This window comes from Streptomyces sp. NPDC044921 (assembly GCF_056432865.1).
In genome coordinates this window covers 8,186-65,856 of sequence record NZ_JBWKIF010000029.1, presented here as the reverse complement: position 1 = coordinate 65,856, position 57,671 = coordinate 8,186, and the positions used below count along the sequence as shown (strand labels likewise).

Genomic DNA, 57,671 nt, shown 5'->3' with positions numbered 1-57,671 from the left:
CGGGCGCCGGCGGCCACTTCTCCGGCGGTGGATACGGCATCCTCTCGCGCAAGCACGGCATCCTCAGCGACCACCTGTACGCCGTCGAGGTCGTCACAGTCGACGAGCGGGGCGAGGTGCGCGCCGTCGTCGCCACTCGCGACCCGGAGGACCCGAACCACGACCTGGCCTGGGCCGTCGCCGGCGGGGGAGGCGGCAACTTCGGTGTGGTCACGCGCTTCTGGATGCGCAGCCGCGGCGCCGAGGGCAGCCCGGGCGACCTGCTGCCGAAGGCGCCGTCCAGCGTTTTCTCCATCTTCGCGGCCTGGTCGTGGCAGGACATCACCGAAGAGGCCTTCGCGACCTTCATGGCCCGGTACGCCGACTGGTCCAGGACCCACGGCAGCCTCGACTCGCCCTACATCGACATGGGGCACTGGATCTTCCTGCAGCACGCCGACTCGGGCACCTTCAACTTCGTCGCGCAGATCGACTCGACCGTCCCGGACGCCCGCAAGCTGGTGGACGACTTCATCGCGTTCGTGTCCGACGCGCTGGGCGTGCAGCCGCGCGGCGTCGACATCACGGAGCAGCCGTTCCTCAAGGCCACCGCGCGGACCATGACGGCCGGCGAGACCATCACCAGCCCCAGTCTGCGCACCTCCCACAAGTCGACCTACATGAAGGACGCCTTCCCCGAGCACCAGGTGCGGACGATCTACCGGTACCTGACGAAGACGGTCAATCCCAACCCGTACAGCTTCCTGGTCATCAACTCCGTCCGCGGACAGATCAGCGCCCTGGACGACCACGCCACCGCCGCGACCCACCGGGACGCCCTCTGGCTGGTCTACTTCGAGTCCTACTGGCACAGGGCCGAGGACGACGAGCGGAACGTCACCTGGCTGCGGTCCTTCTACCAGGACCTGTACGCCGACACGGGTGGCGTCCCGGTGCCGAACGACGTCACCGACGGCTGCTACATCAACTACCCGGACAACGACCTGAGCGACCCCACGTTCAACCGGTCCGGGGTGTCCTGCCACGAGCTGTACTACAAGGACAACTACCCGCGGCTGCAGCGCATCAAGGCGAAGTGGGATCCGCGGAACTTCTTCCGCCACCCCCAGTCGATCGAGCTGCCGGACAGCTGAGCGGCGCAGCACGGGCCGGGCGGGGCGCCGCGCGCCCGCCCGGCCCATGGCTGTGCCGCCCGGCCGCCGTGGGCGCCGCCGAGGCGAGGGTGATGTGCCGGTGCCAGCCCGCCAGGAGCGCCCCACGAAGTCGCGCGGCACCACCTCCTCACCGGTCTCGAAACATCCCGGTCCACCCGGCGGGTCGGCTTCGTCAGCCGCAGCGGCGGAGCGACCGGCGCGCTCATCAGGTCGGCCGGCCACAGCTGGGCCGGCGGGCGCTGCGGGCCGGGTCCAGCCAGTGCACCGGGCGGCGCAGCCCTTCTCGTCGACTCCATGATCTGCCGGGATGCGCAGCGAGCCCACCACCACAGCCGTGGGGCGCGCTCCGCTCCGGATACGCCGCCAGCCCGGCGCGCAGCGGGCGCCAGTCCCGCGTGGAGCTGGAGATGAAGTGGATGGCGCCGCCATCGGTGACGACGTCGTCGCAGATCGCGCCGTCGTCGCCACCGCTGCCCCGGCCCGCCCCCGGCCCGCCCCCGGCCGCCGTTGCCGTCGTCGCCGTGGTCCGGCCCGGCACCGGGTCAGGAGGCCTGCCGCGCCTGCGGGGCCGCCGCCGCGGAGAGCACGGCGACGGTGTGCGCGGCCGAGGCGAGGGTGGTGTGGCGGTGCCAGCCACCGTAGGAGCGGCCGACGTAGTCACGGATGCCCACCTGACACGTCACCTCGTCGAAGTCGCGGTCGACGCGGCGCGCGGCGTCGCCGAAGCGCAGCACCGAGGCGGCCGGATGGGGCAGGTCGGTCAGCCACATCTCGGCTGGCCCGCGCCGTCCCGGAGTGTTCACACCGACCAGCGACAGCGGCGCCCCGCCCGGGCCCGCCCCCGGCACCCGCACCCCGACCGCCGCCACCAGCGCGGTCCTGCGGACCGCGGGCAGCGAACGTGAGACGGTCTCCAGGCGGGCCATGGGCCGGAACAGGGCCCGCGCCGCCTGCATGATCTCCGGAGCGGTCAGCAGGTGCGCGCCGTGGCCGGTCAACGCGGGATCGTGCACCGTCAACGGCAGGTCGCCGTGGACCCGCACCATGGCCGGGAAGCCCATGGCGCGCAGGCCGCGCACCGTGGCGGCGGGGTCGGCCTCCTCGATGTCGACGACGACCGGCTGCGCCGGCAGCTCCCAGGCGGCCAGGCTCTCCCGGCAGGCCGTCAGCACACAGTCGCCCAGCGTCTCGGGCCCCACCTCGCACGGGATGGAGGCCTGATTGCGGCGCAGCCCGTCCTTGATCCAGGCTTGCGGCAGGTACAGCCGCCAGCTGAACGGCGCCGTGATGGTGTCGGCGACACCCCACACCCCCACGGCCCGCTGGGCGTTGAGCGCCTGTCCCTCGTCGACCGAGAAGTACCGGCTGACTCCCACCGAGTGGCGCCCCACCTTCGGAATCGTCATCAGGCGCGCGACGTAGGCCTGCGGCGGCGCGAGGCGGGTCAGGTACCCGGCCAGGGACCGGCGCACCGGAATCCAGTCCCAGGTGGAGCTGCAGATGAAGTGATGGAGGCTCTGGCCAGTGCTGCTGCCCTTCAGCGCCGCCATGTTCCGTATCGACTTACGGCCGCGGGTGGAGAGCAGTCCGTGGACGTACTCCATGCCGCGGCGCCGCTGGTCGCTGCGGCGCAGTGTCGCGAACAGCTCCGTGCCCAGGTCGTCGAGCGCGTCCCCGAGCACGGCTTCGGGCCGAATGAGAGCAGTACTCATATGACTCCTCAGTCGATTCCTTTCACGCCGTGCGGACCGCTCAATTCACGCCGTGCGGTCGGTTCGATTCACGCCGTGCAGTCGGCTCCACATTAGGAATCGGAGGTAGCCGTAATGAATGACAAGGGCCTAGCAAGGTTCAGCGGTTGGGGCGCCCTCGGTACATGACTGCTTCGAGCCCGAGCACCCTGAGACGGTTGACCGGGGACACCCCTGAACAGCACAGTCTGCTGCGGGAGTTGAACCACGCAGCGGAGACGGGTGAAAATGGGACGCTCAAAGAAGGTCATCCTCGCGGAACCGCGCAGTTTCTGCGCCGGTGTGCGCCGGGCCATATCGATTATCGAGCTGGCGTTGGAACGCCATGGAACTCCGCTTTATGTGCGCAAGGAAATCGTGCACAACCACTATGTGGTGCGGCAGTTGGAACAGCGCGGCGTGCGGTTCGTGGACTCCGAGGAGGAGGTTCCCGAGGGGGCGGTGTGCGTGTTCTCCGCGCACGGCGTCTCGCCCGAGGTGCGGCGCAACGCGCAGGCCCGCCGGCTGGACGTGATCGACGCCACCTGCCCGTTGGTGTCCAAGGTGCACCAGGAGGCCAAGCGGTTCGCCCGGGAGGGGCGCACGCTGCTGCTGGTGGGCCACGCCGGGCACGAGGAGGTCGAGGGGACCTTCGGGCACGCGCCCGACCGCACGGTGATCGTGGAGACCGTGGAGGACGCCGAGCGGCTGGACCTGCCGGCCGACACCCCGGTGGCCTTCCTCACCCAGACGACGCTGTCGGTGGACGAGACGCGCGACATCATCGAGGTGCTGCGCCGCCGCTTCACCGATCTGCGGGGCCCGGGAACCGACGACATCTGTTTCGCCAGCCAGAACAGGCAGGACGCCGTCAAACAGGTCGTGCCGCGCTCGGACCTGATGCTCGTGGTCGGTTCCCGGAATTCCAGCAATTCGCTTCGGATGGTCGAGGTGGCGCGGCGGCTCGGTGTTCCCGCCTATCTTGTCCCGGACGTCACGGAATTCGACGAGAGCTGGCTCGAAGGAGTGTCGGCGGTGGGCCTGAGCGCAGGTGCCAGTGCCCCGGAAATCCTCGTCGACCAGGTTCTGGAAAGGCTCGCGGAATTCGGTTACCGCGATATCGAAATCATGCAGGTGGCGCAGGAGGACGTGGTCTTTCATCCGCCGACGCACCTCATCGACACGGCGAAGGCCGGCTGACCGGCCGGACAGGAGAGGGAGCAATTGATGACGACCGCGGTGACAGACCGGCTCACAGTGCGCCACGCCCGTGCCGAGGTGCTGCGCAGGGCCGAGCGACGTCTCGGCGAGCTCCTCGCCGACGAACGCGCCCGCTGGAGCGGTGTCGACGAACGGGGCGCGGTGCCCGTGGACACCGTGACCTCCCTGGTCGACGCGGGCGGCAAGCGGCTGCGCCCCGCCTTCTGCGTGACGGGCTACCTGGCCGCGGGAGGCGACCCCGACGACCCGGCGGTGGCCGACGCCGCCTCCGCCATCGAGCTGATCCACACCGGCGCGCTGCTGCACGACGACGTGCTCGACGCGTCCGACACCCGCCGCGGGGCCCCCGCGGCGCACGTCCGGCACGCCACGGTCCACGCCGAGCGCGGCTGGCGGGGCGAGTCACGCCGCTACGGCGAGGGCGTGGCCGTGATCTCCGGTGTACTGGCCATGCTCTACGCCGACCGCCTCACCCGCGACCTGCCGCCGAGCGCCCGTGACGTGTGGGGCGAGATGGTCACCGAGATCCAGATCGGCCAGCACCTGGACGTGGCCGTGGCCGCGGAGGGGGTGATCGCGCCGGAGCTGTCGCGGTGGATCGCGATCTGCAAGTCCGGCCGCTACAGCATCACGCGTCCCCTGCTGCTGGGCGCCGCGCTCGCCGGACGGCCCGACCTGACGGCCGCGTTCGAGGAGTACGGCGAGAGCCTCGGACTCGCCTTCCAGCTGCGCGACGACCTCATCGGCGTGTTCGGCGACAGCACCGTGGCCGGCAAGCCGGTCGGACTGGATTTGGAACAGCACAAGATGACGCTGCTCCTCGCCGAGGCCGCGGAGCGCGACCAGCAGGTGCGCCTGCTCGTCAACCGCCCCGAATGGGACACGGCGGCGCTGCTCGACCTGCTCGGCGAGAGCAGGACCCGGATCGAAGAGCGCATCGACGCGCTCGTGGAACGCGCCGGCGTGGCCCTCGACCAGGCCGCGATCGAACCGGTGTGGCGGGAGGAACTGAGTGAGATGGCCCTCGAAGTCGCCTACCGGGACCGGTGATCGCATGTCGTTGCTGGAAACCGTGCACGGCCCGGAGCGCCTCCGGGAACTGAGTACGGAGGAACTGGTCACGCTCGCCGCGGAGATCCGCGCCTTCCTCGTCGACCGGGTCTGTGCGACCGGCGGACACCTCGGCCCCAACCTCGGGGTGGTGGAGCTGACCCTCGCCCTGCACCGGGTCTTCGACTCGCCCCGCGACCGGCTGGTGTGGGACACCGGTCACCAGGCGTACGTGCACAAGATCGTCACCGGGCGGGCGGCCGGGTTCGCCCGGCTGCGCCGGCAGGGCGGCCTGTCCGGCTACCCGAACCCGGCGGAGTCCGAGCACGACCTGGTGGCGAACTCCCACGCGTCCACGGCGCTGTCGTACGCCGACGGCCTGGCGCGCGCCGACGCCCACCGAGGACGCACCGACCGGGCCGTGGTCGCCGTCATCGGCGACGGGGCGATGACCGGCGGCATGGCGTGGGAGGCCCTGAACAACATCGCGGGCGGACCGGACCGGCCGCTGGTGATCGTGCTCAACGACAACCAGCGCTCCTACGCCCTCACCCAGGGCGGCTTCGCCGACCACCTGGGGGAGCTGCGTGCCGGACGGCGGGGCGTCCCCGGCCTGTTCGAACAGCTGGGCCTGGCCTACCTCGGCCCGGTCGACGGGCACGACGTGCCGGTGCTGGAGGAGACGCTGCGCCGCGCACGGGACCTGCGCAGGCCCGTCGTCGTGCACGTGGTCACCGAGAAGGGCCGCGGGTACACGGTGACGGAGCGGAACGAGCTGGACCGGGGCCACGCCGTCAAGCCGATGGACCCCGGGACGGGACGGCCGCTGAAGGGTTCCGCCGGGCCGTCGTTCACCTCCGTCTTCGGACGCGAGCTCGTCCGCATCGCCGAGCGCCGGCCGGACGTCGTGGCGATCACGGCGGCCATGCTGGAGCCGACGGGGCTGCTGCCGATGCAGCAGCGCTTCCCGAAGCGGGTCATCGACGTCGGCATCGCGGAGCAGCACGCGGTCACCATGGCCGCGGGCATGTCCCTGGGCGGCCTCCACCCGGTCGTCGCCATCTACTCCACCTTCGTCAACCGCGCCTTCGACCAGCTGCTGATGGACGTGGCTCTGCACGGCAGGGCGGTGACGTTCGTCCTCGACCGGTCCGGTGTCACCGGCGACGACGGTCCCAGCCACAACGGTATGTGGGACCTGTCGGTGCTCCAGGTGGTGCCGGGGCTGCGGATCGCCGCCCCGCGGGACGGCGCCCGCCTCGCCGAGCTGCTCGCGGAGGCCGTCGAGTGGGAGGAGGGCCCGACCCTGGTGCGCTTCCCCAAGGGCCCGACGGGCGACGACATCCCCGCCAGGACGACGTTCGCCGGCACCGACGTACTGCACCGCGCGGGACCGCTCGACGTGCTGGTCGTCTCGGTCGGAGCGCTGGCCCCGGTGGCGCTGCAGGTGGCCGAGGTGCTGTGGGCGCAGGGCGTCGGCGCGACGGTCGTCGACCCGCGCTGGGTGACGCCGGTCAACCCGACGCTCGCCGACATGGCGCGCCGGCACCGCCTCGCCATCACCGTCGAGGACAACAGCCGCATCGGCGGCGTGGGTTCGGCCATCGCCCAGTTCCTGCGCGACGAAGGGGTGCGCACGCCGATGCGGGAGTTCGGCATCCCCCGGCGCTTCCTCCAGCACGGCAGCCGCGCCGAGGTGCTCTCGGGCTGCGGGCTGACCGCGCAGGACATCGCCAGGGCCGTGGTGGAGGAGATCAGCGGTCCGGTCGAGGACCGCATCAACACCGGGAGTGTCGACTTCCAGCGGGAGATGGCCCGCCTCATCGAGCAGGAACGCGGAGGAGAGACACGATGACGACGGTCGGTCTGGGAATGCCGTCGGTCAGGCCGCAGGCGGTTCTGCCGCCGCTGGCCCGGCGACGCGAGTCCCGTCAGATCATGGTGGGTTCGGTGCCGGTCGGCGGGGACGCGCCGGTGTCGGTGCAGTCCATGACGACGACCGTGACCGCGGACGTCAACGCCACGCTGCAGCAGATCGCCGAACTGACGGCGGCGGGCTGCCAGATCGTCCGGGTCGCGGTCCCCTCCGCCGACGACGTGGCCGCGCTGCCCGCCATCGCCAGGAAGTCGCCCATCCCGGTGATCGCCGACATCCACTTCCAGCCCAAGTACGTGTTCGCGGCCATCGACGCCGGATGCGCGGCCGTGCGCGTCAACCCGGGGAACATCAAGAAGTTCGACGACAGGGTCGGTGAGATCGCCAAGGAGGCGGCGAACGCCGGCATCCCGATCCGCATCGGCGTCAACGCCGGCTCGCTGGACCGCCGGCTGCTCGAGAAGTACGGCAGGGCCACCCCGGAGGCGCTGGTCGAGTCGGCGCTGTGGGAGTGCTCGCTCTTCGAGGAGCACGGCTTCCGCGACATCAAGATCTCGGTCAAGCACAACGACCCCGTGGTCATGATCGCCGCCTACCGGCTGCTCGCCCAGCGCTGCGACTACCCCCTGCACCTCGGGGTGACCGAGGCCGGCCCGGCCTTCCAGGGCACGATCAAGTCCGCGGTGGCGTTCGGAGCGCTGCTGTCCGAGGGGATCGGCGACACCATCCGCGTCTCCCTGTCGGCGCCGCCGGTGGAGGAGGTCAAGGTCGGCACGCAGATCCTGGAGGCGCTGGCCCTGCGCGAGCGGGGGCTGGACATCGTCTCCTGCCCCTCCTGCGGGCGGGCCCAGGTGGACGTGCACACCCTGGCGGAGAAGGTCTCGGCGGCGCTGGAGGGATTCCCCGCGGCGCTGCGGGTGGCCGTCATGGGCTGTGTCGTGAACGGGCCGGGCGAGGCCCGGGAGGCCGATCTGGGTGTGGCGTCCGGCAACGGCAAGGGACAGATCTTCGTGAAGGGGAAGGTGATCAAGACGGTTCCGGAGTCGCAGATCGTCGAGACGCTGGTGGAGGAGGCCGTCCGGATCGCCGAGGAGCGCGGCGAGTCGGTCGGCGGGGCGGGCCCCGTGATCGTCACCCCGTCCTGACCCCACGCCCCCTTCGTGCCGACGACGGTCCGCGGGTCACCCGCGGGCCGTCGTCGCGTGCCGGGGAGTTGACATTCTTCGTGGTCTTTGAGGAAGGTTTTGCGCCAACCAGCCGTGCCCCGCTCGCGTCCGCGACGGCGCGCCACCGGCTCGGGCAACGGTCCGACGACAGGGAACGCACAAGTGACTCGGGGGTGTTGAGCGGCACAGAAAACGGGTCGCGCCGTTCCGCGGGAAGCGATGGCCGGAGAGGGTCGGCTGGAAACGCTTCGCTCAAGCGCGCGACTAACTTACCGTGGCACTGTCCGGAACAGGATGGAAACGGGGGTGACTGCACGTGGTGTGCGGCAGATGTCGTGCGCGGCCGCGGACGGGAGCCGCCGCGCCCGGCAGGCCGGGACGGAGCGTCCGGCTCCCCGGCTGCGGCGCGGTTCCCGCCCCGCCGTCCCGAGACAGCGACGTTCCTCCGGCTCCCCCGAGGTGCTCTCGCGCCGGGTCACCGTAGGCACGGTGGGGAACACCTCGGCTCGTCCTGCGCACGAGCTTGCCGGAAATCAGCGGGATCGATTCTTCACGTGTGTCCGTTGATCCATAGGGGCTGCCCATGTACCCGATCAGTGCGAGCACCACCATTGACGACCTCAGCGCCGGCGGACCGGGTCTGCTCACCGTCGCCAACCGCTGCCTCGTGGGCCGGCAGGAGGAGCGGGCCGAACTGCGCGGACTCCTCGGCAACCCGGCCGTCCGCGTCGTCACCGTCATCGGCCCCGCCGGAGTCGGCAAGAGCCGGTTCGCCGCGGCCGCGTACGCCGACGTCGCCCAGTCCTTCGAGGACGGCAGCTGGGCCGTCGACCTGAACGACGTCCACCCCGGCCGGGACCCCGAGACGCTGCTCGCGGAGATCCTCGGCCTGGAGACCGCCACCGGCCGGCCCGTGCACACCCTGCTGCGCGCCTACTTCCGGCCCCGCCGCTCCCTGCTCCTGCTGGACGGCTGCGACCGGATGCGCGCCGCGCTCGTACCGGCCGTCACCCGCCTGGTCAACGACTGCCCCGGGCTCACCGTCCTGATGACCGGGAACGAACGACTCGGCATCTACGGCGAGGTGCTGCTGCGCCTGCGCCCCCTGGAGCTGCCCCCGGCCGACCGGGAGCCGGACCTGGACGAGCTGCGGGAGATCCCCTCGGTCAAGCTGTTCCTGGAACGCACCGTCGTCAGCCGCCCCAATTTCGCGCTCACCGAGCACAACCGCGACGCGGTGGTGCGGCTCTGCCGCCGTACCGACGGCCTGCCGATGGCCATCGAGTTCGCCGCCGCCCGCATGAAGATGCTCTCCCCGCAGCGCCTCCTGGACGAACTCGGCACCAGCCTCGACGCCCTGTCCGGGACCGAGTTCGACACCCTGTCCCGGCACCGCAGCATGGGCGCCGCCATCGCCCGCCAGCTCGACACGCTGGACAAGGACGAGCGGGCCCTGCTCAGACGGCTCGCCGTGTTCCACCGGGCCTTCGACCTGCCCACCGCCCAGGCGCTGTGGTCGGGCGGCGTCAGCGAACTCCAGCGCCTGCTGGAGACGTTCGTCGACAAGAGCCTGCTGCACACCGAGGAGTGCGCCGACGGCGAGCTCATCATCTCCATGCTCGGCCTCACCCGGCAGTTCCTGCTGGAGGAGGCGCACACGCTGGGGGAGGACCAGGAGCTCTCCGCGGCGCACGCCGCGTTCTGCGTCGACCTCACCGAGAGCGCCGGGAGCGGGCTGCGCGGCCCCGACCAGAGCCGGTGGCTGCTCCTGATCGACTACTGGCGGCAGGACCTCACCAGCGCGCTGGACTTCCTCGCGCGCACGGGTGACACCGCGGACCTGGTCGCGATCGCCGTGAACCTGCGCGAGTACTGGCAGGCCCGCGGGGAGATCAGGGAGGGCATCACCCGGCTGCGGGCCGGCCTCGACGACGCCGGCGGTCTCACCCTGGCCCAGCAGGCAAGGGGGCGCCTGGCACTCGCCGAACTCCTGCTGGACGCCGGCGAGATGACGGCGGCCGAGGACAACCTCGGCAAGGCCCGTGCCGCGTACGAGGAACTCGGCGATGCCGCCGGGGTCGCGGCCTGCATGCGCGGCGCCGGGCTCGTCGCACTGCGGCGCGGGGACCTGGTCGAGGCCGACCGCCGTCTCGAGGACTGCGTGGCCGCCGCCACGGACGACGACCGGGCGGAACACGCCGAGGTGCTGCGCGTCCTCGCGGAGGTCCGCCGCGCCGAAGGCGACGCGGCCTGCGCGCGCAGGCTCGCCGAGGAGGCGCTGGAGTTCTTCGAGCGGCAGCGGGACGTCCGCAACATCGCGCTCACCCGTCTCGTCCTGGGCGACGTGGCCTTCGCCCTGGGCGACCAGGACGGCGCCGTCGACCTGTACCGATCAGCCCTGCGGGACATCGCCGAGCTGGGGCACCTGGCGCTGTGCGCGCTCGGCCTGGAGAAGTTCACGCTCCTGCTCACCCGCAGCCGGGGTCAGTCGATGGAGACCTGGCGCCGGGCGGCACGGGCCCTGGGAGCGGCGGCGGGCATCCGGGCCGCCACCGGCTGCGCCGCGCCCGCCCCCGTGCGCATGGAGGTGGACGCGGTCACCGCACTCACCCGGGTACGTCTGGGCGAGGAGGAGGCCGCAAAGCTCGCCGCCGAGGGCCGGCAGTCGCCGCCGGAGGCCGCGGTCGCCGCCGTGCTGACCCCTTCCGGGAGCGTCGAGCCGGACCGCGCACCGGACGGCGCCGGTAACCCCCTCACCCCGCGGGAGCGGGAGGTGGCCGAACTGGTGGCCAACGGCCTCACCAACCGGGAGATAGCCCGCCGCCTCGGCATCGCCGAGTGGACGGCCGTGAACCACGTACGCAAGATCATGCGCAAGCTGGCGTGCACCTCACGGGTCCAGGTCGCCAGCTGGATGTCCAAGCAGGACTCCGCCCGCCGGAGCCGGCCGACGGCACTGCGGCCCACCGGCGCGCGCGCCTCCCGGGTCTAGAGAGCCCGCAAACCGGCGTCGAAGGCGGGGCCCGGTAGGCGGAGCGGCGGTGGTGCCACTGCTCCGCGTACCGGGCCCCGCACGCTCAGAACCAGTGGTGCGCCACGTTGAACAGCAGCACACAGGCGACGGTCGTCCGGAAGACCACCACGCCACGGGAGCGTGCCAGCAGCGCGTGGCCGTCGCGCAGGAAGGAGACGTACTGGCGCAGCCGCAGCGCCATCAGCGGCACGGTCGCCACCACGAACCACCCGGGGATCCATCCCGCGGCGTACGGCCCGAGGATCACCAGGAGGTTCACCGCCGTCAGCGCCCCCAGGAACACCTGGTTGCCGCGCTTCGACGTCATCACCGCGACGGTGCGCCGGCCCACCGCCGCGTCCCCCTCGATGTCCTGGGTGTTGGAGTAGCCGGATATCAGCAGCTGCCCGAACCCGAACAGCAGCGCCTCCACCAGCACCAGCGCGGGCAGGTCACCGGCGGTCAGGGAGTAGGGGGACAGCACGAACGCCGTGGCCGAGAAGAGCAGCAGCAGCTCACCGAGCCCGACGTAGCTGAGCTTCAGACCCCACGAGTACTGCGGGCTGAACACGAGCAGCAGCGTGGTGACCACGACACCCCACACGGGCGCGTGCGGTGCCGCGAGCACCGCCACCAGCCACCACAGCGCCCCCCACCCCAGGGCCAGGTACCCGAACCGCTGCGCCTGGTGCACGGTGAGCTCGCCGGTCAGCAGCGGCTTGCGCTTGAGCGGCCGCAGCTCGGTGTTGCCGTCGGAGAGGTAGTTCGCCGTGTCGCTGCCGTCCTTGACGCCGGTCACGTCGTCCAGCGTCATGACCGCGGACAGCACGCCCACCTTCCCCAGGGCGAACACCAGCAGCGTCAGGAGCACCTGCCCGTCCAGGCGGGCGCCCGGCTCCATCGCCGTCCACACGATGACCAGCGCGAGGAGGAAGTCGAGGACGAACTGGAACTTGACCAGCCTGGCGTACCTGCCGAGTCGCTGCAGAACGCCTGCTTCGGGGGCCACTTGCATACCCGCAGCCACCATGGAGTGAGTCCTTACTGTCGGGCCGGGGACGCCCCCTCAGAGCGTCACCGCGGCGGTGTTGAGACAGGCGAGCAGTGAACGTGCCTGCACGTTGACGTACCGGCTGTGCCGCACCAGCGCGTTGAGCTGCCCGGGCGTGATCCAGCAGAACCCCGCAGGCGGCTCGGTGGGTGCCTGCGACTCGTCCGCCTCGACGAACAGGTAACGGCTCTGCGCGTGATAGAAGCGGCCGCCCTCCTCGGAGTGCACCGCCTCGTAGCGGATCTGCTTCTCGTCGGCGCCGAGCACGAGGTCGAGGAAGCGCGGGCGCTGTGCGGGGCCGAGATGGCGGTAGTTGTCCGGTACGCACTGCACCGTCGGCGCCAGCTCCAGCGTCTCCAGGAGGCCACCCTCCGGGAGGGCCCGCACGAGCAGGTGCGGGACACCGCCGAAGCGACGGGTCACGAACGCCGTGACCCCGAGACCGAGCGGTTCGATCAAGGGCTGGGTCCACTGCGCGACCTCCCGGCCGGCGGCCTCCACCGCGACCGCCATCACGCGGAAGTAGCCCTCCGGCACATGGTCGATGGACCAGTCGCCGCGCACCCAGTTCGTCACCTCGGCGAGCGGCACCGACCGCACCCGGCGGTCGTGGCGGGCGCGCTCGGCGGTGATCCAGGACAGCAGCCCCAGGTCGGAATGGAGCGCTCCGGTCTCGGCCGGCTGCACCGGGGCGCAGGCGAGGACGGTACGCGCGTCCATGTTCACCACGTTGTCGAGGCGCAGCAGCTCCCCGATCTGCCCGAGGGTCAGCCAGCAGAAGCCGTCCTCCAGCGGGACCTCGCCCTCCGCCTCCACCAGCATGTTCCGGTTGGCCTTGCGCAGGAACCAGGAGCCGTGCTCCGACTGGAGCACATCGGCGATCACCCGCTCCGGCGGTACGTTCAGGAAGTACTCGAGGTACTTCACGTCCGCTCCCTGGTGCACCTTCGTGTAGTTGCTGCGGGTCGCCTGCACGGTCGGCGACAACTGCACCAGGTTGGGGTTGCCCGGCTCCATCTTCGCCTGCATCAGGAAGTGCAGGACGCCGTCGAACTCCTTGGCCAGGATGCCCAGGATGCCGACCTCCGGCTGGTTGATGATCGGCTGGCGCCACTCCGGGACCGGGTTCTCGGGATGGGTGACGTGGATGCCCTCCACCGTGAAGAACCGGCCGCTGCGGTGCACGAGGTTGCCGGTCCCCGGCGCGAAGGACCAGCTGTCGAGGTCGGCGAACGGGATGCGCTCCACCCGGTACCGGTGGGTCCGCGCGCGTTCCGCCAGCCACGGCACGAACTCCTCGGTACGCGGACCGCGGCCGTGCGCGGTGAGCACCGAGCGGATGAGGCGGTCCGGTCCGGCCGCCTGCTCGTCGCGGCTGCGCAGGGCCGGTGCCGGCGCGCTCATCGGACCGCCTCCGAGGTGGCGGCGTACTTGACGTCCTTCCACCAGCCGGGGTGGTCCCGGTACCAGTCGACGGTCTCGCGCAGACCGCGCTCGAACGGCACCGCCGGCTCGAAGCCCAGCTCCTCGCGGATCTTCGTGCCGTCGAGGGAGTAGCGGTCGTCGTGCCCCAGCCGGTCGGCCACCCGGCGGACGGCGGACGCGTCGGCGCCGCACAGCTGAAGCAGCTGGTGGGTGAGCTCCAGGTTGGTCCGCTCGACACCCCCTCCCACGTTGTAGACCTCCCCGGCCCGGCCCCTGGCGCGCACCATCTCCACGGCGCGGCAGTGGTCCTCGACGTGGATCCACTCGCGGACGTTGTGCCCGTCCCCGTACAGCGGCACCGGCTTGCCCTCCAGGAGGTTGGTGACGAAGAGCGGGATGAGCTTCTCGGTGTGCTGGTAGGGGCCGTAGTTGTTGGAACAGCGAGTGATCGACACGTCCAGCCCGTGGGTGCGCCAGCAGGAGCGGACCACGAGGTCGGAGGCGGCCTTGGACGCCGCGTAGGGCGAGTTGGGCGCCAGCGGCCAGGTCTCGGTCCACGACCCGGACGCGATCGACCCGTAGACCTCGTCGGTGGAGACGTGCACGATCCGCTCCACGCCGGCGAGGCGCGCGCAGTCGAGCAGCACCTGGGTGCCCATGACGTTGGTGCGGACGAAGTCGGCGGCGGCCGCCACGGAGCGGTCGACGTGCGACTCGGCCGCGAAGTGCACGATCGAGTCGTGGCCGGGCAGCAGCTCCCGCAGCAGTCCGGCGTCGCAGATGTCGCCGTGGACGAAGTCCAGACGCTCCGCGCCGACCGGCAGGTTGGCGAGGTTGCCGCTGTAGGTCAGCTTGTCGACGACGGTGACCCGGGCGCCGACGGCCTGCGGATAGCGGTCGTCGAGCACGGCGCGCACGTAGTGCGAGCCGATGAAGCCGGCGCCGCCCGTGACCAGGATTCTCATGATGCGACCTCCACCCGGGAGTCGTCCCCGACGATCAGCCGGTGCCGGCGGGTGGCCGTCACCGAGGCGGTCCTGCCGATGAGCGAGCCGCTCAGCCCGCGCAGGTCCGACAGTGAGGACCCGTCCTGCACGATCGAGTCCTCGATGAGCGTGCGCCGCACCGCGCACCCGGCGCCGATCGCGGTGTAGCGCCCGAGGTGGCTGTCCTCCACCACGCTCCCGGGGCCGATGTACGCCGGCCCCTCGATGCGGGAGCGCACCACGCGCGCACCCGGGGAGAGCACCACCGGACCGGTCAGTACGCTGGCGTCGTCCACCTCGCCGTGCCGCTGCGGGCGCACCTCGTCCAGCAGCCTGCGATTGGATTCGAGGACGGCGTCGACGTTCCCGGTGTCGGCCCAGAAACCGAAGTACTCGCTCGCCTTCACCCGGGCTCCGTGCTCCACGAGCCACTGGATCGCGTCGGTGATCTCCAGCTCCCCGCGCGCGCTCGGCCGAATGCTGTCGACCGCCCGGTGAATGGCCGGAGTGAAGAAGTAGACACCGACCAGGGCGAGATCGCTGCGCGGTACGGCCGGTTTCTCGGCCAGCCGGGTCACCGTGGCCGACTCGTCGATCTCGGCGACCCCGAAAGCCCGCGGATCGGCGACTTTCTGGACGACGATCTGGGCGTCCGGCCGCTGCGCGGTGAAAGTCCGCGCGATTTCCGTTATTCCCTCCGACAGGACATTGTCGCCGAGGTGCATCAGGAAATCGTCGGCACCCAGGAATTCCCGGGCGACCAGCACGCAGTGGGCCAGCCCGAGTGGCTGTGCCTGGTGGATGTAGGTGATGCGGGCGCCGAACCGGGACCCGTCGCCCATCACCTCGCGGATCTTCTCCGACCGGTCGCCGACGATCACGCCGATATCGGTGATGCCCGCAGCCAGGATATTGTCGATGACATGTTCCAGAACCGCCTTGCCGGCGACCGGAATCAGCTGTTTCGGCGTGGAATAGGTGAAGGGCCGAAGCCGGGTTCCCATCCCGCCGGACAGTACGAGAGCCTTCACTTTGTCCTTCCGGATCGATTCTTCGGCCAATGGGTGATGTCCGTAGGATTTTCCGGGAGTGCGTAAGTGAGGCTAACGGCGCCGCCGCGGAGGTCCGTTGATATGTTCTTGGACTCTGTCATGTCCTGCTTGGCGTGACGCACTCAGTGCTATTCACTCATGCCGGAAGGGCAATCCGGCCGGTGCCGCCGGGCAGGGGAGGCGGGAGCCGAGCCGGTGTACGGGGCAAGGCACCGCGGTCGGTGCACGGGGCGGGGCGCCGCGGTCGGCGCCGTGCGGGCCCAGGCGCGTGCCCGGCCGCACGGCCCGTGGGTCACACCTGCTCGCCGGCCGCCCTCTCCTGCGCCGCCTCCTCGGGGCTCAGCGTTCCGCCCCGTTCGTAGGCGGTGGTGAACCGCTCCTCGCCCAGCCGCTCACGGGCGCCCGCCGCGATCCGGTCCACGTCGTCCCGCTCGCCCTCGGGCAGGGGAGTGCCCACGCGTGCCCGGGCCGCGGCGGCCGCGCCGAGCAGGCACGCCGCCCGCTCGGCGTGGCCAGCCAGGAGCTGCGCCCCGGCCAGACCCTCCAGACCCAGGGCAACCGCTCGGGGATCACCCGACTCCTGCGCCACCCTCAGGCCGTCCCGCTGCAACTCCAGGGCGGTCCGCGGGTCACCGCGCAACTCGGCGACGAACCCGAGCTCGGCGAGGATCAGCGCGGGCACGCCGGGCTGGTAGCCCATGCGCCGGTGCACGTCGAGCACGTTGCGCAGGTGACGCTCGGCAGTGTCCAGGTCGCCCTCCCGGCGGGCCCCCATGGCGAGCCCCATCTCGGCGAACTGCTCGCCGAAGTCGTCCGACTGCCCCACGGCGAGCCGCCGGGCCCGCTCGTGGTACTCCCGGGCCATCGCGTAGTCCCGGGTGAGCAGGGAGATCCGGCCCAGCCCCGAGAGGTGGAACGACACCTCGGGCCACAGCTCCAGGTCCTCCGCCATGCGCAGCCCGTCGCGCAGCAGCCGCCCGGCCTGCGGGTAGTCCCCGACCACCTCGGCCAGCGTCTGCAGCGGCACCATGGCCCGCAACTGCCCCCACCGGTCGCCCAGTTCGCGGAAGATCCCCAGGCTCTGCTCGCCGTACCTGCGCAGCGCGCCGAACTCGCCGCGCAGCTTGGCGATGAACGCCCGGCTGCTCAGCGCCGCCGCCGTGCCCCAGCGGTCCTCCAGCGACCGGAACGTCATCAGCGCCCGCTCGACCAGCTCCTCGCTGGGCCCCAGGTCCCCGACGCCGTACAGGTTGGACCCCAGGAACCACTGGGCGTGCGCCTCGCCGCCGGGGTCGTCCAGCTCCTCGTAGGGGCGCAGCGCGGCGCGGTACTCGGCGAGCGGGTCCTTGCCGCCGCCGAGGAGCAGCCTGGTCCCGCCCAGCCAGGCCGTCGCCTCGGCGACGGCCGGGGTGACCGGGGTCCGCGGCACCAGGGCGAGCGCCGCGGTCAGGGAACGTTCCGCCTCGCGGTTGCGGCCGCGCAGGTGCCAGTACCACGCCAGGGCGTTGACCAGCCGCAGGGCCAGCTCGCCGTCCCCGCTGTGCAGGGCGCTCTCCAGCGCGGTGCGCAGGTTCGCCGTCTCGCTGTCGAGCCGGCGCAGCCACTCCCGCTGCCCGTGGCCACGCAGATGCGGCCTGGCCCGCTCGGCGAACGCCGTGTAGTAGGCGCGGTGGCGCAGCCGCAGCGTCTCCAGCTCACCGCTCTCGCGCAACTGCTCCAGGCAGTACGCGGTGACGGACTCCAGCAGCCGGTAGCGCGGCCCGTCGACGCCGTCGCTCATGACCACCAGGGAGCAGTCCACCAGACGGGCCAGCAGGTCCAGCACCTCCGTGTGGTCCACGCCGGCACCCGCGCACAGTTCCTCCGCCGCCGCCAGCGAACAGCCGTCGGCGTGCACGGCCAGGCGGTGCAGCACCGCCCGCTCCCGGGTGCTCAGCAGGCCGCAGCTCCAGTCGATGACCGCGCGCAGCGTGCGGTGGCGCGCCGGTGCGTCACGGGTCCCGGCGGCCAGCAGCGTGAACCGGTCGTCGAGGCGGGCGGCCAGCTCGTGCACGCCCAGGGCGCGCACCCGGGTGGCCGCCATCTCCAGTGCCAGCGGGATACCGTCGAGGCGGCGGCAGACGGAGACCACGGGGGCGATGGTCTCCTCGCTCAGCCGGAAGCGGGGGGCGGCCGCGGCGGCCCGCGCCGCGAAGAGCTCGACGGCGCTGAACCGCAGCACGTCCTCGGTGCTCAGGCCCGCGGCGGACTGCGGCAGGTCCAGCGGAGGCACCTCCACGAGCCGCTCGCCGCCCACGCTGAGCGAGGTCTGGCTGGTGGTCATGATGTGCAGCCGCGGCGCCGCCCTGAGCAGCCGGGCCGCCAACTCGGCCACCGGCTCGACGACATGCTCGCAGTTGTCGAGGACCAGCAGGGCCCGCTCGTCGCCGAGGGCGTGCGCCACCCGCGCGGTGGAGGAGAGCGGGTCACCGTCGGGGGAGGGGGAGGAGGTGATGTCGTCGCGCACGCCGAGCACCGCCTCGACCACCTCGTGCACCTCCGTGGCCGACGTGGCGGAGCGGTCGAGGGAGGCGAACTCCGCCAGCCAGACACCGCCGGGGAACTCCGGGCCGACCGCGGCCGCGGTCGCCAGGGCGAGCTGGGTCTTGCCCACGCCGCCCGAGCCGGTGAGGGTCACCAGCCGGTGCCGGCCCACGAGTGCGCGCAGCCGCTCGATGAGCGCGTCCCTGCCGATCAGGTCGACCGGCGGCGCGGGCAGGTTCGTCGGCGGCCGGGCCGCGGTGGTGCTCGGCGACGGCGCGGCCGCCAGGGCCGGGCTCTGGGTGAGGATCGCCTGGTGCAGCGCGGCCAGCTCGGGGGAGGGGTCCACGCCCAGCTCCTCGGCGAGCCGCTCGCGCAGCTCCCCGTAACTGGTGAGGGCGGCGCTCTGCCGGCCGGCGAGATACAGGGCGCGGATGTGGGCCGTACGCAGCCGTTCCCGCAGCGGATGCGACCCCACCAGGTCTGCCAACTCGTCGGCGACCAGGGCGTGCTCGCCGAGTTCCAGCCGGGCCTCGGCCTGCTCCTCCAGCGCCGTCAGCCGCTGCTCCTCCAGGCGGTCGGCGGCGGTGCGGGCGAACTCCTCGTCGACGAAGTCGGCGAACGCCGGCCCCCGCCACAGGGCCAGCGCCTCGGTCAGCAGGTTCGTCCGGGTGCGGGGATCGGTGCTGTGGCGGGCGCGGGCCGTCAGGTCGAGGAAGCGGTCGGCGTCGACGGACCCGGGCGGGACCACGAGCTCGTAGCCGGGCGGGCGGGAGACCACCAGGTCCCGGCCGCCGGGCGCGGCGTCCTCCAAGGCCCGGCGCAGCTGCCACACCTTGTTCTGCAGGACGCCGGCGGGGTTGCTCGGCAGCTGCTCGCCCCACAGGTCGTCGATCAGCCGGTCCACGGACACGGGCCGGCCACGGTGGATCAACAGCGCGGTGAGCAGAGCACGCACCTTCAGCTCCGGCACCCGCACCGGCCGCCCTTCGTCCGTCCACACCGCCAGCGGGCCGAGCACCCCGAAACGCATGTGATCACGCTAGCCGAACCGGGCGGCCCGCGACAGGACGATGCGGCGCGAAGACGGCCGGTAGTTACCGGCCGGGAGCGACCGGGAGACGTCCGGCCGGGGCGTTCGGCCGACCGTGACCGGGGTGACCGGTGGGGCGTCCGGCCGGCCGTGACCGGGGCGTCCGGCCGGGGGTGACCGCGCGGCGCCGGCCAGGAGGCACCGGCCGAGAGGACCGAGAGGGACCGAGAGCGGACCGGGAGTGGGCCGGGAGCGGTGCCGGGCACCGTGGGAGCCGAGGACCCGAGCCCACGGAGGGGAACCATGCCTGAGCCGAAACTGCGGGTGTCCGTCATCATCGGCAGCATCCGCAACGGCCGATTCGGGCCCACGGCGGCCCGCTGGATCGCGGACGAGGCGGCCAAGCGCGAGGATCTCGCCGTCGACGTGATCGACCTGGCGAAAGTGTGGCTGCCCGACGTGCTGCCGGCGGACGAGCACGCGGAGCGGCCGGCCGCCGTCCAGGACCTGGCGCCGTGGCTGGCCCGCGCCGACGCGTTCATCATCGTGACCCCGGAGTACAACCACAGCTTCCCCGCCTCGCTCAAGAACGCCATCGACTGGTACGTCGACGAGTGGAAGGGCAAACCGGTCGCGTTCGTCTCCTACGGCGGCATCGCCGGCGGTCTGCGCGCCGTCGCCCATCTGCGCGAGATCCTGCCCGGTCTGCACGCCGTGACGGTCCGTGACTCCGTCGCCTTCCCCGAGTACTGGAACCGCTTCGACGAGCAGGGCCGGCCGGTGAACGCCACGGAGTGCGAGGCCGCCGCCAAGACGATGCTCGACCAGCTGACCTGGTGGGGGCGCACCCTGCGCGACGCGCGGGCCGTACGGCCCTACCCCGGCTGACGCTCCCCCGCACCGTTTACGTGGTCCGCACCACACCGTCCCCGACCCTGGAAGGACACCCATGTCATCTCATGTCTCCCCGGCGACGCCGGTGAAGGCAGGGACCCGTGAGTGGCTCGGTCTCGCCGTGCTCGCCCTGCCCACGCTGCTGCTGGCGCTCGATCAGAGCGTGCTCTTCCTCGCGCTGCCGCACCTGGCGGAGTCCCTGCACCCCACCGGCACCCAGACGCTGTGGATCATGGACATCTACGGCTTCATGATCGCCGGTTTCCTGGTCACCATGGGAACGCTCGGCGACCGGATCGGCCGGCGCAGGCTGCTGCTGATCGGCGCCACCTTCGTCGGCGCCACCTCACTGCTGGCGGCCTACTCCACCAGCGCCGAGATGCTGATCGCCACCCGGGCGCTGCTCGGTGTCGCCGCGGCCACCCTGATGCCCTCCACGCTCGCGCTGATCAGCAACATGTTCCAGGACCCGGGGCAGCGCGGTCGGGCCATCGCGGTGTGGGCCAGCTGCTTCATGGCGGGCACCGCGCTCGGCCCCATGATCGGCGGCGTGATGCTGGACTACTTCTGGTGGGGTTCGGTCTTCCTGCTCGGCGTCCCGGTCATGGTGATCCTGCTGATCGCCGGTCCCGTCCTGCTCCCCGAGTACCGTGACCCCGACGGCGGCCGGCTCGACCTGTTCAGCGTCGCGCTCTCCCTGGGCACCATCCTGCCGGTCATCTTCGGCCTCAAGGAGATCGCCCGCTACGGCTGGCAGCCGCTGCCCCTGCTGGTGATCGCGGCCGGCCTGGCCGTCGGTGTGCTCTTCGTCCGCCGCCAGACCCGGCTGACGCACCCGCTGCTCGACCTGCGCCTGTTCCGCTCCGGCGCCTTCACCTCGGCGCTGCTCGTGCTGATGCTGGCGATGGCCACCATGGGCGGCAGCTACCTGTTCATCACCGGCTACCTGCAGATGGTCGAGGGCCTGTCGCCCACCGCCGCCGGCATGTGGATGGTGCCGTCGGCGCTCGCCTCGATCGTGGCGGCGATGATCGCCCCCAGCCTGACCAAGCGGCTGCCCATGGGCCTGGTGATCGGCGGCGGTCTCACCCTGACGACCGTCGGCTACCTCCTGGTCGCGTTCGTCGACCCGGTGGGCGGGCTCCCGCTGCTGATCACCGGCTTCGTGATCGCCTTCTTCGGTACGGGACCGATCGGCGCCCTGGGCACCAACCTGGTGGTCAGCTCCGCCCCGCCGGAGAAGGGCGGTTCCGCCGCCTCCCTGTCCGAGACGAGCGGCGAGTTCGGCGTCTCGCTCGGCGTCGCGGCGTTCGGCAGCCTGGGCACCGCGCTCTACCGCGGGGACATCACCGTCCCGCAGGGCGTGCCGGCCGAGCAGGCCCAGGCGGTGCGCGACGGCATGGAAGGCGCGATCGTCGCCGCCCAGGAGCTGCCCTCTGACCTGCGCGACCAGGTGCTGGCCGCGGCGCGCGAGGCGTACACCGGCGGGCTGAACGTCGTCGGCGTCGTCTGCGCCTCGCTCATCGCCGTCACCGCGGTGCTGGCGGTGACCCTGCTGCGCAAGGTGGGCGGCACCCCGCCGGCCGAGGACGAGCCGGCCGCCGCCCGGCAGGAGTCCGTCCCGGCCGGTTCCTGACCGCCGAACGCCCCGGCGCGGGCCCTTCGCCACCCCGGCGAAGGGCCCGCGCCGTTTCTCCGCGCCGGGGCATGCCGCTGACCTGACACATGAGGCGGCCCGCTCATGGACCCCCCTGCCCGGCCGTCGACAGCATGGACTCGTGCGCTCGCGTCCCCGGCGCGTCAAACCGCCCGCCCTCGACACGCAAAGGAATCCGTCCATGGTCCCATGCCGAATCTGCGGTGGCCCGGTCGATGAGTTCTTCGACTTCGGCCGGCAGCCCGTCTCCGATTCCTTCGTGACGCCGGAGACGGCGGGCAGCGAGTTCTGCTTCCGGCTGGCCGCCGGAGTCTGCACCGAGTGCACCATGGTGCAGCTCATCGAAGAGGTGCCCCGCGAGAAGATGTTCCACGAGGACTACCCGTACCGCTCGGCGGGCTCGGCCGTGATGCGCGAGCACTTCGAGAAGTACGCGCACCGGCTGCTGGACGGCGAACTCGCCGTCGACGACCCGTTCGTGGTGGAGATCGGTTCCAACGACGGGACCATGCTGAAGACGATCGGCCAGGCCGGCGTGCGCCACCTCGGCGTCGACCCCTCCGCGCAGGTCGCCGAGTTCGCCAGGGCCGCGGGCGTGCGGGTGCGCACGGACTTCTTCCAGGACTCCAGCGCACGCGACATCGCCGCGGCCGACGGACCCGCCGACGTGATCTTCTCCGCGAACACCGTCAGCCACATCGCCTACATCGACTCGGTGTTCCGGGGCGTGGACGCGCTGCTCGGACCCGACGGCGTCTTCGTCATCGAGGACCGCTACCTGGGCTCGATCATCGGGCAGAACGCCTTCGACCAGATCTACGACGAGCACTTCTACCTCTTCTCGGTCGGCTCCGTGCAGGCCATGGCCCGGCGCTTCGGCTTCGAACTGGCCGACGTGGAGCCGCTGTCCGTGCACGGCGGGTCCATGCGGTACACCATCGCCCGGCCCGGACGGCGCACCGTCTCCGCGGCCGTCACCGAGCACATCGAGCGCGAGCGCGAGACGGGCCTGGGCCGGCCGGAGACCTACCACCGCTTCGCGCGGCACGTGGAGAAGAGCTGCCGCGACCTGGTGCGGCTGCTCACCGACCTGCGCGAGCAGGGCCACTCGGTGGTCGGCTACGGCGCCACCGCGAAGAGCGCCACCGTCCTCAACTACTGCGGGATCGGCCCCGACCTGGTCCCGTTCATCTGCGACAACACCCCGGCCAAGCAGGGCCGGCTCGCCCCGGGCACGCACATCCCCATCCGGCCGTCCGAGCAGTTCTCCCAGCCCTACCCCGACTACGCCCTGCTCTTCGCCTGGAACCACGCCGAGGAAATCCTGGCGAAGGAACGGGAGTTCCGGGCCGCGGGCGGCAAGTGGATCCTCTACGTGCCCGAGGTCCACATCGTCTGATCCCCCGCCAGGGACCACACAACGGGCCATGAAGGCCCCCGATCTCCAACCGGAAGGTGTCATGAACAAGTACGCCGGCAAGAAGGCCGTGGTCACCGGCGGCACCCACGGCATCGGCATGGCCGTGGTGAAGAAGCTCCTCGACGGCGGAGCGGAGGTGCTGCTCACCGGTCTCAACGAGAAGAACATCGAGGCCGCCCGCGCCGAACTCGGCCCGAGGGCCCACGTGCTGCGCTCCGACGCGGCGAGCATGTCCGACATCGACGCCCTCGGCACGGCGGTCCAGGAGACGCTGGGCGAGGTCGACTTCGTCTTCGTCAACGTCGGTTACCTGAAGTTCGGTTCCCTCAGCCAGGTCACCGAGGAAACCTACGACCGCATGTTCGACACCAACACCAAGGGCGCCTTCTTCACCGCGCAGCGGCTCGCGCCCCTGGTCAAGAACGGCGGCTCGTTCGTCTTCACCACCGCCGTCGCCGTCGGCATGGGCTTCGTCGCCACCAGCGTCGGCACCGGCATGAAGTCCGCCATCCGCGCCTTCTCCAAGGTCTTCGCCTCCGAGCTGCTGCCCCGCGGCATCCGCGTCAACACGGTCAGCCCCGGCTTCACCGACACCCCCACCATGGGCATCGCCGAGATCTCCGACGAACTGCGCGCCGCCAACATCAAGGAGGGCGTCGAGCTGACCCCCATGCGCCGCTTCGGCACCCCGGAGGAGGTCGCCGACGCGGTGCTCTTCCTCGGCTTCGACGCCACCTTCACCACCGGCGTCGACCTGCCCGTCGACGGCGGCCTCGGCCAGGGCCTGGAGTGGCCGCACGACGAGATCGTCGAACACTGACCCGGTCGGACCAGCAGACGGAGGTGGAGCGATGACCAGTCGCACACAACGCACCAGGACCGCGGTGATCGGCGGTGGCATGGCCGGCTGCGCCGCTGCCCGTCAACTGCTGCGCAGCGGCCGCGAGGTGGTCGTCTTCGAGGCGGCGGACGGACTCGGCGGCCGGGCCCGCTCCTGGCACCGCCCGGAGATCGAGCCCGACGTCGGCATCAACCTGATGTACGTCAGCTTCTACAAGCTGATGACCCAGCTCATCAAGGAGTACGGGCTGCAGGACGAGCTGATCCGGATCTCCAGCAACGTCTGGATCTCCGACCACGGCAAGGCCGTGCCGCTCTCCTCCGACTCCCCGCTCAGCCTCCTCGGCTACCGGCACGTCAAGCTGCGCGACCGGGTCGCCTTCCTGCTGACCACCCTCGCCCAGGTCGCCCGCAAGAAGCAGCTCGACCTGTTCGACCCGGTCAAGTCGGCCCCGTTCGACGACGGGCAGAGCGCCGCCGACTGGGGCTACCGGCGGGTCTCCAAGCGCGGCTTCGACTTCCTGCTGCGCCCCCAGATCGAGGGCTTCTGGAACTTCGCCTGCGAGGAGATCTCCGCCGTCCACGCCCGTGCCCTGCTCGCCTGGATGGGCGGCTCCGGCTTCTACGTGCTGCGCAACGGCATGGAGATCCTCGCCGAGAAGAACGCCGAGGGGGCCGGGCTGCGGCTGTCGCACGAGGTCACCGGCATCCAGCAGGACGGCACCGGCGTCGTCGTCGGCGCCGTCGGCCCGGACGGCACCCCGGTCAGCGAGGCCTTCGACGAGGTCGTCGTGGCCACGCCCGCGCCGATCGCGGCCAAGCTCGTCGCCACGCTGCCCGCGCAGACCGTGGGCGAGGAGACCCGCCGGTTCCTGGAGACGCAGAAGTACGAACCGGCCCTGTCCGTCTCGTTCCTGGTCGACAGGGGCACCCTGCCCGCCGAGGCGCACATCGTGGCCGGCGGCCCCGAGGACCCGCCCCTGCGCAACATGATCACCTACCCGCGCACGGTGCGGGACGAACAGGGACGGCCCGTCGAGAAGCTCCTCGTGTTCACCTACCCCGGCCGCGCCAACACCCGCCGCCTGCTCGGCCGTCCCGCCGAGGAGCAGTTCAGCGAGGTGACCAAGATGCTGACGTCGCTGTGGCCGGAGTTCCCGGTGGAGAGCGCCGAGCCGTTCCAGATCGCGGAGCGGCCCTACGGGTTCCCCATCCCCGCGCCGGGCCGCTACCGCCGCTCCGTGGCGGTGCTGAAGGAACAGCGACCCCCGGTCGTCTTCGCCGGCGACTACTTCAACTCCCCCACGACGGAAGCGGCGATGCTCTCGGGAGTCCGGGCCGCCGCGGCACTCACGAAGGCAGGTTGAGACAGCCCATGAAGGTCCTGTTCATCCCCGGAAACAGCCCTTACCCGATCTTCTCCCACACCCCGCTCGCCACGGCCGTACGCAATGCCGGACACCAGGTGTTCATGGGCGGCATCGACTGGGTGCTGCCCAACATCGCCAGCGTCGGCCTGCCCGCCGTGAAGATCTCCCCGGTGTCGATGGAGGAGGTCAGTGCCTTCATGGGCGCCATGCCGGACGACCCGGCCGAGCAGCTCAAGGCGGTGGGCCGGGTCTACGCCGAGATCGCCGTGGACAGCCTGGACCGCCTGCTCGACCTGGCCGACCACTGGCGCCCCGACCTCGTCGTCGGCGGCGGCATGTTCTACACCGCCCCGCTGCTCGCCGACCACCTGGACATCCCCAGCGTGCGCCTGGAATGGGACCGCATCGACTCCCGTTCCTACGACCCGGGTGCCGAGCCCGTGCTCGCCCCCGTCCTCGCCGAACTGGGCCTGCAGAAGCTGCCCGACCCCGACCTGTGGCTCGACGTGTGTCCGCCCAGCCTGCGGCCCGACGACGCGGTCCCCGCCAAGCTCATGCGCTGGGTCCCGGGCAACCCCCAGAAGCCGCTGGAGCCGTGGATGTACACCAAGGGCGACCGCCCCCGCGTCTACATCACCGCCGGAACCCGGCTGTTCAGCGGCGAGGGACTGCGCGACATGGCGCGCAGCGTCGGCAAGCTCGGCGCCGAGGTCGTGGTCGGCGCCCCCGAGGTCGTCGCCGCGGAACTGCGCGACGAGGTGCCCGAGGCGCGCGTCGGCTGGGTGCCGCTCGACGTACTGGCCCCCACCTGCGACGTCATCATTCACCATGGGGGCGGCGGCACCGACATGACCGCCCTGCACGCCGGCGTCCCGCAGCTGATCGCCCACCCCGAGTACCCCACCACCGCCACCCGCCGGATCGTCGAGTACGGCGCCGCCACCCTGGTCGAGTCGGGCGGCTACGAGGAGATCAACGCGGCCTGCGAGCTGCTGCTGAAGGACCCCTCGTACCGCGAGCGGGCACGGGAGATATCCCGGGAGATGGCCCAGCTGCCCCCGGCCCACGAGATCGTCCGCGACCTGGAGCGCCTGGTGGCCGACCGGGCCTGAACCGGTCGGCAGGCCCCCGGCCCCTGCGACAGGAGAGGAGAACGCGGTGCGTATCGCCGCGACGTCGATCCCCGGGGCGTATCTGGTGACCCCCGAGCAACTGCCGGACGAGCGCGGCGCCTTCTGGGAGGGCATGCGCGCCGACAAACTCGAGAAGGTGCTGGGTGAGCCGTTCGTGCCCCGGCAGATCAGCTACTCCGTGTCCCGCCGCAACACCCTGCGCGGCATCCACACGGTGGCCGTACCGCCCGGGCAGGCCAAATACGTCAGCTGCGTACGCGGCGCGCTGCGCGACATCATCGTCGACCTGCGCGTCGGCTCACCCGCCTTCGGCCGGCACCACGTCTGCACCCTCGACGCGTCCTCCGGCCGCTCCCTCTACATTCCCGAGGGCGTGGGCCACGGCTTCGTGGCCCTCAGCGACGACACCTGCATCTGCTACGTGATGTCGACCGTCTACGAGCCGGGCACCCAGATCGACATCGACCCCTTCGATCCCGAACTGGCCCTGCCCTGGGACCTCACCGAGGAACCCCTGATGTCCCCCAAGGACAGGGCCGCGCCCGGCCTCGCGCAGACCCTGGCCGCCGGGGTGCTGCCCCGCTGGAACCAGGAGACACCGTGACAGACGTCCTTCGCGTGGGCGTGCTCGGCAGTGCGGAGATCGCGCGCCGCCGGATGCTGCCGGCCTTCGCCCGCTCCGCGGCCTTCGAGGTCGCCGCGATCGCCTCCCGGGACCCGGACCGCGGCGCGGCGGCCGCCGCACCCTACGGCGCGCGGGTGCTGCCCGACTACGCCCGGCTGATCGAGGACGGCGACGTGGACGCCGTCTACGTCCCGCTGCCGCTCGCGCTGCACGCCGAGTGGGTCGAGAGGGCCCTGCGCGCGGGCAAGCACGTGCTGGCCGAGAAACCGCTGAGCACCTCCCCGGAGGTGAGCGCGGACCTGTTCGCGCTGGCCCGCCGCAGCGGCCTGGCCCTGATGGAGAACGTCATGTTCGTCCACCACGGCCAGCACGCCCGGGTGCGCCGGCTCGTCGCGCAGGGCGCCATCGGCGAACCGCGCTTCTTCCAGGCGACGTTCACCGTGCCCCGGCGCCCGGCCGGAGACATCCGCTACCGCCCGGAACTGGGCGGCGGCGCCCTGTGGGACACCGGCGTCTACCCGGTGCGCGCCGCGCAGCTCCTGCTCGGCACCGGCCTGACCGTCGTGGGCGCCGTCACCACGGCCGCCGCGGGCTTCGACGTCGACACCTCCGGAGCCGCCCTGCTGCGCCGGCCCGGCGACGGCGTCGGTGTCCAGCTGTCCTACGGCCTCGACCACGCCTATCGCAGCTCCTACGAGATCGGCGGCAGCTCCGGCCGGCTGACCCTCGACATGGCGTTCACCCCGCCCGCCGACCATGTCCCCGTGCTCCGGCTCGATGACTCGTCCGGCAGCCGGGAGCTGCGGCTGGAGCCCGAGGACCAGGTGGCCGGCACCGTCGCGGCGTTCGCCGAGGCGGTGCGTCGCGGCACCGTCGGCACCGAGCACGAGCGGGCCACGCTGGAGCAGGCCCGGCTGCTGCGCGACATCCTCGACAGCGCGGCCGCGCCTTCGGCCTCTGTGGCGGCCCCGGCGTCGGCTGCGGCTCCGGCGTCGGCTCAGGCCCCGGCGTCGGCTTCGGTGCCGAGCGACTGAGCACCGCGCCGGGCGGCGCGCACACGACCGAGCGGCACACGGTCCGACCGTGTGCCGCTCGGTCATGAGGGGAGAGATGGCCAGGCGCGCGGAGCCGGTCACGGAGCCGGTCACGGGGCTCGCCCCGGAGGCCGGATCGCGCGGGCCAGTCCTGGGGCGACCGTGCCGTGGCGAACCGGCCGGGCGGTCGGAGGACCGTGCCGTGGCGAACCGGCCGGGCGGTCGGAGGACCGTGCCGTGGCGACCCGGCGGGGACGGCGCTCAGCCGGCGCTGCCCCCGACCGTGTGCGCGGGACCCAGCTCCTCCATCTTGAACTCACCTGTGGGGAAGCTGGGCGTGGGCAGCGGATCGGGGTAGGCGGCCTCCTTGCGCGGCGGCTGCCGGCGCACATAGGCCGCCCGCGCCTTGAGCGCGGCGGCCACCGCCAGCCGCAGCGGCCGCGACGGCTCGGACACACCGAACGCCTTGCGCATGTGCGGGGTCAGGAGCGCGGGCAGTGCCGCCGCCGCCACCTTGCGTCCCAGCGGCTGGAGCCGCTTGGGGAGCCAGGCCGCCATGGGCTCGATGACCGTGTTGCGCAGCACCTGCCACAGCGTCACGGCCTCCGGCGAGTACGCGAACGTCCGCTCCACGTACTCGTCGTGGAACCGGGCGAACTCCTCGTACGAGCCCGGGATGTCCTTCAGGCCCATCAGTTCGCCCTGCTCCCGCATGTGCAGGTACGCCGCGGTCCGCTCCTGGTCGGTCAGCGGCCGCCAGCCGTACCGGTCCACCCAGCGGATCTGGATGAGCATGCTGGTGGCGAGGACGAACAGGTACTCCTCGTTGCTGATGCTCCACTGCTTCTTCTCGTCGCTGATGTGGCGGACCGCGTTCTTGTGGATGCGGTTCATCTGCCGGACCGCCGCCCGGCCACGCTCGTCCTTGAACCCGCGCCGCACCATCTCCAGGCTGATGAGGGCGAAGTGCTCCATGCGCCGCTGCGTGTTGTGGGTCAGCTCCCCGGTACGCACCAGGAGCGCGGCCATCTGGGGCGGCGCGACGCTGTTGCAGAACGCCAGCGCGCCCGCGACGCTGAAGTCCCACGGGAACTCGTAGCCCATGTCGAGCCACCAGATGCGGCTGTACTCCTCCTTGACGTCCATGCCCTGGATCTCCCGGAGCCGGGCATACCGTTCGTTCCTGTCGATGGCCATGGTGCGGCCTCTCCTCTCGCCGGTCACCTCGGAAAACAGCGGGTCGGCTGACGCCCGGGCCGTAGCGCCGTCGCGCCCGTGCCGGTGGCGGGGAAGCAGCGGGACGACGGCTCCCGCGCAACGACCATGCCCGAAGGAGACGCCGTCCGCCCCGCGACGCGTGCGACTGCGTCAAGTCGGCCACCGGCGCGCCGCGTTCCCCGCCCCGCGTCGGCACCCGGTGTCACGCGGCGTACCCCAGCCGCTCGACACGTCCACAGTGCGTCACCTGGCCCGGCCCCCGCATCACCTCAACGTGACCGGCCGAGAGGCTACTTGACATACATGCGGAGCATCTGTGTCGGCCCTGCCCGGCCATGGGCACGCTGGGGCCGCTTGGCAACCCACAAGGACGCCCTCGCCGAATGGAGCTGCATGTGAGTATGTTGAACAGGCGACGGTTCATGGCCGGAGCGGGCGCCGCTGTGGCCACCTCCGGCACCGTCACCGCACTCGGTACGCTGTCGCCCGCCGCGCACGCGGCCCCCGAGACCGCCTCGGGCGCGATCCCGACCGTCAGACCCGGTGACCCCCGGTACGCCGACATGGTGTCGGGCATGAACGCCCGCCTCGTCGGCACCCCCGAGGCCGTCCGGCTGCCCGCCACCACGCAGCAGGTGGTCCAGGTGGTGCGCGAGGCCGTCGAGGCCGGCAAGCGGATCGTGGTGCGCAGCGGCGGTCACTGCTTCGAGGACTTCGTCTTCAACAAGGAGGCCCAGATCATCGCCGACCTGCGGCTGATGAACCGGGTCGGCTACGACGAGCGGCGGCGCGCCTTCTTCGTCGAGCCCGGCGCCACCCTCCTCGACATCTACGAGACCCTGCACAACGGCTGGGGCGTGACGATCCCCGGTGGCGGCTGCCACAGCGTCGGCGCGGGCGGACACTTCGCGGGCGGCGGTTACGGCGTCCTGTCCCGGGCGCACGGCATCGTCATCGACCACGTGTACGCCGCCGAGGTCGTCACGGTCGACCGCAGGGGCCGGGTGCGGGCCGTCGTGGCCACGCGGGAGCCGAACGACCCCCACCGCGACCTGCTGTGGGCGCTCGCCGGCGGTGGCGGCGGCAACTTCGGCATCGTCACCAAGTACTGGCTGCGCAGCCGCGGCGCCAAGGGCAACGACCCGAGCCGGCTGCTGCCCCGGCCGCCGTCCCGGGTCGTCTACACCCAGGTCACCTGGCCCTGGGAGCAGATCACCGAGGCCGGCTTCTCCAACCTGCTGCGCAAGTACGGCCAGTGGTCCAAGGACAACGCCTCCATGGACTCGGAGTACCTGGACCTCGGGCACTGGCTGTTCCTCAACCACGTGTCGGCCGGCACCCTCTTCCTCGTGGCGCAGATCGACGCGGACAAGCCCGGCGCCCAGCAGCGGATGGACGCCTTCGTCGACTTCCTCAGCGACGCCATGGGCGCCCGGCCGAACTGGCGCGACTCCCAGAACCTGCCGTTCATGAAGGCCACCACGTACAGCACCACCGGCGGTGAGACCCTCAACAACCCGAACCTGCGCACCTTCCACAAGTCCGCGTTCGTCAAGGACGTCTTCCCGCAGCGCCAGATCGACGCGTTGTACAAGCACCTGACCCGCAAGGACTACAACAACACCTACAGCTACATCGTGCTGGCCTCCGCGGGCGGCCGGATCAACCAACTGGGCCCGCACGACACCCCGGCGCCCCACCGCGACTCGCACCTGGTGATGTTCTACGAGTCGTACTGGCACCGCGCCGACCAGGACGAGGCCAACATCGCCTGGCTGCGCGACATCTACCGCGACGTCTACGCCGACACCGGCGGCGTCCCCGTGCCCAACGACGTCACCGACGGCTGCTACATCAACTACCCGGACAACGACCTCAGCGACCCCGAGTTCAACAAGTCCGGCATCCCCTGGCACGAGCTCTACTACAAGGACAACTACGCGCGGCTGCAGAAGGTCAAGGCCGCCTGGGACCCGCGCAACGTCTTCCGCCACCGGCAGTCCATCGAGCTGCCGGGCAGGTGACACCCCCGCCACACGAAGCGGGCTGTGCGACCGGCCGGGTCGCACAGCCCGCTCCCGCGCCGCGTCCGCCCCGGCCGGCTCAAGAACTCCGGCCGGGACAGGGCGGACCTCACAGCAACGCGCGCGCCTCGGCGATGAGTTCCACCTGCCGCTCCCAGTCACCGCCGTCGACCAGGAGGTCGAGATGGTCGGCGCCGGCCTCCGCGTACGCGGCGAACCGCTCCGCGGCCTCCTTCGGGCTGCCGCCGATCGGCACCAGCTTCGCCTCCTCGGGTGACAGCCCGTACATGTCCACCAGGCTCTTCTCGAACGCGACGCGCGCGGAACGCACCGACTCCTCGTCACCGAGCCCGGCGTGCAGCCACACCGTGGTGCTCGGCGCGGGCCGCCCCGCCTCCTCGGCGGCCTCCCGCAGCTTCGCGACACCGCGGGCCACCGTCGCCGGGGAGACCATCGACGGCAGCCAGCCGTCCGCGTGCAGCGCGGCCCGCCGGATCGCGTTGTCGGAGTTGCCGCCGACCAGCACCGGCGGCGCCGGCACGGCCGGTGCGAGCGTCAGAGCGGTGCCGTCCGGCAGCGTCGTCTCCTCGCCGGCGAGCAGCCCCGGCAGCAGCTCGAGGGAGCGCACCAGCCGTGTGTTGCGGCCCTCCGCCGCGGCGCCCACGGCCTGCCAGAACGGAGTCCCGGGGGCTCCGCCCGACCCGACACCGAGGATGACCCGGTTGCCGGACAGATGCTGCAGCGTGCCGATCTGGGCGGCGGTCCAGGCGATGTTCCGCAGCGGCAGCACCAGGAGGCTGAAGCGCAGGTCCACCCGCGTGGTGACGGCGGCGGCCGCCGAGAGCGCGACGGTGGCCTCCAGGGCCGGCGCGCCGTTGCCCATGATGAAGTCGGACACGGACACGGAATCCAGACCGGCCTGTTCGACGTGGCGGGCGCCGGCCGCTATGCCTGGGTAGCCCTTCGGCGCCAGGTCGGCCATGGTGGGCAGGGAAATGCCGACTTTGATCGCTGCCAAGACGTCCTCCGTGTCGCATGACGAATGGGAACGCCACCGCCGGGGGCGGACCACCGGACCCCTCCGGGGATCTGACCGCATGGCGATGGCCGTTGCAGCGTAGCGACGCAGGGCGGGCCGTACCGGGACGAGGCCCGCACTATGTCAGCTCGCCTCCCCGCCGGGGCGCGCCCCGTGAACGGACACTTGACGAAGCCCCGGGTGACCGCGTTGCCCGGCGGTCACGCGATGGGGTGCACTCGTGCCGTTGTCAGGCAGACGCCGGGGCGCCAGGACGGCCCAGCTCAGCGATGCCCGGCGGGTGCCCGTGGTCAGGACGACTCTGGAGTCACAACCGACATGACTGTTGTAGCCAAGGACCCCGGCGACCTCGCCAAGGGGCGGAAGCCGGTCACACGCCTGGACCGGGTGATCATCAGGTTCGCGGGGGACTCGGGTGACGGTATGCAGCTCACCGGTGACCGTTTCACCTCGGAGACCGCGTCGTTCGGCAACGACCTGTCGACGCTGCCGAACTTCCCGGCCGAGATCAGGGCGCCCGCCGGGACGCTGCCGGGTGTGTCGTCGTTCCAGCTGCACTTCGCCGACCATGACATCCTCACGCCCGGGGACGCGCCGAACGTGCTGGTGGCGATGAACCCGGCGGCGCTGAAGGCGAACATCGCCGACCTGCCGCGTGGCGCGGAGGTGATCGTCAACACCGACGAGTTCACCAAGCGGGCGATGCAGAAGGTCGGCTACGACACCTCCCCGCTGGAGGACGGCTCGCTGGACGGCTACCACCTGCACCCGGTGCCGCTGACGACGCTGACCGTTCAGGCGCTGAAGGATTTCGGTCTCACCCGCAAGGAGGCCGAGCGCAGCAAGAACATGTTCGCGCTGGGCCTGCTGAGCTGGATGTACCACCGGCCCACGGAGGGCACGGAGAGGTTCCTGCGGTCGAAGTTCGCCAAGAAGCCCGGCATCGCGGAGGCCAACATCGCCGCGTTCCGGGCGGGGTGGAACTTCGGCGAGACGACGGAGGACTTCGCGGTCTCCTATGAGGTCGCTCCGGCGGCGACGGCGTTCCCGCCGGGCGTCTACCGCAACATCTCCGGCAACCTCGCCCTGTCCTACGGGTTGATCGCGGCCTCGCGGCAGGCGGATCTGCCGCTGTATCTGGGGTCGTATCCGATCACCCCGGCGTCGGACATCCTGCACGAGCTGAGCCGGCACAAGAACTTCGGGGTGCGGACCTTCCAGGCGGAGGACGAGATCGCCGGGATCGGGGCGGCGCTGGGCGCGGCGTTCGGCGGTTCGCTGGCGGTGACGACCACGAGCGGCCCGGGGGTGGCGCTGAAGTCGGAGACGATCGGGCTGGCGGTGTCGCTGGAGCTGCCGCTGCTGATCGTGGACATCCAGCGCGGCGGCCCCTCGACGGGTCTGCCCACCAAGACCGAGCAGGCGGATCTGCTGCAGGCGATGTTCGGCCGCAACGGCGAGGCCCCGGTGCCGGTGGTCGCGCCGCGCACCCCGGCGGACTGCTTCGACGCCGCGCTGGAGGCGGCGCGGATCGCGCTGGCCTACCGCACGCCGGTGTTCCTGCTCTCCGACGGCTACCTGGCCAACGGCTCCGAGCCCTGGCGCATCCCGGACCTGGAGGAGCTGCCGGACCTGACGGTGCAGTTCGCGCAGGGCCCGAACCACACCCTGGACGACGGCACCGAGGTCTTCTGGCCCTACAAGCGCGACCCGCAGACGCTGGCCCGCCCCTGGGCGATCCCGGGCACGCCGGGCCTGGAGCACCGGATCGGCGGCATCGAGAAGCAGGACGGCTCGGGCAACATCTCCTACGACCCGGCCAACCACGACTTCATGGTGCGCACCCGGCAGGCCAAGGTCGACGGCATCGACGTCCCGGACGTCGAGGTGGACGACCCGGACGGCGCCCGCACCCTGGTCCTCGGGTGGGGCTCCACCTACGGGCCGATCACGGCGGCCGTGCGGCGGATCCGCAAGGAGGGCGGCCGGATCGCCCAGGCGCACCTGCGCCACCTCAACCCCTTCCCTCACAACCTCGGTGAGGTTCTCGCCCGATACGAGCGGGTCGTCGTACCCGAGATGAACATGGGACAGCTGGCGGCACTTCTGCGTGCCAAGTACCTGGTCGACGTGGTGTCCTGCACGCAGATCAACGGCATGCCCTTCAAGGCAGAGCAGCTGGCCCGCGCGCTGGAGGAGGCATCCCGTGGCAACTGACCTCAAGCTCACCGCCAAGGACTTCAAGTCGGACCAGGAGGTGCGCTGGTGCCCGGGCTGCGGTGACTACGCCATCCTCGCCGCGGTGCAGGGCTTCATGCCCGAGCTGGGGCTGGCGAAGGAGAACATCGTCTTCGTCTCCGGCATCGGCTGCTCCTCCCGCTTCCCGTACTACATGAACACCTACGGGATGCACTCCATCCACGGCCGCGCCCCGGCCATCGCCACGGGTCTGGCCAGCTCGCGCCGCGACCTGTCGGTGTGGGTGGTCACCGGTGACGGCGACGCGCTGTCGATCGGCGGCAACCACCTGATCCACGCGCTGCGTCGCAACGTGAACCTGAAGATCCTGCTGTTCAACAACCGGATCTACGGTCTGACCAAGGGCCAGTACTCCCCGACCTCCGAGGTCGGAAAAATCACCAAGTCGACACCGATGGGCTCCCTCGACGTCCCGTTCAACCCCGTCTCGCTGGCCCTGGGCGCGGAAGCCTCCTTCGCCGCCCGCACCGTCGACTCCGACCGCAAGCACCTCACCGACGTGCTGCGCCAGGCCGCCGCCCACCCGGGCACCGCGCTGATCGAGATCTACCAGAACTGCAACATCTTCAACGACGGCGCCTTCGACGCCCTGAAGGACAAGCAGTCCGCGCAGGAAGCGGTGATCCGGCTGGAACACGGACAGCCGATCCGCTTCGGCGCCGCCTGGTCCAAGGGCGTCGTACGGGACCGGGCCACCGGCGATCTCAACGTCGTCACCGTCACCGCCGACAACGAAGCCGACATCCTCGTCCACGACGCCCACGCGGCCTCCCCCACCACCGCGTTCGCGCTGTCCCGCCTCGCCGATCCCGACACCCTGCACCACACCCCGATCGGCGTCTTCCGCGCCGTCGAGCGACCGGTCTACGACGCACAGATGACCGACCAACTCGACACCGCGATCGAACAGAACGGCAAGGGCGACCTCGCCGCACTCCTCGCCGGCGGCGACACCTGGACCGTCGTCGGCTGATTGCGAAGAAGAAGGCGAAAGAGCCCCGGCCGCGCACCGCACCCAGCAGAGTGCACTGCACTACACCCGCACATGCGCGTGTGCCCGCGGCCGGGGCAGCCCTGTCACCGCTTCTTCACGGGCGGGAGCCGCTACCGCTCGGACCGCAGCGCGTCGAATCGCATGAACCCCGTGAAGCGGGCCGCGAATGAGGGCGAGACCTGGTCGTCGAGTGAGTTCCGTACGCCCGCCATCACGTCGGAATCGGGTTGTCCGAACACCTCGAAGCGTTCCACCCGGCAGTGTTTCATCACTTCCCGGATGTACGGCTCGGACATCTTCCAGTGCGCGCGGACGGAATCGGAGTCCCGGTACATCTGGAAGCTGTGTGCCAGCAGCTTCTGCTCGTCGATGAACACCTCCACCATGACCTGGGGACCGTGCTCCTCCACGAACCGTACGGCCCGCTCCGTGGCTTCCCGGTAGGCGTCGAGGTGCCCTTCGGTGATGCGCATGGTGTTGCGGAAGAGGAGAATCCCGCTGTCCGGTGCGTCCACGTTCTCCACGCCTTCAGCCTCCACGACGATTACTCTTCGGGTCACGACAATCCAACACATTCCCCGAGCGGTGCCCGAGGACGCCTCCCAGAGCCCCATCCGCTGGCGGACATCACCCGACGGCCGTCCCCCATCACTCGCGGGCACACCCGCGGCGCGGCTTTCGCCCTCCGCAAGTGACGAAGTGCTCCATAGGAATGCGCATGAACTGTTCCGCGACAGTGTTTTCCTGGATCCGGAGGGATTCTGGCATCCACAATGTTCCTATCCAGGGATTTCGAGAGGGCCGGGTCAGCCCCGGCCGCCCGGTGCCTCCACGTCGGCGAGAACCCCAGAGTCGATGCAAACGCGCCGGCTCGGCTCGTTTCCCGAGGAAGCCGCTGTGGCCGTCGAGGAGCAGGCCGCACTTGGGCGTGCGGCCAGCTTCCGTCCGGGGAACCGTCCGGCCTGCGCGCCGTTGCACCATGCGGGACAGTGGCCCGCACCAGCTGCTGTCGACTGACCGGTGGAACTCATCACCCCGGCTGCGCCGGCCGACTCGGCGGGCCGGGAGATCACCCTCCCCTACGAGGAGTTTCGCCGGGCTCTTCGACCTCAGCCTGCTTGTGGTCGCTGCGGGCTTCTGGTGGGTCAGTGCGGGGGACATCCGACGCCTGCGGGACTGGCGCACCCTCACGACCCAGGCCGCCTCGGTCACCATCATCGGTCCCACCTTCCTGCGCTCCGGGCTGGTCCTGCCCGTCCTCGGGACCGCTGCTCTCGTCCTGAACCAGCTCGTGGACGCAGCGCCCTACGGCAGTTGGTTGCACGGCTAGCACTTGCTTTAGCGCAAGGATCGAGGCCTGGGGGCCTGCAGATCCGACCGCCAGTCCGGCGAAGGCCGACGCTGAGGACCCGCCCTGGACGCAACGCAGGACGGCGTACAGAGGAGCCGGTCCGGCCGGCCGCTGGCGGTGCCCGGCGGCAGCATCGGCCGACACGGTGGTCGGGCCTATCGCAAGCGAAGGCGGACATGGTGGGGCTCATGCTTTTCCCCGCAGACGGCGACGCCCGCCAGCTGGTCACCGTCATGACGTACTGCCTGAGCAAGGGCGTTGATCTCCTGTTCGGCTGACTGTCGCAAGGACGAACCGCACCGTGCGCTCAAACACAACCGCGACGAGTAGTCAACTTGCGTACGGTTGCGCCCACTTGGACCACATTGGCCGACAAGATTGATCTCGCATCCTGAGAAGATCCTCTGGATCACTTGCTGGCTACACATTCGCTCATCCAGTCTGTTCTCTGGAGGGGCTGCGACCGCTTCAGCGGTGATCATCACCCGCCATTACGGGGCAATGGCGTGCTCTGCACAGTGGGGCACAGCCGGGGGGGAATCGGAAACTACGACACTTTTGCATGTCGTTCCACGGGAACGTTGTCACGGAACGGGGTCGTCCAGTGAGCCGCTCACAGGACGGCGTGACAGCCAACGAGCCAGCCACACTGTTGCTCACGCGCGCACGTTACTTACTGCGTACCCCCATTGCGATTCGAAGCTGAGGGGCTTTCAGGTAATGACCAAGCCGCGCAAGATCGTCCTGGCCTTTTCCGGGGGACTGGACACGTCAGTCATTCTGAAGTGGCTGCAGATCGAGTACGACGCCGAAATCGTCACGTTCACCGCCGACCTCGGCCAGGGTGAGGAACTGGAAGCCGCCAGGCAGCGAGCCCTGGCGCTGGGCGTGAAGCCCGAGAACATTTTCATCGAGGACCTTCGGCACGAGCTGGTGTCCGAGTACGCCTTCCCGATGTATCGCGCGAACGCTGCGTACGAGGGCAATTACCTCATGGGAACGCCCATAGCCAGACCGCTGGTGGCCAAGCGGCAGATCGAGATCGCGCGCCAGGTGGGCGCCGACGCGGTAGCCCACGGCGCCACGGGCAAGGGCAACGACCAGCTGCGCTTCGAGCTGGCGTACTACGCCCTCGCACCGGACATCCAGGTGATCGCGCCCTGGCGGGAATGGGACATGGCCGGCCGTGCTCAGCTGATCGAATTCGCTGACCTGCACGGCATCCCGGTCGCCAAGGACAAGCGCGGTGGGGCCCCCTACTCGGCCGACTCCAACATGCTGCACATCTCCTGCGAGGGCAAAGAGCTCGAAGACCCGTGGGTCACCCCGGAGGACGAGGCCTGGGTCCGGACCAAGTCGCCGGAGGAGGCCCCCGACACGCCGACCACCATCGAGATCGAGTTCTTGAAGGGCGACCCCGTCGCGATCGACGGGGAGACGCTCGACCCGGTGTCCCTGCTGGCCCGCCTGAACGAACTCGGTGCGGAGAACGGAATCGGCCGGATCGACATCGTCGACACCCGGTACGTCGGAATGAAGTGCCGTGGTCTGTTCGAGACTCCCGGCGGGACCATCTGGCTGCAGGCGCACCGCGCCATCGAATCCATCACGCTCGACCGTGGGGAAGCCCACCTCAAGGACGAGTTGATGCCGCGCTACGCCGAACTCATCTACAACGGTTACTGGTTCGCGCCGGAGCGGGAAATGCTCCAGGCTCTCGTCGACAAGAGTCAGGAGCGCGTCACGGGAACCGTGCGCCTCAAGCTCTACAAGGGGAACGTCATCGTCGAGGGCCGCAAGAGCCCGCACTCCCTCTACAGCCAGGATCTCGTCACCTTCGAGGAAGGCGGCGGATACCAGCAGCGGGACGCGACCGGGTTCATCCGCATCAACGCTCTGCGGCTGCGCCGGCTGGGACACGTGCGCAAGAGCGCGTCGTAGACCGGGATCCACGCTACAGCCCACGTAGACACCCTCCGGACCGTTCACGTCCCAGGCGAGAGAAATGTGTGCATGACTCACAAGCAGTTGCTGACGATCGACGATCTCACCGCAACCGATGTGCTGGACATCATCGAGGTTGCCGACCACCTTGAGCAGTACCGCAGGCGTTTCGGCCACCTTCCCGCCCTGCTGCGCGGGAAATGCCTCGGCATGATCTTCGACGAGACATCGCTGCGCACGCGTACCGCTTTCGAACGGGCCATCGGGGACCTGGGCGGCCAGGCGATCCACTACAACGGCGCGGAAGCCCGCGTCGGACGCCACGCGAAGAAGACCGAGCACCTGCCCGACTTCGTGAAGGTGGCGGGCGGTTTCAACGACGTGTTGCTGAGCCGCATCTACGACTTCGCCACCCAGGAACAGATCTGTGGGCTGTCCCCGGTCCCGTTCATCAACGGCATGTGCGACCAGCACCACCCCACGCAGGCCCTCTGCGATTTCCTCACCATCAAGCGGCAGTTCGGCGCCGTGGAGGGAATCGGCTTGGCCTTCGTCGGCGACGGCACGAACATCGCCCTCTCGCTCGCACAGACCGCCGCCAAGGTCGGCGCGCACTTCACGTGTGCGACGCCCGAGGAGTTCGCGCTGCCGGCTGACAAGACCGCGCACCTGGCCGGCTTCACCGCCACCACCGACGCGGAGGCCGCGGTCAAGGACGCCCAGGTGGTGGTCGCCGACGCGTGGATCCCGATGAACAAGGCCCACGAGGCCGAGCTGCGCCGTGAAGTACTGGCCCCCTACCGCGTCACGCCCGCTCTCATGGCACAGGCCCGCACGGACGCGGTCTTCCTCCACAACCTTCCCGCCTACCGTGGCGACGAGGTCGTGCCGGAGGTCATCGACGGACCGCAGTCGGTGATCTACGAGGAGGCCGTCGCACGGCTGCACATCGCCCGGGCCCTGTTGCTGTACTGCCTGCGCCCCGACTGGTCGGACCTGGCCGCGGCCGCGAACGCTGGAACGACCGAGGCGTTCGATCGCCACCTGGACGAGATCGCGGCACGCCCCGCTCTCCGGGGCCTGTCATGAGCACCGACGAGCGGTCCCTGGCCGCCCGGCGGATGGACGCGATCGGTACGAGCGCGCACTACGATCGCCGTCTCGCGCCGTACGACATCGCCGCCTCGCGGGCGCACGTCGCGATGCTGCACAAGCAGGGGATCATTCCGGCGGACGCCGCGGCCGGGCTGCACCGCGGTCTCGACCTGCTCAGCGAGCAGGTCGGGACGGGATCCGACCCGCTCGATCCGGATGCCGAGGACGTGCACACCGCGATAGAGCAGTATCTGGAGACGCAGATCGGGGCCGACGCGGGCTGGCTCGGGACCGCACGCGCTCGGAACGACCTCGCCGTGACCGCGCTCCGGCTCTGGATCCGCGATCAAGTGGACACGTTGAGCGGAAAGGTCCTGGCGCTGGCGGAGGCGTTGGCCACGCAGGCCGAACAGCACAGCGCCACGGTGATGCCCGGCTTCTCCCATCTGCAGATCGCGCAGCCGGTGACGTTCGGCCATGTCTGCCTTGCCTACGCGGAGATGTTCCTGCGCGACGCCGAGCGGCTGCGCTTCGTCCGCGCTCTGCAGGACGAGTGCCCGATGGGCTCGGCGGCGCTTGCGGGCACCGGATTCCCGATCGACCGGGAGTCCGTGGCGCGGAGCCTGGGTTTCGAGCGGCCGACCGCGAATTCGCTGGAGAGCGTCGGGGACCGTGGCTTCGCGCTCGATTTCCTGGCTGCCGGTACGTCCCTGGCCCTCGACCTCTCCCGTCTCGGCGCGGAGATCGTCTTCTGGTCCTCGCAGCCCGTCGGCCTGGTCTCGCTCCCCGACGAACTGGTCAGTTCCTCGGCGGCTCTGCCGCACAAGCGCAACCCCGACGCGGCGGAGCTGATGCGCGCCAAGAGCGGCCGGGTGCTGGGGAACCTCCATACCCTGCAAGCGGTGGTCAAGGGACTGCCGTTGAGCTACTTCAGGGATCTGCAGGAGGACAAGGAGCCGCTGTTCGACACAGCGGACACCTTGGTGCTGTCGCTGGACGCGGCGATCTCCCTCGCCACCCTGATGCGGCCGAACGTGGACGCGATGCGCGCCGCGTCGGATCTCAGCTTCGTCACGTCCGGCGATCTTGCGGACTGGCTGACACGTGAACGCAAGATCCCGTTCCGCGAGGCTCATCACCTCGTCACCACACTGGTGCGCCTGGCCGAGGAACAGCGACTTCCGCTCGGCCAACTCCCCCTGGAGCTGCGTCGCGGCGTCGACGAGCGGCTGGCCTTCTCCGAATGGCCGGACATCACTGTCGATGCCTCGGTCGCGTCTCGTGACAGTCAGGGGGGCACAGCTCCGGGCCGCGTGCGCGAGGCCGCGGCTCACATACGTTCGAAACTGGCCGAGTTCACAGCAGGCGCTGCGGACCGGTGAATCTTCGACCAAGAAGGGGAGGTCCAGCGTTGCTCGCGACGGCGGATCTGGCGGAGAAGACCGAGCAGTACTGGAAGGACGGCTACACCGTCCTGACCGGCGTGTTCGCAGAGGACGAAGTCGAGGGTCTGCGGCGCGAGTGCGACCGTCTCTGGAGGCTCGACGGGCTGGACGACGACCTCAACCTGCGCACCGAGTTCCGGCGCGGACCCGACGGCGCGTACGTCTTCGACCGTCTCGACCCGGTCCTCGACATCTCGCCGCCGCTGAACGCGGCCGCCACGCGCCCGGCCCTGCTGGACGCGCTCGCTGTCATCCTCGGCGGCCCCGCGAAGCTCCTCAAGGCCAAGCTGATCCAGAAGCAGCCGGGAGTGCAGGGTTACGCCGCCCACCAGGACTTCCTGTACTGGAAGTGGCTCGACAAGGGTCCGGACACCCTCTGCACGGTGGTCATCAACCTCTTCCCCAGCGACGAGCGCTCGGGCGGAATCGGGTTCTATCGTGGCAGCCACCAGCAGCTGCTCCCCGGCCCCGCGGACAACCCGGAAGGCGATTTCGACCCCGCGCAGCTCGACGCGTCGACCATCGAATTCCCCGCGCTGAACGCCGGTGACGTCCTGGTGTTCCACTCCCTCGCCCCCCACTTCAGCGGTCCCAACACGAGTGACCGCCCGCGGACCGTACTGCTGCCGTCGTACTGCAGGACGGACGAAGCCGACCTGTACGGGAAGTACTACAGGCGCGAAGTGGTGCGGCGGTGCAGGGAGATGGTGGGATTCGAGCGGTACTTCGCCTCGCTCGACGCCTCCGAAGGTGCGTGAACAACATGCATGTTCTGCTGCTCCACCCGGTCGCCGAATGGTCACTTGCACGCGTTGCCGCGGTCTGTGACCGTGAGGGCTGGCAGCTGACGATCGTGACGATCGAGAGTTCGACGGTAGGGGACGGCCTCACCACACTGCACGAGTGGATCAGAGTGCCGGCGCTGTCGGACTCACCCGGAGAACTGTTGTCGCAGATCGGGAAGCGGCGGTTCGACGCGGTGGCCGCGGGCAACGAGTTCGCGGTCATCGCGGCGGACGTCCTGGCACGGGAACTGGGGCTGTATCACAACGACGTCGACACGATGCGCGCCTCCCGGAACAAGGCCCTCATGCGTGAGGTGTTCGAAGAGCTACGGGTGCCGCAGCCGCGGACGATCGCCAGGCTGTCCTCCGCCGAGGACAGCCTGGCGGTCGACTGGGAGAACGTCGCCTTCCCGGTGATCGTCAAACCGGTCGACATGGCCATGAGTCTGTTCGTGCGGAAGTGCGACTCGCGGGCCGAGGTGGAGGAGACACTCGCGAAGATGTCGGCCTTCAAGACGTCCCGGCTGACCAACTACGCGTTCAGCGCCGGAGCCCTCGTCGAGGAGTTCGTGGAGGGGCCCGAATTCAGCCTCGAATGCGTCGTGCAGGGCGGCAAGGTGGTCGCGCACGCGTTGACGCGAAAGTACCTGTCACCGCTTCCGGCGTGCTACGAGATCGGGCACGTCTCGGGCGGCGACCTGCCGGCGCGGCACGAACGAGAGCTGCTGGAGGCGATCGGACGCATTGCCTCCGGCTGGGGCATGGCGCAGGGCGTGATGCACGTGGAGTTCAAGATGACTCCCGACCGCGTCAGCGTCATCGAAGCCGCCGCCCGGCCCGCGGGAGACCATGTGCCCGAACTCGTCGAACTGCAGCACGGCTTCTCCCTCGAGGACGCGTACCTGCACGCGCGAGCGGGTCTGGACTGGAAGGTGGTACCGCGCGCACCGCGGGACGTCTGGCACGCCATCCGCTTCACGTTCGACGAGCGCTCCGCCCTCACACCGCCCGAGAGCGTCGAGGTGCTGCACGCGCACGACGACACGAGCGGAGTCGTCCCCGGCGCGGAACCCTTTTCGGTGAACCGGCGTACCGGATACTCCATGCTGCGCGGTGAGTCGCTGACCGACCTGGAAACCTACGTTCGGACACCGTGATGAAGAATGCAAAGCAGGTCGTCGTCGTGGGCGGCGGTCCCGGGCTGTGCGACCGTGTGCGTCTGCTCGGTGCCGACATCACGCTCGTGGACACGCCGACGGGATACGACGAGGCGCTGGTCGCGACCGCGAGACGCAGCGTCCTGACCGACTACGACGATCCGTCGCTGATCCCGGTGTTGTCGGCGCTCCACCGCGAGACGCCGTTCAGCGCGGTGCTGTCCCTGACGGAGCACGGGCTGATGCCCGCGGCGCGGATCGCGGAGGCACTCGGGGTTCCGGGCCTTTCCCCCGAGGTGGTCGGCCGAACCCGCGACAAGTTCGCCATGCGGGCGTGGCTGCTGGACAAGGCGTTCTCCGCCGTACCCTGCACGGTCGTGCGGGATGTCGACGACATCCGGGACTTCGCGGCCGAGCACGGCTACCCGGTGATCGTGAAGCCTCGTCACGGCAGGGGAAGCGAGCATGTGTCGTGTTTCCACCGCGCCGAGGACGTGGTCATACCGCCCTTGACCGACGACGAGTACATCGCGGAGCCGTTCCTGCGCGGTCCGGAGTTCTCGGTCGAGGCGTTCAGCTGTGCCGGCGAACACCACGTGCTGGCGATCACGGGCAAGTTCACTCACGATGACGATCCGGACAACCCCTTCGTGGAGATCGGTCACGTCGTCCCGGCGCCGCTCGACCCCGCGGACTCGACGGCTGTCGTGGCGTACGTCTCCGAGTTCCTCGACGTCATGGGAATCACGGACGGCTGCAGCCATACGGAACTGCGCCTGACACCGTCCGGCCCCGAGGTCATCGAGACGCACACCAGGGTCGGCGGAGACTCGATCCCGACACTCGTCAGGCAGGCCACAGGGCACGATCTGCTCGACCTGCTGGTCCAGTGGTCCCTCGACGGCACCAGGCCGCAGGCACCGGTGCCCACCATCGCCGGTGCCGCCGCGATCCGCTTCTTCGCGCCACCTCCGGGGAGGGTCACCGCGATCAGCGGGGCTCAGCGGTGGCAGGGGCTGCCCGGTGTCCTCAAGTTCCATCTTCCGTTGAAGGTGGGGGACCGGATCCCGCGGATACGGGACTCCCACACCCGGGTCGGCTACGTGCTGACCACGGCCCCGACCGCCGCCCGGGCGATCGAACTGTGCCGCGAGGTCGTGTCGGGGGTCCACATCGATGTCGGATAGCGTGCCGCAGGTTCGACGTCACAGATCTTCTCTCTTCACCCCAGAAAGGCGGCGCAGCACGTGAACGACCAGGCGAGCAAGGGCAACGGATTGATCAGGGGCCGTTTCGGCGAGGGCATGTCCGAGGTGATGGAGCAGATCAACGCCTCCATCGGCTTCGACCAGCGGATGGCCATGCAGGACATCGACGGCTCGGTCGCCCATGTCACGATGCTCTGTGAGCAGGACATCATCTCCGAGGCGGACGCCACGGCCATCAAGGACGGCCTGGAGGTGATCCGGGCCGAGATCACCTCCGGGAACTTCACGTTCTCGGCGGAGCTCGAAGACATCCACATGAACATCGAGTCCAGGCTCCGCGAGCTGATCGGCGCCGCGGCCGGGCGCCTGCACACGGCCCGCAGCCGCAACGACCAGGTCGCCACGAGCTTCCGCCTCTGGGTGCGCGACGCCAACGACCGCGCACTGGATCTGGTCCAGCAGCTCATCGCGGTCCTGGTCGAACAGGCCGGACAGCACACGGCGACCATCCTGCCCGGCTACACCCATCTGCAGAGCGCTCAGCCGGTGTCCTTCGGCCACCACCTGATGGCGTACGTCGAGATGTTCGGCCGCGACTACGGACGGCTGCGGGACTGCCGCGAGCGCCTGAACGAGTCTCCGCTGGGTGCGGCGGCGCTGGCCGGGACGTCCTTCCCGATCGACCGCGAACGCACCGCGGAGCTGCTGGGGTTCGCCCGGCCGATGGCCAACTCCCTGGACGCGGTCTCGGACCGGGACTTCGCCCTGGAGTACCTCTCGGCCGCCTCGATGTGCATGACGCATCTGTCGCGCCTGGCCGAGGAGATCGTGCTGTGGATGTCGCCGCAGTTCGGCTTCATCGAACTGTCGGACGCCTGGACGACCGGCTCGTCCATCATGCCGCAGAAGCGGAATCCCGACGCCGCCGAGCTGGTCCGGGGCAAGACCGGCAGGGTGCACGGCTCCTTGTTCGGGCTGCTGACGGTCATGAAGGCGCTGCCCCTGACGTTCTCCAAGGACATGCAGGAGGACAAGGAACGGACCTTCGACGGTGCCGACACCTTCGAGCTGTGTCTGAAGGCGATGATCGGCATGATCGGGGACCTGAAGGCCCGCGCGGCGGAGATGCGGGCGGCGGCCGGCGCCGGCCACGCGACGGCCACCGACCTCGCCGACTGGCTGACGCGCGAGCTGGGCATGCCGTTCCGGGAGGCCCACCACATCACGGGCCGGCTGGTACGCCTGGCGGACGAACGGGCATGCAGTCTGGACGAGTTGCCGCTGAAGGAGATGCAGGAGGTTGATTCCCGCATCAATGCGGACGTGTTCGCGGTGCTCGGGGTGGAGGACTCGGTGACCTCGCGCCGCAGTCTCGGCGGTACCTCGCCGGAGTGCGTGGCGCGTCAGGTCGACCTGTGGCGCGCTCGTGTCGAGAAGCTGCCCGCCACATGACGACCTACCGCGAGATCTTCGGGATCCGTGAGTTCCGGGCCCTGTTCGTGGTCCGCCTGTTCGCGATGACGGGTGTCGTGCTCTCCAGCCTGGCGCTCGGCACCGTGATGTACCAGCAGACGGGATCGCCGTTCCTGACGGCGATCTCGCTCTTCGGCGGACCGCTCGTCCAACTCGTCGCCGCGCGCTATCTCCTGGCCACCTCGGACCTGATGCGTCCGCGCACCGCGATGATCTTCATGGCGAGCGTGTCCACGACGACGGCCGTGTTGCAGACACTGCCGGGTCTGGGCTGGTGGCTGCGGTTCCTGATCCTCGCGGGCGGCTACGTGGCGATGGCCGCGACATCGGGGGCCGTCATCGCGCTGCTGTCCGACATCGTGCCGAAGGACGCGTTCGTGCTGGCGCGCGCCACGATGAACATCACGGTCGGCGGCATGCAGATCATCGGCAACGGCATCGGCGCCGTGCTGCTCGCCGTGGTGTCGCCGTCCTGGCTGTTCGGCATCGCGGCGGCGGTCGGCGTCACCGCCGGCCTCACCGCGCGGCTCGGGCTCCCGGACCGCCCGCCGCGCGCCGCGGGAAAGACGGTCGAGCGCAGCCGCCGTATCAACCGCGAGCTGCTCACCTCGCCCGTCGTCCGGCCCCTCTACCTGATGATGTGGCTGCCCAACGGCCTCGTCACGGGATGCGAAGCACTGTTCATCCCCTACGCCAGGGACCACGCCGGATTTCTGCTCGCGGCCGGCGCGGGCGGCATGCTCGCCGGTGACATCGTGGTCGGACGCTTCGTCCCCTTGGCGTTGCGGGACCGCCTGATCCTGCCGCTGTGCGTGCTCCTGGGGGTGCCGTTCCTGCTGTTCCCCCTGTCGCCGCCGGTACCTGTCGCGGCGGTACTGGTGGCGCTGTCCGCCTTCGGATGCGCGGCGCTGCTGCCGTTGCAGGAACGGCTCGTGGGCCAGACCCACGAGGACACGCGCGGCCAGGCGTTCGGCCTGTTCAGCACCGGCCTGATGGTGGCACAGGGCCTGGGGGCCGCGTTGGCCGGCGGTCTCGCCCAACTGTTCGCCGGGGTGGACGCGGTGGCCTGGGCGATGGCCTCGATGGCCGTGATGTCGCTGCTGGCCACCGTGCTGCTGCTCAAGGGAGTGCAGCGCTCGACCACCCTGGGCGCCCGCGTCTAGTCGCTGACACAGCGAGGCCCGACACCCCCTTCAGGGGGTGGCCTCGCTCTGTCCTGCTGCCCTGATCACCAACCAACTCACGATGAGCACCAGACACAGGGGGTAATTTCCGATGTCCCAAACCCTGGCCTCCCCACAAGCGCTGTTCCAGCGGGCACCCGTTCGCGCCAAGGACGAGGCCGTCTTCATCGGCAAGTTGTGCGTGCTCGCCGTGCTGACAGCGGCCGGGATCGCGCTCGCCGTTCAGTCCTCGTACGTGGCGACCGCGGCCGGCGTGGTCCTCCTGGGAGCGGCGTACACCCACGCGGTGGAACTGCAGCACCAGTGCCTGCACCACTCGGCGTTCCGCGGTTCGCGCATGCACCGCATCGTCGGCGTGCCGCTGGGCACGCCCATGCTGGTGTCCTACAGCCACTACCGCGTACGTCATCTGCAGCACCACCGCTACCTGGGGACCCCGCAGGACACGGAGTTCTTCGGCTTCGACACACGCAAGCCGCTCACCCTGGGTGCCCTGGCCAAGGGGCTGTTCGACGTGAGCCGCCTGGTGGGCGTGGGACGTGACATCGCCCAGTGCGTGCCGGGCCGCTGGCAGTACGACATGGGGCAGATCTCCCCGAAGAGTCGCAAGGCGATCATCGCCGAGTACCGGTGGTTCGGAATCTTCCTCGCGCTCCTCGTGACGGTCTCCGCCGTCGGTGGTGGGTCGCTGGTGATGCGCCTGTGGCTGCTGCCCTTCCTCGTGGCGATGCCGATGCACTTCCTGGTGGAACTGCCCGAGCACATCCTGTGCGACACCGACAGCGTCGACGTGTTGCGCAACACCCGTTCCATAACCGGCAGTTGGCTGACAACCTGGTTCACCAACGGAAACAACCTGCACATCGAGCACCACGCCGCGATGAACGTCCCGATCAACCGCCTCCGCGAAAGGCACCCCGACACCCAGGAGTTCGGGTTGAACGTTCAGCGCACCTACTTCGAGTTCTTCACCATCGTGATGCGGGAGGTCTGGAAGAACAGAAGAGCAGCGGCCTGACGGTGAACGGAGGTGTGTCAGCCGCGCGGGCTGGCGGCCCCGCGCCGCCACCCAGTGCGGCGGCCCCGGGCCACACCGGGCACGGCACCACCTACGTCCCATGCTGCTCCCGCGGGATCTCAGCACCTACCTGATCGGCGGGCAGCCCCTCGGCGCCGGCCGCCTCGCGGGCCCAGCGCAGGGCATTGGACAGCGCCGCCCGTCGGCGGAGCCTGGCAGAAGGCTACGACGACGATGACGGCGACGGGCGGGCTCGATGCCTGTTGGCCTGCGGGACGGATTGCAGGCGCCGCGACTGGTCAGGCAGATGGGCCGGCGCAGCAGCATTCCTGGCCGCCGACCTGAGCGAGGGAATCGCCCGGACGAACCGTCCGCGGCCTCGTCCGCCGGCTCGGCCTGCGGACCACCGCCGCGGACCACCCCGCGCCCGCCGAGCCCCGGGAAGACGCCTCGCCGCCGGACACGGGACCGGCCAGGAGCATGCCATGACACCGTGGCCGCAACACGCCAACCGACTCTTCGGCGTCGCCCGCGAATGGGAGAACCGGATGTACCCCCTCTGGGTACAGGCGCTGCGCACGGCGGCGCACCGGAGAGCGGCAGCGGACGAACGGGCCGGGACGGCAGGAGACACAAGGAGTGTGGAAGACCCGTGATCCTCCATCCGCTCGACGGTCCCGAGGACGTCGCACGAGCCGTCGAGGCCTTCCGGGAAGACGGTCACACCGTGCTCGACGTCCTGTTCACCGAACAGGACGTGGCCGGCTTCCGGAGGCTGCGCGAACAGACCGTCGCCGACAGTCGATCCACCGACGGCACCGACGACCGGCCGCTTTTCCGTCACCAACCTGGTAGAGCGCTGTCCCCGGGAAGTCTGGCCGACGGTCAGCCGGCCCCGGCTGCTGCGGTTCGCGGAAACCGTCAGGGCCCCCGAGTTCAACTCGACAGCACCGTACTGTTCGGGGCCCCAGCGATGGAGACCGAACTCCGCGGCCTGCCAGAGACGGCAAAGAGCCGGCATCGACGAACAGCGGCCGGGACAGGCCGGGGGCGGCCTGCTGCCGCGGGTCCAGGTACCAGCGCAGCGCAGCCGGGCTCCCGCCCGTCCTCCGGCGGAGCTGGTCAACGGCATCCGGACCGTCGCCCGGGGTGAGGCCCTGCTGGCACCCGCCGAAACCCGCCACCTCGTCGGCCACTTCGCCCAGCATCTGCGGCCGGCCGACACCTCCCGGCCGGCCAGACAAGACCTCGTGCGTGCGCTGCCCCCCCCCCGCGAACTGGAAGTGCTCCCACTGATCGCCGAGGGGCTGTCATACGCGGAGATCGCCGCGTCGATGTTCATCACGCCCGAGACCGTCAAGACCTACGTGTCGCGCATTCTGGCGAAACTCGGCCTGCGCGACCGCGTCCAGGCCGTCGTCCTCGCCTACCGGGTCGGACTGGTGCCCGGCGCACCGTGAACCGACATGCGCGTGTGCCCGTACAGAGCCGCCTGCCGTCGGCTGTCAGAGGGCGATTGCAGTGGCCCAACCCTGCGTGAACCTTCCCTGCTCAGCGGCGGATCCACCGAGTGATCCGGAGGAAGGGCTGCCAGCAGCGGTCGATGTCCGCTTCGGTGACGCCGGTGCGCGATCACCACGGCCGGACTGGCCTGTCGACGCCACCGCTGAGCAGCTTGTGAACGATCAGACGGAGCTGAGCCCGGCACCGAGTTCAGCCGATGTCGTCGCGTCGAGGGCCATCGGCATGCGACGGTCTGAGCCGGGCCGGTGCCGGGTTAGGAGTTGTTCCGCTGCGAGGTCCAGACTGTGCCGCGGGTCTCGTACTCAAGCATGCTCTCCAAACCGAGCGCGGCGTCGACGCCGAGTTCCCGGTGGACCAGCCTGAGTGCGAGGTCCAGGCCGGAGGTGACGCCTCCGGCGGTGACCAGGTCACCGTCGTCGACGACGCGGGCGTTCTTCAGGATCCCGCCCTGTCGTTCCAGGTCGGCCTTGGCCCGGTGGTGGGTGGTGCAGGGCCGGCCGTTGGTGAGGCCGGCGGCGGACAGGAGCATCACGCCGGTGCACAGGGCGCTGATGATGAGCCCCGGCCGGGGGGCCCGCGCCAGCGCCCGGGGCAGGGCGCCCCGCTGGATCTCGGCCCAGACGCCGGGGTCCTCACGGCGGGCGTAGCCGCCGCCGGGAACGACCAGGAGGTCGGCTTCTTCGGGGGCCCAGGCGTGGTCGGCGCGCAGGCGGGTGCCGTAGGCGGCGGTGACGGTGCGAGGGCCGTCGAGGGCCACGTAGCGGACCTCGACGGCGCGGTCGGTGAAGTAGTCGGACGCGGCGAACACCTCATAGGGGGCCGCGAGGTCGAGTTCCTCCACGCCCTCGAAGAGCACGACGTGCACGCGCAGGGAGTCGGCACTCTCGTGTCGGAGTGGTGCTGCGGCGGAGCTGTGCGTGGGGACGCCGGTGGCGATGCCGGCGGCTCCGAGGGCGGTCGCGGTGCGCAGGAGGGTGCGTCGCTTCACGGATCGTCTCTTTCTGGGTGGTCGGCGAAAAGGCGGGCAGGTCCTCAGCGGGCGAGGGGCTCGTCGGCGAGGTAGGGGGGTGCGGGGTCGTACTGGAGCTCACGCCGTACGGCGCGCGCGTGGTCCCGGCCGTGCAGGTGCCCGACGAGCCAGAGGGCGCTGTCGATTCCGGCGGACACACCCTGGCTGGTCAGGAGGTTGCCGTCCACGACGTATCGGGGATCGGACAGGACGGTCACGTCCCCACGGGCCGCCAGTGCCTCCTCGTACCGCCAGTGGGTGGCCACGCGGCGGCCGCGGGCCGGGCCGGCGGCGTGGAGGAGGAAGGCGCCCGTGCAGACGCCGACGACCCAGTCGGCCTGCTCGGCCCGGTCGGCGATCCACTGCGTGACTCGGGGGCTGCGCGGTTCGGCCTTCCGGGCCCCGGACCCACCGGGGACGAGCAGCACGTTCAAGGGCGGGTGGCGGTCGAGTGCGTGGTCCGGCAGGACCCGCATGCCGTTGGCGCAACGTACTGGGCCGGTGTTCTCGGCGAGCAGCACAACGGTGTCGGCGCCGTCGCGCAGTGCCGCGGAGGTGGTGAAGACCTCCCAGGGGCCGCAGACGTCGAGTTCCTCGGCGGTGTCGAAGAGGAGAATGCCGTATGTGGTCATGGCGCAGCCGTTCGTGAGAGGAGAGTGGGATTCCGCGTCAGCGTGGCGGAGTGGCCGGGGGAGGGCGGGCTGAGGGGGTAAAGGCGTAGCCGTCAGCGGGTGTTGACGATGCCCCGGCGTTCGTATTCCAGGACCTCCTCGGCGAACAAGGCCGTGTCGGGGCCGAAGAACCGCTCCAGGAGCCGGATTCCGAGGTCGATGCCCGAGGTCACGCCCCCGCAGGTGACGAGGTCGCCGTCGTCGACGACCCTGCCGCCGACCACGTGCCCGCCGTCCCGGCGCAATTCCTCTTGGGCGATGTGGTGGGTGGTGCAGCGGCGCCCGGCGGTCAGGCCCGCTGCCGACAGCAGCATGGTGCCCGTACACACGGCGCCGAGGACGAGGCCCTTTCTGGGGGTCGCCGCGAGGGCCCGGGGCAGGACGCCCCGCCGGATCTCCCGTTGGAGTCCGGAGCCGTCTCCGTACCCCGCGCCGGGCACGATGATCACGTCCGCCGAGCGGGGCGACCAGGCGTCCCGGCACACGATTTCCATACCGGCGGACGTCGTCACGCGCCGGGGGCCCTCGGCATGGACGAAGGACTGCGTGACGAGCTTTTCGCCGGCGATGCCGAGCACCTCCACGTGACCGGCGAAGTCCTGTTCCTCGACGCCGTCGTACAGGACGGTGTGGACGCGCAGCGGGCGCGAGCGCGGGGGAGAGGCTTGAGATCGCCAAGTGGTGCCGGTGCGGGCGGACATGGGGCCTCCGTCAGACGTGGCGGCGTGGTGTCCGAGGCCGCCGGGACGTGGGAACACGCCCAGTCTTCCGGCGGCCCGGGACCCACGAAACGGGCACGCGTGCCGCTGGTGCGCAAGATGCGGCCAACCTCCGTGCGCCTGACGTCCCTCCCCCCCCCCGGCCGCTCAGACGCGGAAGGCCGCCCGGTAGGCGGACGGTGTGGTCCCGACCTGCCGTGCGAAGTGGTGGCGCAGCGTCTCGACGGAGCCGAACCCGCACTCCTCGGCCACCCGGGTCAGCGGCAGCGCCGTCGTCTCCAGGAGTTCCCGGGCGCGCTGGACGCGCTGCGCGAGCAGCCAGCGCAGCGGCGTGGTCCCGGTCTGGGCGCGGAAGTGCCGGGCCAGGCTGCGGCGGCTCATCATCGCGTGTGCGGCGATGTCGGCCAGGCTCAGTGGTTCGCCGAGCTTGCTGCGCATCCACTGCAGGGTGTCACCGAGGTCGGTGGTGTCCTCCTCGGGCGCCCGGTACTCGATGTACTGCGCCTGTCCTCCCGTTCGCTGGGGCGGCATCACCAGCGTGCGCGCGGCCTTCGCTGCAACCGCCGCACCGTGGTCGTGGCGAATCATGTGCAGGCACAGGTCAAGTCCGGCGGCGATCCCGGCCGAGGTGAGGATCCGGCCCTCGTCCACGTAGAGCACGGACGGGTCCACCCGCGTGTTGGGAAACTGCTCTGCGAGCGCGTCGGCGAATCGCCAGTGGGTGGTCGCGCGGCGTCCCTCCAGGAGCCCGGCATGGGCCAGGGCGAAGGCTCCTGTACAGATGGAGGCGATGCGGGCTCCGCCGGCCGCCGCCGCTCGTAACAGGCGGAGCGCCCTTGGAGACGGGACCTGGTCGTGTGGGATGCCGGGTACGACAACCGTCCCCGCGCCCAGGACGTCGTCCCAGCCGTACGAGGAGGAGACTCGGAACGGCTCGACCGGGCCGGCCGTCGCCGTCACCGTGCGATCGACACAGACCCGCACCTCGTAGGCCGGGGTTCCGTCATCGCCTAGGGGTATCGCGAACACCTGGCAGGGGATGGCCAGATCGAGGGCTGACACTCCGTCGAGTGCGAGAACGGCGACCACATGCATACGTCGGGAGCCTACGTGGTCGCGAAGCGGCTCGGCGGGCGGTCCGCAAGCGAGGCAGGCCGGCAGTGGGGCGCAGGTGTGGCTTTCCCCGCGCTCACCCCGCGGTGGGGGTACCGGACGTACAGCTCCTGGCAAAGGCGTTGGACGTGGCGGTCGGTGATGAGGCAGGCTGGCCGGGCCCAGGAAGGCTTCGTGGATGTCGCCGCGTCGCTCCCATCGGATGCGCAAGCGGCGGAAGCTGTGCGGCCAGGCGCTCGTGTCCTGCCCACGTAGCGGAAGACGCCCAGGCTGGAGCCGTACTGCGGGGCGAGCGCGCTTGCCGCGAGGGGAGTTTGGAGCAGAAGTAGTCACCGCTCCGTGATCACCGATCTCGACCGCGACATCCAGCTGTCACGACAAGGGTTGATCCGCTCTGGCCGAGGCAGCCGGGTGTGGCTCGCCGGGGAGGAAGGTCACCTGGGGTGCGCCCGTGCGTGGATGGATGGTGACCTCTCCTGTCACGCCGTAGACCTCGTCCAGTAGCCGGGGCGTGAGAACCTCGGCGGGCGGGCCGGAGGCGGTGACCGTGCCGTCGCGCAGGACGTAGAGGCGGTCGCAGTAGTAGGCGGCCAGGTTGAGGTCGTGCAGGGCGAGGAGCACCGTGGCCGGCAGGCGGCGCAGTGTGTTCAGGATGTCCAGCTGGTGCCGGATGTCGAGGTGGTTGGTGGGCTCGTCCAGGACGAGCAGGGATGGTTGCTGGGCCAGCGAGCGGGCGATGAGGACGCGTTGGCGTTCGCCGCCGGAGAGCTGGTTGAAGGGACGGTGGGTCAGGTCGGTGGCGTCCACCGCATTCAGGGCCCTCTCGATCAGGTCGGAGTGCTGGGTGGTGTCCCCGTCCAGCAGCCGTTTGTGCGGGGTGCGGCCCATCGCGACGACCTCGCGCACGGTCAGGTCGAAGTCGGCGCCCGGCTCCTGGACCACCGCCGCAACGGTTCGGGCCAGTTGCCGCACGGCCAGCGACCAGGCGTCGGTGCCGTCGACCCTGACATGGCCGGTCGCGGGGCGCAGGACGCGGTAGACGGCGCGCAGCAGGCTGGATTTGCCGCTGCCGTTGGGGCCGACGACGTCGATGACCTCACCTGGGCGTGCGGTCAGGGAGACGTCCTCGACCAGGCGGTGTGCGCCGGAGGTGAGGGTGATGCCGTCGATGACGAGTTCGGTGGCGGTCATGCCCCTCCCCGGTCGGTGGTCTGCCGTGCGTCGCGGCGCATCAGCCACAGGAAGAACGGGCCGCCACACAGGGCCGTGAGCACCCCGACGGGGATCTCCATGGGGGCGGCGATGACGCGTGCGGCGATGTCGGCCCAGATGAGGAAGACCGCGCCGCTGAGCGCGGCCGTGGGCAGGACGCGGCGGTGGTCGCCGCCGACGGCCAGGCGGACGATGTGCGGCAGCGTCAGCCCGACGAAGCCGATCGGCCCGCACGCCGCCACGAGAACGCCGGTGACGAGGGAGAGCAGGACGAACATGCGGGCGCGGAAGCGGGCCACATCCAGACCCATGGTCGTGGCGGCCTCCTCGCCGGCGAGGAGGAGGTTCAGGTTGAGGGCCTGCACCATGAGGACGGCGATGCCAACCAGCAGGGCGGCGCTGGGCAGCCACAGGGTGCCCCAGTTGACGCCGCCGAGGCCGCCGAGGGTCCAGGCGAGGACGCGCGGGCCTCGTTGCCCCGATCGGTGGTGAGCAGCAGCAGATCCAGTACGGCGGTCAGTACCGCGGCGACGGCCACTCCGGACAGGACCAGCCGTGCGGAGGTGATCCGGCCGCCGGTGCGGGCGGTTGTGTAGACGAGCAGCAGTGCGCCGAGCGCGACCGCGAACGCGGCGACGGACAGCGACACCGGGCCGAACACCGTGACGCCGAAGACGATCACCACGACGGCGCCCAGCGATGCCCCGGAGGAGACTCAGCTGGCTCATGGGTGGGGGCGCAGTGCGGGGGTGTGTTGAAGGTCGCCCCGGCTTGCGCCTTTTCGCTGACGCTCCGTCATGGAGCTGGATGCAAGTCTGACATCGAATGCGGAGGGTAGTTGTCCTGATGCGGGAGGTGACCGACCTGCGGGGAGTGTCAGGGTCGAATGGAAGGGGGAACCATGGCAGTTCCTTCGACGCCGGGTATGTCCTGGGGGTCGGTGTCTTCGCTCGGCGGTCAGCTGACGGGTAATCCGGCGGTGGCGCCCTCTTCGGACGGCCGCCTGGAGGTGTTCATTCGGGGGCGAGATGGCGATGGGCTGCTGACCGCGCATCAGCAGACGTGGGGTGGCTGGTCGGAGTGGAAGAAGGTGGGGGAGGCCACTTTGTCCGGGGATCCGCACGTGTTGCGGACGGCAGCGCGGCGCATCGCAGTGTTCTTCAAGGACAGGCAGGGTGATCTCGAGCATCCGTGGCAGACGGTCATCAACGGTGGCTACGGTCGGGGGGCGACGCTGGCTGCCGGCATCGGGGGCAACCCGGTCCCCGGGCTGCATGCCGACGGCCGCCCGGCGGCGTTCTTCCGGGGCACGGACAGCGCTCTGTGGCACGTGTGGGAGACCGCCAAGTCCGGTTACGGCAACTGGACCGGCCCGGCTCGCCTGGGTGGCTCCCTGTCGGGCGATCCAGCGGTGGCGACAGACGCGCGTGGCCGTCTGCAGGTCTTCTTCCGCAGCACCGACGGCCATCTCTGGGTTGTCCGCCAGCATGAACCCAACAGCACCTTCGCGAGTCCTCGGAGCATCGCGCGCGACATCGGCGGCGACCCCGTCGTCGGCGTGAACGCCGACGGGCGTCTGGAGGTGTTCTTCCAGGGTACCGACGACGCCCTGTGGCATCTGCCGCAGACCGACGACTACGACGGGTGGGCCACGCTGAGCAGCCTCGGTGGCACCCTGACCGGCAAGCCGGCCGTCGCCCGGGCCGCCGACGCCCGGCTGGTCGTCTTCTACTGGGGCGGTGGCCACCTGTGGGCCAGTGAGCAGAGCGTCGCCAACGGTGCCGACTGGAGTGGCCATGAGCAGATCGCGCAGAACATCGGTGGTGAACCCGTCGTCGAGGCTGATGGACACGGACGCCTGGACGTGTTCTTCCACGGTTCGGACCATGCCGTCTGGCACATCGCCCAGATGTTCGGCCAGCCGGCGGCCGGTTACGCGGTGTCCAGCTGATCGCTCGCCATACCGGGCGAGGGGAACAGCGCGGCGCCGCTCCGAGTAGGCGGTCACGGGTCAGCCGCCGGAACTGGTGAGGCTCCGCCATCGCCCGGCCCTCGAGCTTCGTCTCGAGGGCCGGGGGGATCGAGGCCTTCACTCGACTGGCCTGGTGCCCTTGTACGTGGCTGGCCCGCTTCTCGGCGGGGCCGTCGTGACGGGCGAGCTCTGTGCCGCAGACCGCCGGGTGCTCGTGTCCGGGCGTCGGCGGGGTGGGCTGCCGATGCGGTGCGGTGTCTCGTCGCCATTTTCCGGCAATGAGCCGCCGGAAGGGGCAGTGACGGCTCAACGCTCGCGCAGTCAATTGCAGGTGGAGCACGGTCGTCGGTTCCGGCGGTCGAATCGGTGAAGGGATGACCATGAGCACTGCCACCACGGCAGCCACGGGTGAAAAGCAATCCGGTCCTCAGATCAGCACGGTCGTCGGGACCGGGGTGGCGGGGGCACCCAAGGGGGAGAAAGAGCTAGCTGTTGCGGCCCAGGTGAACCTCCCGAATGGAGTGGCGGTGGACAGCGCCGGCACCCTCTACATCGCCGATAGCGGGAACCACAGGGTCCGGAAGGTGACGACTGACGGGCAGATCAGCACGGTCGCGGGTACCGGCGTCGCGGCCTTCGGTGGTGACGGCGGCCCTGCTGTATCGGCTCAGCTGAACTACCCTCGAGCGGTGGCGGTGGACAGCGTGGGCGATCTCTACATCGCCGATTCCGGGAACCACAGGGTCCGGAAGGTGACGAGGGCTGATGGGAAGATCAGTACGGTCGCGGGCACCGGGGCGGCGTCCTTCGGTGGTGATGGTGGTCTTGCCACCGCCGCACGGCTCAACGCCCCCTTCTCCGTGGCGGTCGACGGCGAGGGAGACCTCTATATCGCTGACTACAACAATCATCGGGTCCGGAAGGTGACGAGGGCTGATGGGAAGATCAGTACGGTCGCGGGCACCGGGGCGGCGTCCTTCGGTGGTGATGGTGGTCTTGCCACCGCC

The 57,671-nt window shown here is 70.5% G+C and carries 44 protein-coding genes and 2 pseudogenes (1 of these 46 cut by a window edge); 30 read left to right on the top strand and 16 right to left on the bottom strand.

The features are described from left to right. Window positions 1-1,133: the 3' portion of an FAD-binding oxidoreductase gene (locus tag AC07DA_RS32935; protein WP_479131905.1), read on the top strand. Its footprint begins 454 nt before the window's first position; only the last 1,133 of its 1,587 coding nucleotides appear in the window; its start codon lies off the left edge, out of view; it ends in the stop codon at window positions 1,131-1,133. A 226-nt stretch (window positions 1,134-1,359) separates the two neighbouring features. Here the strand turns inward: AC07DA_RS32935 and AC07DA_RS32930 are convergent, their stop codons facing one another. Both AC07DA_RS32930 and AC07DA_RS32925 read right to left on the bottom strand, forming a co-directional pair. Continuing rightward, window positions 1,360-1,692, bottom strand: coding sequence for a hypothetical protein (locus AC07DA_RS32930; RefSeq protein WP_479131904.1), 333 nt, complete (start codon window positions 1,690-1,692; stop codon window positions 1,360-1,362). Window positions 1,693-1,696: 4 nt separating this feature from the next. Then, a complete protein-coding gene (locus tag AC07DA_RS32925; RefSeq protein WP_479131903.1) occupies window positions 1,697-2,866 on the bottom strand; it encodes an IS701 family transposase in 1,170 nt (389 codons plus the stop codon). Window positions 2,867-3,133: 267 nt separating this feature from the next. Here AC07DA_RS32925 and ispH point away from each other — a divergent pair, with 267 nt between their 5' ends. The 5 genes from ispH to AC07DA_RS32900 all read left to right on the top strand — a co-directional run bounded on the left by ispH (window position 3,134) and on the right by AC07DA_RS32900 (window position 11,189). Next, the gene (ispH, locus tag AC07DA_RS32920; protein ID WP_479131902.1) at window positions 3,134-4,084 is read left to right on the top strand and encodes a 4-hydroxy-3-methylbut-2-enyl diphosphate reductase; all 951 of its coding nucleotides are present in this window, start codon (window positions 3,134-3,136) and stop codon (window positions 4,082-4,084) included. Window positions 4,085-4,111: 27 nt separating this feature from the next. Continuing rightward, the gene (locus tag AC07DA_RS32915; protein ID WP_479131901.1) at window positions 4,112-5,155 is read left to right on the top strand and encodes a polyprenyl synthetase family protein; all 1,044 of its coding nucleotides are present in this window, start codon (window positions 4,112-4,114) and stop codon (window positions 5,153-5,155) included. Between the two features lie 4 nt (window positions 5,156-5,159). Next, the gene (locus AC07DA_RS32910; protein WP_479131900.1) at window positions 5,160-7,010 is read left to right on the top strand and encodes a 1-deoxy-D-xylulose-5-phosphate synthase; all 1,851 of its coding nucleotides are present in this window, start codon (window positions 5,160-5,162) and stop codon (window positions 7,008-7,010) included. Further along, on the top strand, window positions 7,007-8,176 hold the full coding sequence (gene ispG, locus AC07DA_RS32905; protein ID WP_479131899.1) for a flavodoxin-dependent (E)-4-hydroxy-3-methylbut-2-enyl-diphosphate synthase: 1,170 nt from the start codon (window positions 7,007-7,009) through the stop codon (window positions 8,174-8,176). Before AC07DA_RS32910 ends, ispG begins: the two co-directional genes overlap by 4 nt. A 604-nt stretch (window positions 8,177-8,780) precedes the next feature. Further along, a complete protein-coding gene (locus AC07DA_RS32900) occupies window positions 8,781-11,189 on the top strand; it encodes an ATP-binding protein (RefSeq protein ID WP_479131898.1) in 2,409 nt (802 codons plus the stop codon). 85 nt (window positions 11,190-11,274) lie between these two features. Here the strand turns inward: AC07DA_RS32900 and AC07DA_RS32895 are convergent, their stop codons facing one another. The 5 genes from AC07DA_RS32895 to AC07DA_RS32875 form a co-directional block, all read right to left on the bottom strand. Then, window positions 11,275-12,219 (bottom strand): UbiA family prenyltransferase, encoded by a 945-nt coding sequence (locus tag AC07DA_RS32895; protein WP_479131897.1) that lies wholly within the window; start codon window positions 12,217-12,219, stop codon window positions 11,275-11,277. A 57-nt stretch (window positions 12,220-12,276) separates the two neighbouring features. Beyond that, the gene (locus AC07DA_RS32890; protein WP_479131896.1) at window positions 12,277-13,665 is read right to left on the bottom strand and encodes an NDP-hexose 2,3-dehydratase family protein; all 1,389 of its coding nucleotides are present in this window, start codon (window positions 13,663-13,665) and stop codon (window positions 12,277-12,279) included. Further along, a complete protein-coding gene (rfbB, locus tag AC07DA_RS32885; protein ID WP_479131895.1) occupies window positions 13,662-14,651 on the bottom strand; it encodes a dTDP-glucose 4,6-dehydratase in 990 nt (329 codons plus the stop codon). The genes AC07DA_RS32890 and rfbB overlap by 4 nt, the downstream gene beginning before the upstream one ends. Beyond that, window positions 14,648-15,703, bottom strand: coding sequence for a glucose-1-phosphate thymidylyltransferase (locus tag AC07DA_RS32880; RefSeq protein ID WP_479131941.1), 1,056 nt, complete (start codon window positions 15,701-15,703; stop codon window positions 14,648-14,650). Before AC07DA_RS32880 ends, rfbB begins: the two co-directional genes overlap by 4 nt. Before the next feature lie 313 nt (window positions 15,704-16,016). After that, window positions 16,017-19,277 carry a BTAD domain-containing putative transcriptional regulator gene (locus AC07DA_RS32875; protein WP_479131894.1) on the bottom strand — a complete coding sequence of 1,087 codons (3,261 nt, stop codon included), beginning with the start codon at window positions 19,275-19,277 and terminating at the stop codon, window positions 16,017-16,019. A gap of 303 nt (window positions 19,278-19,580) precedes the next feature. Here AC07DA_RS32875 and AC07DA_RS32870 point away from each other — a divergent pair, with 303 nt between their 5' ends. From AC07DA_RS32870 to AC07DA_RS32835, 8 genes are all read left to right on the top strand, one after another. Then, complete coding sequence (locus AC07DA_RS32870) at window positions 19,581-20,165, top strand: NADPH-dependent FMN reductase (RefSeq protein WP_479131893.1); 585 nt, start codon at window positions 19,581-19,583, stop codon at window positions 20,163-20,165. Window positions 20,166-20,226: 61 nt separating this feature from the next. Beyond that, window positions 20,227-21,807 (top strand): MFS transporter, encoded by a 1,581-nt coding sequence (locus AC07DA_RS32865; RefSeq protein WP_479131892.1) that lies wholly within the window; start codon window positions 20,227-20,229, stop codon window positions 21,805-21,807. Between the two features lie 202 nt (window positions 21,808-22,009). After that, window positions 22,010-23,227, top strand: a complete 1,218-nt coding sequence (locus AC07DA_RS32860) for a methyltransferase domain-containing protein (protein ID WP_479131891.1) — start codon at window positions 22,010-22,012, stop codon at window positions 23,225-23,227. Window positions 23,228-23,288: 61 nt separating this feature from the next. Beyond that, a complete protein-coding gene (locus AC07DA_RS32855) occupies window positions 23,289-24,068 on the top strand; it encodes an SDR family oxidoreductase (protein WP_479131890.1) in 780 nt (259 codons plus the stop codon). A 31-nt stretch (window positions 24,069-24,099) separates the two neighbouring features. Further along, window positions 24,100-25,455, top strand: a complete 1,356-nt coding sequence (locus tag AC07DA_RS32850) for an FAD-dependent oxidoreductase (RefSeq protein ID WP_479131889.1) — start codon at window positions 24,100-24,102, stop codon at window positions 25,453-25,455. Next, window positions 25,452-26,570: a nucleotide disphospho-sugar-binding domain-containing protein gene (locus AC07DA_RS32845; protein WP_479131888.1), complete on the top strand. Its 1,119-nt coding sequence runs from the start codon at window positions 25,452-25,454 to the stop codon at window positions 26,568-26,570. Before AC07DA_RS32850 ends, AC07DA_RS32845 begins: the two co-directional genes overlap by 4 nt. Window positions 26,571-26,616: 46 nt before the next feature. After that, on the top strand, window positions 26,617-27,195 hold the full coding sequence (locus tag AC07DA_RS32840; protein WP_479131887.1) for a dTDP-4-dehydrorhamnose 3,5-epimerase family protein: 579 nt from the start codon (window positions 26,617-26,619) through the stop codon (window positions 27,193-27,195). Continuing rightward, window positions 27,192-28,250 (top strand): Gfo/Idh/MocA family protein, encoded by a 1,059-nt coding sequence (locus tag AC07DA_RS32835; RefSeq protein ID WP_479131886.1) that lies wholly within the window; start codon window positions 27,192-27,194, stop codon window positions 28,248-28,250. Before AC07DA_RS32840 ends, AC07DA_RS32835 begins: the two co-directional genes overlap by 4 nt. Before the next feature lie 261 nt (window positions 28,251-28,511). Here the strand turns inward: AC07DA_RS32835 and AC07DA_RS32830 are convergent, their stop codons facing one another. Continuing rightward, entirely contained in the window at window positions 28,512-29,447 is a 936-nt protein-coding gene (locus AC07DA_RS32830; protein ID WP_479131885.1) for an oxygenase MpaB family protein, read from the bottom strand. Window positions 29,448-29,869: 422 nt separating this feature from the next. Between AC07DA_RS32830 and AC07DA_RS32825 the strand changes: the two genes are divergently transcribed. Beyond that, window positions 29,870-31,492: an FAD-binding oxidoreductase gene (locus AC07DA_RS32825; RefSeq protein ID WP_479131940.1), complete on the top strand. Its 1,623-nt coding sequence runs from the start codon at window positions 29,870-29,872 to the stop codon at window positions 31,490-31,492. 109 nt (window positions 31,493-31,601) lie between these two features. On the opposite strand, the gene AC07DA_RS32820 is transcribed toward AC07DA_RS32825, so the two are convergent. After that, window positions 31,602-32,510 carry an LLM class flavin-dependent oxidoreductase gene (locus AC07DA_RS32820; protein WP_479131884.1) on the bottom strand — a complete coding sequence of 303 codons (909 nt, stop codon included), beginning with the start codon at window positions 32,508-32,510 and terminating at the stop codon, window positions 31,602-31,604. Between the two features lie 339 nt (window positions 32,511-32,849). On the opposite strand from AC07DA_RS32820, the gene AC07DA_RS32815 reads away from it, so the two are divergent. Together AC07DA_RS32815 and AC07DA_RS32810 are read left to right on the top strand one after the other, a co-directional pair. Then, window positions 32,850-34,748, top strand: a complete 1,899-nt coding sequence (locus AC07DA_RS32815) for a 2-oxoacid:acceptor oxidoreductase subunit alpha (RefSeq protein WP_479131883.1) — start codon at window positions 32,850-32,852, stop codon at window positions 34,746-34,748. Then, window positions 34,738-35,763, top strand: a complete 1,026-nt coding sequence (locus tag AC07DA_RS32810) for a 2-oxoacid:ferredoxin oxidoreductase subunit beta (RefSeq protein ID WP_479131882.1) — start codon at window positions 34,738-34,740, stop codon at window positions 35,761-35,763. The genes AC07DA_RS32815 and AC07DA_RS32810 overlap by 11 nt, the downstream gene beginning before the upstream one ends. A 131-nt stretch (window positions 35,764-35,894) precedes the next feature. Here the strand turns inward: AC07DA_RS32810 and AC07DA_RS32805 are convergent, their stop codons facing one another. Beyond that, window positions 35,895-36,344 (bottom strand): hypothetical protein, encoded by a 450-nt coding sequence (locus AC07DA_RS32805; RefSeq protein WP_479131880.1) that lies wholly within the window; start codon window positions 36,342-36,344, stop codon window positions 35,895-35,897. A 152-nt stretch (window positions 36,345-36,496) separates the two neighbouring features. On the opposite strand from AC07DA_RS32805, the gene AC07DA_RS32800 reads away from it, so the two are divergent. The 11 genes and pseudogenes from AC07DA_RS32800 to AC07DA_RS32750 form a co-directional block, all read left to right on the top strand. Then, window positions 36,497-37,114 carry a DUF6336 family protein gene (locus AC07DA_RS32800; protein ID WP_479131879.1) on the top strand — a complete coding sequence of 206 codons (618 nt, stop codon included), beginning with the start codon at window positions 36,497-36,499 and terminating at the stop codon, window positions 37,112-37,114. A 741-nt stretch (window positions 37,115-37,855) separates the two neighbouring features. Further along, window positions 37,856-39,076, top strand: coding sequence for an argininosuccinate synthase (locus AC07DA_RS32795; RefSeq protein WP_479131878.1), 1,221 nt, complete (start codon window positions 37,856-37,858; stop codon window positions 39,074-39,076). A 72-nt stretch (window positions 39,077-39,148) separates the two neighbouring features. Continuing rightward, window positions 39,149-40,168: an ornithine carbamoyltransferase gene (locus AC07DA_RS32790; protein ID WP_479131877.1), complete on the top strand. Its 1,020-nt coding sequence runs from the start codon at window positions 39,149-39,151 to the stop codon at window positions 40,166-40,168. Then, window positions 40,165-41,556 carry an argininosuccinate lyase gene (gene argH / locus AC07DA_RS32785; protein ID WP_479131876.1) on the top strand — a complete coding sequence of 464 codons (1,392 nt, stop codon included), beginning with the start codon at window positions 40,165-40,167 and terminating at the stop codon, window positions 41,554-41,556. The genes AC07DA_RS32790 and argH (AC07DA_RS32785) overlap by 4 nt, the downstream gene beginning before the upstream one ends. A 29-nt stretch (window positions 41,557-41,585) precedes the next feature. Further along, window positions 41,586-42,377 (top strand): phytanoyl-CoA dioxygenase family protein, encoded by a 792-nt coding sequence (locus AC07DA_RS32780; RefSeq protein WP_479131875.1) that lies wholly within the window; start codon window positions 41,586-41,588, stop codon window positions 42,375-42,377. After that, window positions 42,314-43,561 carry an ATP-grasp domain-containing protein gene (locus tag AC07DA_RS32775; RefSeq protein ID WP_479131874.1) on the top strand — a complete coding sequence of 416 codons (1,248 nt, stop codon included), beginning with the start codon at window positions 42,314-42,316 and terminating at the stop codon, window positions 43,559-43,561. The genes AC07DA_RS32780 and AC07DA_RS32775 overlap by 64 nt, the downstream gene beginning before the upstream one ends. Then, window positions 43,561-44,748 carry an ATP-grasp domain-containing protein gene (locus AC07DA_RS32770; RefSeq protein ID WP_479131939.1) on the top strand — a complete coding sequence of 396 codons (1,188 nt, stop codon included), beginning with the start codon at window positions 43,561-43,563 and terminating at the stop codon, window positions 44,746-44,748. The genes AC07DA_RS32775 and AC07DA_RS32770 overlap by 1 nt, the downstream gene beginning before the upstream one ends. A gap of 60 nt (window positions 44,749-44,808) precedes the next feature. Then, a complete protein-coding gene (gene argH / locus AC07DA_RS32765) occupies window positions 44,809-46,221 on the top strand; it encodes an argininosuccinate lyase (protein WP_479131873.1) in 1,413 nt (470 codons plus the stop codon). Continuing rightward, window positions 46,218-47,405 (top strand): MFS transporter, encoded by a 1,188-nt coding sequence (locus tag AC07DA_RS32760; RefSeq protein ID WP_479131872.1) that lies wholly within the window; start codon window positions 46,218-46,220, stop codon window positions 47,403-47,405. The genes argH (AC07DA_RS32765) and AC07DA_RS32760 overlap by 4 nt, the downstream gene beginning before the upstream one ends. Before the next feature lie 112 nt (window positions 47,406-47,517). Continuing rightward, complete coding sequence (locus AC07DA_RS32755) at window positions 47,518-48,444, top strand: fatty acid desaturase family protein (protein ID WP_479131871.1); 927 nt, start codon at window positions 47,518-47,520, stop codon at window positions 48,442-48,444. 1,106 nt (window positions 48,445-49,550) lie between these two features. Continuing rightward, a pseudogene (locus AC07DA_RS32750) lies at window positions 49,551-49,904 on the top strand (response regulator transcription factor); the annotation flags it as partial. A 317-nt stretch (window positions 49,905-50,221) separates the two neighbouring features. On the opposite strand, the gene AC07DA_RS32745 reads toward AC07DA_RS32750, so the two are convergent. From AC07DA_RS32745 to AC07DA_RS32720, 6 genes and pseudogenes are all read right to left on the bottom strand, one after another. Then, a complete protein-coding gene (locus AC07DA_RS32745) occupies window positions 50,222-50,956 on the bottom strand; it encodes a DJ-1/PfpI family protein (protein WP_479131870.1) in 735 nt (244 codons plus the stop codon). 44 nt (window positions 50,957-51,000) lie between these two features. Continuing rightward, complete coding sequence (locus tag AC07DA_RS32740) at window positions 51,001-51,609, bottom strand: DJ-1/PfpI family protein (protein ID WP_479131869.1); 609 nt, start codon at window positions 51,607-51,609, stop codon at window positions 51,001-51,003. 92 nt (window positions 51,610-51,701) lie between these two features. Continuing rightward, on the bottom strand, window positions 51,702-52,349 hold the full coding sequence (locus tag AC07DA_RS32735; protein WP_479131868.1) for a DJ-1/PfpI family protein: 648 nt from the start codon (window positions 52,347-52,349) through the stop codon (window positions 51,702-51,704). 165 nt (window positions 52,350-52,514) lie between these two features. Then, window positions 52,515-53,462 carry a GlxA family transcriptional regulator gene (locus tag AC07DA_RS32730; RefSeq protein WP_479131866.1) on the bottom strand — a complete coding sequence of 316 codons (948 nt, stop codon included), beginning with the start codon at window positions 53,460-53,462 and terminating at the stop codon, window positions 52,515-52,517. Window positions 53,463-53,852: 390 nt separating this feature from the next. Next, on the bottom strand, window positions 53,853-54,671 hold the full coding sequence (locus AC07DA_RS32725; RefSeq protein ID WP_479131865.1) for an ABC transporter ATP-binding protein: 819 nt from the start codon (window positions 54,669-54,671) through the stop codon (window positions 53,853-53,855). Next, a pseudogene (locus AC07DA_RS32720) lies at window positions 54,668-55,407 on the bottom strand (FecCD family ABC transporter permease); the annotation flags it as partial. The pseudogene AC07DA_RS32720 and the gene AC07DA_RS32725, both read right to left, overlap by 4 nt. 186 nt (window positions 55,408-55,593) lie before the next feature. Between AC07DA_RS32720 and AC07DA_RS32715 the strand changes: the two are divergent. Then, window positions 55,594-56,643, top strand: a complete 1,050-nt coding sequence (locus AC07DA_RS32715; RefSeq protein ID WP_479131864.1) for a PLL family lectin — start codon at window positions 55,594-55,596, stop codon at window positions 56,641-56,643. Between the two features lie 401 nt (window positions 56,644-57,044). After that, window positions 57,045-57,671, top strand: a 627-nt coding sequence (locus AC07DA_RS32710; RefSeq protein ID WP_479131863.1) for an NHL domain-containing protein, incomplete at its 3' end; no start/stop codon positions are given.

What these genes read in the sequence shown, in the direction of transcription:
- AC07DA_RS32865 (WP_479131892.1), top strand. Translation starts at nt 20,227, where the DNA reads ATGTCATCTCATGTCTCCCCGGCGACGCCGGTGAAGGCAGGGACCCGT.
- AC07DA_RS32900 (WP_479131898.1), top strand. Translation starts at nt 8,781, where the DNA reads ATGTACCCGATCAGTGCGAGCACCACCATTGACGACCTCAGCGCCGGC.
- AC07DA_RS32855 (WP_479131890.1), top strand. Translation starts at nt 23,289, where the DNA reads ATGAACAAGTACGCCGGCAAGAAGGCCGTGGTCACCGGCGGCACCCAC.
- AC07DA_RS32770 (WP_479131939.1), top strand. Translation starts at nt 43,561, where the DNA reads ATGAAGAATGCAAAGCAGGTCGTCGTCGTGGGCGGCGGTCCCGGGCTG.
- AC07DA_RS32860 (WP_479131891.1), top strand. Translation starts at nt 22,010, where the DNA reads ATGGTCCCATGCCGAATCTGCGGTGGCCCGGTCGATGAGTTCTTCGAC.
- AC07DA_RS32730 (WP_479131866.1), bottom strand. Translation starts at nt 53,462, where the DNA reads ATGCATGTGGTCGCCGTTCTCGCACTCGACGGAGTGTCAGCCCTCGAT.
- AC07DA_RS32790 (WP_479131877.1), top strand. Translation starts at nt 39,149, where the DNA reads ATGACTCACAAGCAGTTGCTGACGATCGACGATCTCACCGCAACCGAT.
- AC07DA_RS32890 (WP_479131896.1), bottom strand. Translation starts at nt 13,665, where the DNA reads ATGAGCGCGCCGGCACCGGCCCTGCGCAGCCGCGACGAGCAGGCGGCC.
- AC07DA_RS32735 (WP_479131868.1), bottom strand. Translation starts at nt 52,349, where the DNA reads ATGTCCGCCCGCACCGGCACCACTTGGCGATCTCAAGCCTCTCCCCCG.
- AC07DA_RS32715 (WP_479131864.1), top strand. Translation starts at nt 55,594, where the DNA reads ATGGCAGTTCCTTCGACGCCGGGTATGTCCTGGGGGTCGGTGTCTTCG.
- AC07DA_RS32755 (WP_479131871.1), top strand. Translation starts at nt 47,518, where the DNA reads ATGTCCCAAACCCTGGCCTCCCCACAAGCGCTGTTCCAGCGGGCACCC.
- AC07DA_RS32795 (WP_479131878.1), top strand. Translation starts at nt 37,856, where the DNA reads ATGACCAAGCCGCGCAAGATCGTCCTGGCCTTTTCCGGGGGACTGGAC.
- AC07DA_RS32910 (WP_479131900.1), top strand. Translation starts at nt 5,160, where the DNA reads ATGTCGTTGCTGGAAACCGTGCACGGCCCGGAGCGCCTCCGGGAACTG.
- AC07DA_RS32800 (WP_479131879.1), top strand. Translation starts at nt 36,497, where the DNA reads ATGCGCATGAACTGTTCCGCGACAGTGTTTTCCTGGATCCGGAGGGAT.
- AC07DA_RS32875 (WP_479131894.1), bottom strand. Translation starts at nt 19,277, where the DNA reads ATGCGTTTCGGGGTGCTCGGCCCGCTGGCGGTGTGGACGGACGAAGGG.
- AC07DA_RS32870 (WP_479131893.1), top strand. Translation starts at nt 19,581, where the DNA reads ATGCCTGAGCCGAAACTGCGGGTGTCCGTCATCATCGGCAGCATCCGC.
- AC07DA_RS32740 (WP_479131869.1), bottom strand. Translation starts at nt 51,609, where the DNA reads ATGACCACATACGGCATTCTCCTCTTCGACACCGCCGAGGAACTCGAC.
- ispG (WP_479131899.1), top strand. Translation starts at nt 7,007, where the DNA reads ATGACGACGGTCGGTCTGGGAATGCCGTCGGTCAGGCCGCAGGCGGTT.
- AC07DA_RS32850 (WP_479131889.1), top strand. Translation starts at nt 24,100, where the DNA reads ATGACCAGTCGCACACAACGCACCAGGACCGCGGTGATCGGCGGTGGC.
- AC07DA_RS32725 (WP_479131865.1), bottom strand. Translation starts at nt 54,671, where the DNA reads ATGACCGCCACCGAACTCGTCATCGACGGCATCACCCTCACCTCCGGC.
- AC07DA_RS32825 (WP_479131940.1), top strand. Translation starts at nt 29,870, where the DNA reads ATGTTGAACAGGCGACGGTTCATGGCCGGAGCGGGCGCCGCTGTGGCC.
- AC07DA_RS32925 (WP_479131903.1), bottom strand. Translation starts at nt 2,866, where the DNA reads ATGAGTACTGCTCTCATTCGGCCCGAAGCCGTGCTCGGGGACGCGCTC.
- ispH (WP_479131902.1), top strand. Translation starts at nt 3,134, where the DNA reads ATGGGACGCTCAAAGAAGGTCATCCTCGCGGAACCGCGCAGTTTCTGC.
- AC07DA_RS32915 (WP_479131901.1), top strand. Translation starts at nt 4,112, where the DNA reads ATGACGACCGCGGTGACAGACCGGCTCACAGTGCGCCACGCCCGTGCC.
- AC07DA_RS32830 (WP_479131885.1), bottom strand. Translation starts at nt 29,447, where the DNA reads ATGGCCATCGACAGGAACGAACGGTATGCCCGGCTCCGGGAGATCCAG.
- rfbB (WP_479131895.1), bottom strand. Translation starts at nt 14,651, where the DNA reads ATGAGAATCCTGGTCACGGGCGGCGCCGGCTTCATCGGCTCGCACTAC.
- AC07DA_RS32815 (WP_479131883.1), top strand. Translation starts at nt 32,850, where the DNA reads ATGACTGTTGTAGCCAAGGACCCCGGCGACCTCGCCAAGGGGCGGAAG.
- AC07DA_RS32760 (WP_479131872.1), top strand. Translation starts at nt 46,218, where the DNA reads ATGACGACCTACCGCGAGATCTTCGGGATCCGTGAGTTCCGGGCCCTG.
- argH (WP_479131876.1), top strand. Translation starts at nt 40,165, where the DNA reads ATGAGCACCGACGAGCGGTCCCTGGCCGCCCGGCGGATGGACGCGATC.